Origin of the sequence: Streptomyces sp. NRRL WC-3742, assembly GCF_000720635.1 — a bacterium.
Taxonomy (GTDB): Bacteria; Actinomycetota; Actinomycetes; order Streptomycetales; family Streptomycetaceae; genus Kitasatospora.
Genome location: NZ_JOCF01000088.1, coordinates 1 through 48880 on the forward strand (window position 1 = coordinate 1; position 48880 = coordinate 48880).

Annotated in this window: 55 protein-coding genes and 1 pseudogene; 34 read left to right on the forward strand and 22 right to left on the reverse strand. The window is 72.3% G+C overall.

Going from position 1 to position 48880, the window contains the following annotated elements; genetic code table 11:
- Positions 1–233 precede the first annotated feature (233 nt).
- The gene (locus IH61_RS0134950) at positions 234–641 is read right to left on the reverse strand and encodes an SHOCT domain-containing protein (protein WP_031077447.1); all 408 of its coding nucleotides are present in this window, start codon (positions 639–641) and stop codon (positions 234–236) included.
- A 289-nt stretch (positions 642–930) separates the two neighbouring features.
- Here IH61_RS0134950 and IH61_RS0134955 point away from each other — a divergent pair, with 289 nt between their 5' ends.
- The 6 genes and pseudogenes from IH61_RS0134955 to IH61_RS50075 all read left to right on the forward strand — a co-directional run.
- Entirely contained in the window at positions 931–1575 is a 645-nt protein-coding gene (locus IH61_RS0134955) for a hypothetical protein (protein WP_051838569.1), read from the forward strand.
- Positions 1576–1730: 155 nt separating this feature from the next.
- Positions 1731–3230, forward strand: a complete 1500-nt coding sequence (locus tag IH61_RS0134960; RefSeq protein WP_031077451.1) for an arylsulfatase — start codon at positions 1731–1733, stop codon at positions 3228–3230.
- 118 nt (positions 3231–3348) lie between these two features.
- Complete coding sequence (locus tag IH61_RS0134965) at positions 3349–4254, forward strand: formylglycine-generating enzyme family protein (RefSeq protein WP_031077454.1); 906 nt, start codon at positions 3349–3351, stop codon at positions 4252–4254.
- Between the two features lie 570 nt (positions 4255–4824).
- A complete protein-coding gene (locus IH61_RS0134970) occupies positions 4825–5604 on the forward strand; it encodes a zinc-binding dehydrogenase (protein WP_031077456.1) in 780 nt (259 codons plus the stop codon).
- 29 nt (positions 5605–5633) lie between these two features.
- Positions 5634–6287, forward strand: a complete 654-nt coding sequence (locus IH61_RS0134975) for a pyridoxamine 5'-phosphate oxidase family protein (RefSeq protein WP_037973768.1) — start codon at positions 5634–5636, stop codon at positions 6285–6287.
- 139 nt (positions 6288–6426) lie between these two features.
- Positions 6427–6702 (forward strand): annotated as a pseudogene (locus tag IH61_RS50075) (rhodanese-like domain-containing protein); the annotation flags it as partial.
- Here the strand turns inward: IH61_RS50075 and IH61_RS41960 are convergent.
- The 3 genes from IH61_RS41960 to IH61_RS0134990 form a co-directional block, all read right to left on the reverse strand.
- Positions 6630–8174 (reverse strand): FAD-dependent monooxygenase, encoded by a 1545-nt coding sequence (locus tag IH61_RS41960; RefSeq protein ID WP_078911624.1) that lies wholly within the window; start codon positions 8172–8174, stop codon positions 6630–6632. The pseudogene IH61_RS50075 and the gene IH61_RS41960 sit on opposite strands and share 73 nt — an antisense overlap.
- 40 nt (positions 8175–8214) lie before the next feature.
- On the reverse strand, positions 8215–8508 hold the full coding sequence (locus tag IH61_RS0134985; RefSeq protein WP_063763328.1) for a putative quinol monooxygenase: 294 nt from the start codon (positions 8506–8508) through the stop codon (positions 8215–8217).
- A 67-nt stretch (positions 8509–8575) separates the two neighbouring features.
- On the reverse strand, positions 8576–8869 hold the full coding sequence (locus IH61_RS0134990; protein ID WP_031077464.1) for a DUF1330 domain-containing protein: 294 nt from the start codon (positions 8867–8869) through the stop codon (positions 8576–8578).
- 188 nt (positions 8870–9057) lie between these two features.
- Between IH61_RS0134990 and IH61_RS0134995 the strand changes: the two genes are divergently transcribed.
- Positions 9058–9960 carry a LysR family transcriptional regulator gene (locus tag IH61_RS0134995; RefSeq protein ID WP_031077467.1) on the forward strand — a complete coding sequence of 301 codons (903 nt, stop codon included), beginning with the start codon at positions 9058–9060 and terminating at the stop codon, positions 9958–9960.
- A gap of 11 nt (positions 9961–9971) precedes the next feature.
- Here IH61_RS0134995 and IH61_RS47440 read toward each other — a convergent pair whose 3' ends face one another.
- Positions 9972–10133: a hypothetical protein gene (locus tag IH61_RS47440; protein WP_158845626.1), complete on the reverse strand. Its 162-nt coding sequence runs from the start codon at positions 10131–10133 to the stop codon at positions 9972–9974.
- Between the two features lie 358 nt (positions 10134–10491).
- Here IH61_RS47440 and IH61_RS0135010 point away from each other — a divergent pair, with 358 nt between their 5' ends.
- The 8 genes from IH61_RS0135010 to IH61_RS0135050 all read left to right on the forward strand — a co-directional run bounded on the left by IH61_RS0135010 (position 10492) and on the right by IH61_RS0135050 (position 21064).
- On the forward strand, positions 10492–11322 hold the full coding sequence (locus tag IH61_RS0135010; protein WP_051838572.1) for a YhjD/YihY/BrkB family envelope integrity protein: 831 nt from the start codon (positions 10492–10494) through the stop codon (positions 11320–11322).
- 182 nt (positions 11323–11504) lie between these two features.
- Entirely contained in the window at positions 11505–11678 is a 174-nt protein-coding gene (locus IH61_RS44035; protein ID WP_031077472.1) for a CsbD family protein, read from the forward strand.
- 118 nt (positions 11679–11796) lie between these two features.
- Entirely contained in the window at positions 11797–11967 is a 171-nt protein-coding gene (locus tag IH61_RS47445) for a hypothetical protein (RefSeq protein ID WP_158845628.1), read from the forward strand.
- A gap of 85 nt (positions 11968–12052) precedes the next feature.
- Positions 12053–12994 carry a lipase family protein gene (locus IH61_RS45240; RefSeq protein ID WP_234327467.1) on the forward strand — a complete coding sequence of 314 codons (942 nt, stop codon included), beginning with the start codon at positions 12053–12055 and terminating at the stop codon, positions 12992–12994.
- A gap of 79 nt (positions 12995–13073) precedes the next feature.
- On the forward strand, positions 13074–13529 hold the full coding sequence (locus tag IH61_RS50080) for an IPT/TIG domain-containing protein (RefSeq protein ID WP_324607639.1): 456 nt from the start codon (positions 13074–13076) through the stop codon (positions 13527–13529).
- 655 nt (positions 13530–14184) lie between these two features.
- Entirely contained in the window at positions 14185–18249 is a 4065-nt protein-coding gene (locus IH61_RS0135040) for a Pls/PosA family non-ribosomal peptide synthetase (RefSeq protein WP_420714048.1), read from the forward strand.
- Positions 18250–18414: 165 nt separating this feature from the next.
- Complete coding sequence (locus tag IH61_RS0135045; RefSeq protein ID WP_031077480.1) at positions 18415–19794, forward strand: diaminobutyrate--2-oxoglutarate transaminase family protein; 1380 nt, start codon at positions 18415–18417, stop codon at positions 19792–19794.
- 4 nt (positions 19795–19798) lie between these two features.
- Positions 19799–21064 carry an aspartate kinase gene (locus IH61_RS0135050; protein ID WP_031077482.1) on the forward strand — a complete coding sequence of 422 codons (1266 nt, stop codon included), beginning with the start codon at positions 19799–19801 and terminating at the stop codon, positions 21062–21064.
- Positions 21065–21137: 73 nt separating this feature from the next.
- Here IH61_RS0135050 and IH61_RS0135055 read toward each other — a convergent pair whose 3' ends face one another.
- On the reverse strand, positions 21138–21857 hold the full coding sequence (locus tag IH61_RS0135055) for a hypothetical protein (RefSeq protein WP_031077484.1): 720 nt from the start codon (positions 21855–21857) through the stop codon (positions 21138–21140).
- A 64-nt stretch (positions 21858–21921) separates the two neighbouring features.
- Positions 21922–22203 (reverse strand): hypothetical protein, encoded by a 282-nt coding sequence (locus IH61_RS0135060; protein ID WP_051838574.1) that lies wholly within the window; start codon positions 22201–22203, stop codon positions 21922–21924.
- A 99-nt stretch (positions 22204–22302) separates the two neighbouring features.
- Between IH61_RS0135060 and IH61_RS0135065 the strand changes: the two genes are divergently transcribed.
- A complete protein-coding gene (locus IH61_RS0135065; protein ID WP_107057322.1) occupies positions 22303–22839 on the forward strand; it encodes an NUDIX hydrolase family protein in 537 nt (178 codons plus the stop codon).
- A 156-nt stretch (positions 22840–22995) separates the two neighbouring features.
- The gene (locus tag IH61_RS0135070; protein ID WP_234327468.1) at positions 22996–24645 is read left to right on the forward strand and encodes an alpha/beta hydrolase; all 1650 of its coding nucleotides are present in this window, start codon (positions 22996–22998) and stop codon (positions 24643–24645) included.
- Position 24646: 1 nt separating this feature from the next.
- On the opposite strand, the gene IH61_RS0135075 is transcribed toward IH61_RS0135070, so the two are convergent.
- Positions 24647–26152, reverse strand: a complete 1506-nt coding sequence (locus IH61_RS0135075) for an MFS transporter (RefSeq protein ID WP_051838575.1) — start codon at positions 26150–26152, stop codon at positions 24647–24649.
- 110 nt (positions 26153–26262) lie between these two features.
- Entirely contained in the window at positions 26263–26685 is a 423-nt protein-coding gene (locus IH61_RS0135080; RefSeq protein ID WP_031077495.1) for a hypothetical protein, read from the reverse strand.
- 281 nt (positions 26686–26966) lie between these two features.
- On the opposite strand from IH61_RS0135080, the gene IH61_RS0135085 reads away from it, so the two are divergent.
- Positions 26967–27806 carry an NAD(P)H-binding protein gene (locus IH61_RS0135085; protein ID WP_051838576.1) on the forward strand — a complete coding sequence of 280 codons (840 nt, stop codon included), beginning with the start codon at positions 26967–26969 and terminating at the stop codon, positions 27804–27806.
- 47 nt (positions 27807–27853) lie between these two features.
- Here the strand turns inward: IH61_RS0135085 and IH61_RS49220 are convergent, their stop codons facing one another.
- Positions 27854–28042, reverse strand: a complete 189-nt coding sequence (locus tag IH61_RS49220) for a hypothetical protein (protein ID WP_051838577.1) — start codon at positions 28040–28042, stop codon at positions 27854–27856.
- Between the two features lie 18 nt (positions 28043–28060).
- Between IH61_RS49220 and IH61_RS49225 the strand changes: the two genes are divergently transcribed.
- The 4 genes from IH61_RS49225 (at position 28061) to IH61_RS0135105 (ending at position 31286) form a co-directional block, all read left to right on the forward strand.
- On the forward strand, positions 28061–28312 hold the full coding sequence (locus IH61_RS49225) for a DUF1772 domain-containing protein (RefSeq protein WP_051838578.1): 252 nt from the start codon (positions 28061–28063) through the stop codon (positions 28310–28312).
- Between the two features lie 496 nt (positions 28313–28808).
- Positions 28809–29126, forward strand: coding sequence for a hypothetical protein (locus IH61_RS0135095; protein ID WP_031077500.1), 318 nt, complete (start codon positions 28809–28811; stop codon positions 29124–29126).
- Positions 29127–29167: 41 nt separating this feature from the next.
- The gene (locus IH61_RS0135100; RefSeq protein WP_234327470.1) at positions 29168–29539 is read left to right on the forward strand and encodes a hypothetical protein; all 372 of its coding nucleotides are present in this window, start codon (positions 29168–29170) and stop codon (positions 29537–29539) included.
- A 148-nt stretch (positions 29540–29687) separates the two neighbouring features.
- Positions 29688–31286, forward strand: coding sequence for a carboxylesterase/lipase family protein (locus IH61_RS0135105; RefSeq protein ID WP_199823431.1), 1599 nt, complete (start codon positions 29688–29690; stop codon positions 31284–31286).
- Positions 31287–31330: 44 nt separating this feature from the next.
- On the opposite strand, the gene IH61_RS0135110 is transcribed toward IH61_RS0135105, so the two are convergent.
- The 4 genes from IH61_RS0135110 to IH61_RS0135125 all read right to left on the reverse strand — a co-directional run bounded on the left by IH61_RS0135110 (position 31331) and on the right by IH61_RS0135125 (position 34162).
- On the reverse strand, positions 31331–31984 hold the full coding sequence (locus tag IH61_RS0135110) for a hypothetical protein (protein WP_031077505.1): 654 nt from the start codon (positions 31982–31984) through the stop codon (positions 31331–31333).
- Positions 31985–32043: 59 nt separating this feature from the next.
- Positions 32044–32289, reverse strand: a complete 246-nt coding sequence (locus tag IH61_RS0135115; protein ID WP_031077507.1) for a hypothetical protein — start codon at positions 32287–32289, stop codon at positions 32044–32046.
- 141 nt (positions 32290–32430) lie between these two features.
- Positions 32431–32931 (reverse strand): thiol peroxidase, encoded by a 501-nt coding sequence (gene tpx, locus IH61_RS0135120; protein WP_031077510.1) that lies wholly within the window; start codon positions 32929–32931, stop codon positions 32431–32433.
- 10 nt (positions 32932–32941) lie between these two features.
- Positions 32942–34162 (reverse strand): hypothetical protein, encoded by a 1221-nt coding sequence (locus IH61_RS0135125; protein WP_031077513.1) that lies wholly within the window; start codon positions 34160–34162, stop codon positions 32942–32944.
- Between the two features lie 88 nt (positions 34163–34250).
- Between IH61_RS0135125 and IH61_RS0135130 the strand changes: the two genes are divergently transcribed.
- Positions 34251–35225 carry an ArsR/SmtB family transcription factor gene (locus IH61_RS0135130; protein WP_031077514.1) on the forward strand — a complete coding sequence of 325 codons (975 nt, stop codon included), beginning with the start codon at positions 34251–34253 and terminating at the stop codon, positions 35223–35225.
- A gap of 8 nt (positions 35226–35233) precedes the next feature.
- On the opposite strand, the gene IH61_RS0135135 is transcribed toward IH61_RS0135130, so the two are convergent.
- Positions 35234–35599 (reverse strand): winged helix-turn-helix transcriptional regulator, encoded by a 366-nt coding sequence (locus IH61_RS0135135; protein ID WP_031077517.1) that lies wholly within the window; start codon positions 35597–35599, stop codon positions 35234–35236.
- Between the two features lie 76 nt (positions 35600–35675).
- Here IH61_RS0135135 and IH61_RS0135140 point away from each other — a divergent pair, with 76 nt between their 5' ends.
- Positions 35676–36320 carry an NADPH-dependent F420 reductase gene (locus IH61_RS0135140; RefSeq protein WP_031077518.1) on the forward strand — a complete coding sequence of 215 codons (645 nt, stop codon included), beginning with the start codon at positions 35676–35678 and terminating at the stop codon, positions 36318–36320.
- 12 nt (positions 36321–36332) lie between these two features.
- Here the strand turns inward: IH61_RS0135140 and IH61_RS49230 are convergent, their stop codons facing one another.
- Positions 36333–36725 carry an ArsR/SmtB family transcription factor gene (locus IH61_RS49230; protein ID WP_031077520.1) on the reverse strand — a complete coding sequence of 131 codons (393 nt, stop codon included), beginning with the start codon at positions 36723–36725 and terminating at the stop codon, positions 36333–36335.
- Between the two features lie 286 nt (positions 36726–37011).
- Between IH61_RS49230 and IH61_RS0135150 the strand changes: the two genes are divergently transcribed.
- Positions 37012–37434 carry a GNAT family N-acetyltransferase gene (locus IH61_RS0135150; protein WP_031077522.1) on the forward strand — a complete coding sequence of 141 codons (423 nt, stop codon included), beginning with the start codon at positions 37012–37014 and terminating at the stop codon, positions 37432–37434.
- A gap of 55 nt (positions 37435–37489) precedes the next feature.
- On the opposite strand, the gene IH61_RS0135155 is transcribed toward IH61_RS0135150, so the two are convergent.
- Positions 37490–39001 (reverse strand): FAD-binding protein, encoded by a 1512-nt coding sequence (locus IH61_RS0135155; RefSeq protein WP_031077525.1) that lies wholly within the window; start codon positions 38999–39001, stop codon positions 37490–37492.
- Positions 39002–39065: 64 nt separating this feature from the next.
- Complete coding sequence (locus IH61_RS0135160; protein ID WP_199823432.1) at positions 39066–39467, reverse strand: hypothetical protein; 402 nt, start codon at positions 39465–39467, stop codon at positions 39066–39068.
- Between the two features lie 255 nt (positions 39468–39722).
- On the opposite strand from IH61_RS0135160, the gene IH61_RS0135165 reads away from it, so the two are divergent.
- From IH61_RS0135165 to IH61_RS0135185, 5 genes are all read left to right on the forward strand, one after another.
- Positions 39723–40022: a YciI family protein gene (locus IH61_RS0135165; RefSeq protein WP_031077529.1), complete on the forward strand. Its 300-nt coding sequence runs from the start codon at positions 39723–39725 to the stop codon at positions 40020–40022.
- Complete coding sequence (locus IH61_RS0135170; protein WP_031077530.1) at positions 40019–40753, forward strand: HAD family hydrolase; 735 nt, start codon at positions 40019–40021, stop codon at positions 40751–40753. Before IH61_RS0135165 ends, IH61_RS0135170 begins: the two co-directional genes overlap by 4 nt.
- A 209-nt stretch (positions 40754–40962) precedes the next feature.
- Positions 40963–41235 (forward strand): hypothetical protein, encoded by a 273-nt coding sequence (locus IH61_RS0135175; RefSeq protein WP_158845630.1) that lies wholly within the window; start codon positions 40963–40965, stop codon positions 41233–41235.
- A gap of 26 nt (positions 41236–41261) precedes the next feature.
- A complete protein-coding gene (locus tag IH61_RS0135180) occupies positions 41262–41639 on the forward strand; it encodes a hypothetical protein (RefSeq protein ID WP_031077532.1) in 378 nt (125 codons plus the stop codon).
- Between the two features lie 363 nt (positions 41640–42002).
- Positions 42003–42596, forward strand: a complete 594-nt coding sequence (locus IH61_RS0135185; RefSeq protein ID WP_031077533.1) for a DinB family protein — start codon at positions 42003–42005, stop codon at positions 42594–42596.
- A gap of 41 nt (positions 42597–42637) precedes the next feature.
- Here IH61_RS0135185 and IH61_RS0135190 read toward each other — a convergent pair whose 3' ends face one another.
- Entirely contained in the window at positions 42638–43174 is a 537-nt protein-coding gene (locus tag IH61_RS0135190) for a DUF6328 family protein (protein ID WP_199823433.1), read from the reverse strand.
- A 73-nt stretch (positions 43175–43247) separates the two neighbouring features.
- Here IH61_RS0135190 and IH61_RS43500 point away from each other — a divergent pair, with 73 nt between their 5' ends.
- Positions 43248–44510, forward strand: coding sequence for a hypothetical protein (locus tag IH61_RS43500; protein ID WP_051838581.1), 1263 nt, complete (start codon positions 43248–43250; stop codon positions 44508–44510).
- On the opposite strand, the gene IH61_RS0135200 is transcribed toward IH61_RS43500, so the two are convergent.
- Both IH61_RS0135200 and IH61_RS0135205 read right to left on the reverse strand, forming a co-directional pair.
- On the reverse strand, positions 44499–44723 hold the full coding sequence (locus IH61_RS0135200; protein ID WP_031077537.1) for a hypothetical protein: 225 nt from the start codon (positions 44721–44723) through the stop codon (positions 44499–44501). The two genes, IH61_RS43500 and IH61_RS0135200, sit on opposite strands and share 12 nt — an antisense overlap.
- A gap of 47 nt (positions 44724–44770) precedes the next feature.
- On the reverse strand, positions 44771–45415 hold the full coding sequence (locus IH61_RS0135205; protein WP_031077539.1) for a TetR/AcrR family transcriptional regulator: 645 nt from the start codon (positions 45413–45415) through the stop codon (positions 44771–44773).
- 77 nt (positions 45416–45492) lie between these two features.
- On the opposite strand from IH61_RS0135205, the gene IH61_RS0135210 reads away from it, so the two are divergent.
- Positions 45493–45885, forward strand: coding sequence for a Dabb family protein (locus IH61_RS0135210; RefSeq protein WP_031077540.1), 393 nt, complete (start codon positions 45493–45495; stop codon positions 45883–45885).
- A 376-nt stretch (positions 45886–46261) separates the two neighbouring features.
- On the opposite strand, the gene IH61_RS0135215 is transcribed toward IH61_RS0135210, so the two are convergent.
- Positions 46262–46822: a TetR/AcrR family transcriptional regulator gene (locus IH61_RS0135215; RefSeq protein WP_031077542.1), complete on the reverse strand. Its 561-nt coding sequence runs from the start codon at positions 46820–46822 to the stop codon at positions 46262–46264.
- A 114-nt stretch (positions 46823–46936) separates the two neighbouring features.
- Between IH61_RS0135215 and IH61_RS0135220 the strand changes: the two genes are divergently transcribed.
- Together IH61_RS0135220 and IH61_RS0135225 are read left to right on the forward strand one after the other, a co-directional pair.
- Positions 46937–47623 carry an SDR family oxidoreductase gene (locus tag IH61_RS0135220; RefSeq protein WP_031077544.1) on the forward strand — a complete coding sequence of 229 codons (687 nt, stop codon included), beginning with the start codon at positions 46937–46939 and terminating at the stop codon, positions 47621–47623.
- A gap of 124 nt (positions 47624–47747) precedes the next feature.
- Positions 47748–48752 (forward strand): NADP-dependent oxidoreductase, encoded by a 1005-nt coding sequence (locus IH61_RS0135225; protein ID WP_031077546.1) that lies wholly within the window; start codon positions 47748–47750, stop codon positions 48750–48752.
- Positions 48753–48880: the final 128 nt, after the last annotated feature.

The window sequence follows — 48880 nt, forward strand, 5'->3', positions numbered from 1 at the left end:
CCGCTACGACGGCCACCACGGCCTCATCACTCCCGCGCAAAAGCCGGCGCGGGTACGGTCCGGCGGGCTGTGGGGGCCCGGCCGGGCCAGGGCAGGGGCCACAGCCGGGAGCGGGTGGGGCCGCTCCCGGCCATCCCTGATGCGGACCCGGACGAATCCATGAGAATGGCCGCGCTCGTCGTGGCGACGGTCGTCGCCGGACCGCGCCGACTGGGAGCGCTGCTGCGGTCAGATCAGGCCAGGAGCTTGGTCTTGGCCTGCTGGAACTCCTCGTCGCTGAGGGCACCCTTGGCGTGAAGATCGGCGAGACGGGCCAGTTCCTCCGTGCCCGAGCCGCCCACACTGCCCGCCGAGCCACTGCTGGCTGCGTCGCGGACGTAGGCGCGGAACGCCTCCTCCTGTCTGCGGGCCTGCTCCACGTCGCGTTGCCCCATCGAGTGGCCGCGGACGATGACGTAGACCAGCACGCCGAGGAAGGGCAGGAGGATCACGAACAGGATCCAGAGCGCCTTGGACCAGCCGCCCATGTCGTGGCTACGGAAGACGTCCCCGAGCACGCGGAACAGCAGGAAGAGCCACATGATCCACAGGAAGAAGATCATCATGGTCCAGAAGAGATCAAGCATCGGATAGTTGCTCACGGTCACTCCCGTTGCGCTCGCGGAGCCCGACCGTCAGAGCCGGGTTAATCCGATATGTCCAGTTTCTGCGAGGGCCGGTTGCACGGCGACCCGACCCCTTGTGAGACGGGGGATCAGGGGGCTGACTCCTGGATCCGCACGGCACGCCGTGCGCACGGTTGCTCCCCGGGGGTGACCGTCGACCCGCTGGGCGGTTCTCGGGAGCCGGACGGCAACACAATGAGCCATGAGCTCCCGCCTCGATGAACCCGGCGAACCGTCCCCAGCGGGTGGATCGACGGAGCCGCCCGTGCCGCGCGGCGAGCACTGGTGGCCGGTGGCGTCGGCTGTCCTGGTCGCCGCGCTGCTCCATGTCGCGCTCCCGCGCAGCTATCGCGAGAGCCCGTCGTGGGTGCTGCCGGTGCTCATGGTGGTGCTGTTGGCGGTCCTGATCGGCGCGGACCCCGGCCGGATCGATCGGCAGGCGCGGTGGCTGCGGGTGGTGACCGACCTGGTGATCGCGTTCATCACGCTGGCGAACCTCACCGCGGCCGCGATCCTGGTGGCGGACATCCTGACCGGCAGCAAGCTGTACGCCGACAACGCGACGGGCCTGCTGGCGACGGGCGGGGTCGTCTGGGCGACCAACGTGATCGCGTTCGCGCTGTGGTACTGGGACCTGGACCGGGGCGGCGCCGCCGCGCGGGCGCACCGGCCCTTCGCGGACCCCGCGTTCGTGTTCCCCGAGATGCAGCCCCAGCAGGGCACCTCCCCCGCGTGGGTGCCGGTCTTCGTGGACTACCTGGCGCTGGCCTTCTGGACCTCCAGTTCGTTCGGTCCGGCCGACACGTCGCCGGTCAAGCCGTGGGCCAAGCTGCTGATGATCACTCAGAGTGCCGTCTCGCTCGTGGTGGCGGCCCTGGTGATTGCTCGGGCGATCAACATCCTCAAATAGACCACTCCATCCGGACGGGACGGGCGTACGCCGTCCGGCCCACGGGCGGCGCGAGGGTTCACCGTTTGCAGCACTGCGCACGGCGGGTGGTCCGGCAGGCTCGTAGCGTGGGAGCGGAGCAGGATCCGTGGGGGCCGACGAGAGGGACGCGGACGATGGCGGGCAAGCCGAACATTGTGGTGCTGTGGGGCGACGACATCGGGATCACGAACCTGAGCTGCTACGGCGACGGCCTGCTGGGCTACCGCACGCCGAACATCGACCGGATCGCCGCCGAGGGCATGAGGTTCACCGACTACTACGCGGAGCAGTCCTGCACGGCGGGGCGCTCGGCGTTCATCACCGGCCAGAGCCCGTTCCGCACCGGCCTGTCGAAGGTGGGACTGCCGGGGGCGGAGCTGGGCATGCAGCCGCAGGACCCGACCATCGCCAGGGTCCTGAAGGAACAGGGCTACGCCACCGGCCAGTTCGGCAAGAACCACCTGGGCGACCGGGACGAGCACCTGCCGACCGTGCACGGCTTCGACGAGTTCTTCGGCAACCTGTACCACCTCAACGCCGAGGAGGAGCCGGAGGAGCGCGACTACCCCTCCGAGGAGGAGTACCCGGACTTCCGCAAGAACTACGGGCCGCGTGGGGTGCTGCACACCTGGGCCGACGGCCACGGTGGGCAGCGGATCGAGAACACCGGGCCGCTGACCCGGGAGCGGATGAAGACCTGCGACGAGGAGTTCGCCGCCGCAGCCGGGGACTTCATCCGCCGTCAGGCCAGCGATGACGTGCCGTTCTTCCTCTGGTTCAACACCACGCACATGCACTTCCGCACGCACGTCAAGGACGAGTCCCTGGGCCAGTCCGGGCGCTGGCAGTCCGAGTACCACGACGCGATGATCGACCACGACAAGCTGATCGGTGTGCTGCTGGATCTGCTGGACGAGCTGGGCATCGCTGAGAACACCATCGTGGTCTACGGCACCGACAACGGCCCGCACGCCAACACCTGGCCGGACGCCGCCACCACCCCCTTCCGCAGCGAGAAGAACTCCAACTGGGAGGGCGCTTTCCGCACTCCCGCCCTGGTCCGCTGGCCCGGCCACATCCCGGCCGGAGTGGTGTCCAACGAGATCGTCGCCGGACTGGACTGGCTTCCGACCTTCGCCGCCGCCGCCGGTGAGCCGAAGATCGTCGACAAGCTCAAGGCCGGCACCGTGCTGGACGGCCACACCTACAAGGTCCACCTCGACGGCTACAACCTGCTGCCCTACCTGACCGGCCAGAGCGAGCAGAGCCCGCGCCAGGAGTTCTTCTACTTCTCCGACGACGGGGACCTGATGGCGCTGCGATACGACAACTGGAAGCTGATCTTCATGGAGCAGCGCTCCCCTGGGACGCTCGCGCTGTGGGCCGAGCCGTTCATCGTGCTGCGCATTCCCAAGCTGTTCAACCTGCGCACCGACCCGTTCGAGAAGGCCGACGTCACCGCGAACACCTACTACGACTGGTTCCTCGCCCACGCGTTCCTGCTCGTGCCGGCCCAGCGGATCGTCGCGGACTTCCTGGCCACATTCAAGGAGTTCCCGCCCCGGCAGAAGGCCGCGAGCTTCACCATTGACCAGGTCCTGGCCAATCTGGTCGCTGGAATGCCGAGTGCGTGAGCCCAGCCCGGGTACGAAGGACTGCGGTGTTGTCGCACCTGGCCCTGCCCCCGCCTCGCTGCCCCTGCTGCCCGGACCAGCGGCGGGCGGTGACCGGCCCGTCAGCGCCCCGGAGGGCATGGTCGCCCTTCCTGCCGGACGCTTCGCCATGGGCTCGGACCGGCACTACCCCGAAGAGGCGCCCGCGCGCTCGGTCACTGTCGACGCCTTCGCAATCGACCGCCACCAGGTGACCAACGCGCAGTTCGCCGCGTTTGTCGCGGCCACCGGCTACGTCACGCTCGCGGAGCGCCCGCTGGACCCGGCGCACTACGCGGGCCTGCCCTCAGAACTGCTGAAGCCGGGCTCGATGGTGTTCCGCCCCACCCCCGGCCCGGTCGACCTGCGGGACCTGAGCCAGTGGTGGGCCTGGACCCCCGGGGCCAGCTGGCGCCGCCCGGAAGGTCCCGGCTCTGGCCTTCGGGGACGCAAGCAGCACCCCGTCGTGCACGTTGCCCACCAGGACGCCGAAGCCTACGCCCGCTGGCGCGGGCACCGCCTGCCCTCCGAGGCCGAGTGGGAGTACGCCGCTCGCGGCGGTCTGGACGGAGCCGCCTACACGTGGGGCGACGAACAGCTTCCCGGCGGGCGCCGCCTGGCGCACTGGTGGTCCGGGCGCTTCCCCTGGCGCAGCACCCACCCCGGTGGCGCGATGGGCCCGGCGCCGGTCGGCAGTTACCCGGCGAACGGCTACGGCCTGCACGACATGGCCGGCAACGTCTGGGAATGGACCTCGGACTGGTTCGCCCCCGCTGACGGCCGTGACGCCGTCCCCTCCTGCTGCGCGCCCGACAGCGCACGGCGCGACGCGGAAGCCGCCAGCGTCGACCCGCGCGCCCCCGGCCCGGCCGTCCCGCGAAAGGTCGTCAAGGGCGGGTCGTGGTTGTGCGCGGACGAGTACTGCCACCGTTACCGCCCCGCCGCCCGCCGCCCGCAACCGATCGACACCGGCATGAGCCACATCGGATTCCGCTGCGCAGCCTGACCACCGTCCAAGCGGACCGAGGGGTGGCTTCGGGTGCGGCTGGAGCGGGCGCTTCGCCGGACAGCCGGGCGGGGCGGAGAGGTCGTGCTGATCGACGGCGCCCTGATCCCCACCCAGCGCCGCACCGGGAAGGCGAACCGCCCGCGCCGACGAACGACCCCTCCACCGGCAGCACCAGGCCGCGGTGCTGCTCCTCACCGAGCCCGACCGCCAGCACCGCTTCCAGCAGGCTGTGCACCCGGTCGCGTGTTCCCCGGGCCGCGTCCAGTCGGGCCTGGAGCTCGTCCAGCAGCTCGTCCAGCCGCAGCTTGGGCACGTGGGAGCTCGGCTCCGATGCGCTGCTCTCGGATGCGCTGCCCAGGAGATCCTCCACGGCTGGCCCGACGCCCCTGACCAGCGTAGGCGCGGAGCTGGTGCCACGCCGGGCGCGAAGGGGGCCCATCGGCCCAGGGAGAGGACCCACGGGGCCCCTGGCGAGCGGCGAGGCCGCGCCGGACCCTGGAAGAGCAAGCGGAATATCCGGCTCCGCCCTCCCTGGAGGCTCCACCCTCCCAGAGGAGTGATCACGGCATGAAGGCGCTGACCTACCACGGACCCTGCCGCCGCACCTGGGGCGAGGTCCCTGACCCGGTCGTCCGCGACCCGGAGGACGCCGTCGTCCGGGTGGGCGAGTCCGTCCGCACGCCCTTCGCGGACACCTCCCTCTACAAGCTGCCCGAGGATGTCCGCAACGAGGACGCCCTGCTGCTCGCCGACATCCTGCCCACCGCGTACGAGGTCGGCGTGCGAAAAGGGCGGGTGGGCCCGGGCGACACCGTCGCGATCGTCGGCGCCGGGCCGATCGGGCTCGCGGCGATCCTCACCGCCCGGCTCTACACCCCGTCCCGCGTCATCGCCGTCGACCTCGCACAGAGCCGCCTCGACGCCGCCAAGCGCCTGGGCGCCGATGCCGTCCTCACCGCCGCCGAAGCCACCCCCGAGGCCGTACGGGCCCTGAGCCGTGACGGCCTGGGCGTGGACGTCGCGATCGAGGCGGTCGGCGTACCCGAGACCTTCGAGCTGTGCACCCGCCTGGTGCGGCCGGGCGGCCGGGTCGCCAACGTGGGCGTACACGGAAAGCCGGCGGTGCTCCACCTGGAGGACCTGTGGAACCGCGACGTCACCGTCACCACGGGCCTGGTGGACACCCACAGCACTCCGATGCTGCTCGACCTGCTGGTTGCCGGCCGCCTGGACGTCGCCGCTCTGGTCACCCACCGCTTCGGTCTCGACGAGATGCAGGAGGCGTACGACGTGTTCGCCGCCGCAGCCGACACCGGGGCCCTCAAGGTCGCGCTCTTCCGGACGTGACCTCTCTTCAACACGCAGGAGCCGCTGCCATGGCCGACTACCCCGACCCCGCCGGTGTCGCCCGCCGAATCCTCGAGCGCCGCCACCAACTCGGCCTCAACGAGGACGTGTTGTGCCGCCGCGCCGCAATGACGCCCTCCTACCTGCGGCTGCTGCTGCAAGCCGGGCCGGAGTTCGACCCGGAAGCGTTCGTCCGGATCGCCACCGCGCTCGGGACGACCTGGCCGGAGCTGGCGTCGGACCACCGGCCCGACGCCCCGCCGGGGCAGACCGGGCCCGGCTCCCGTCCGCTGCTGCTCCACCTCACGGAGCCGCAGTGCTGGGAGCTGATCGGCACCCACGGCGTCGGCCGGATCGGCCTCCCCGGCGGGCCGTCGCCGGTCGTGCTCCCGGTCAACTACGCGGTGGACGCGAGGACGATCGTCTACCGCACGTCGCCCAGAGGCGCCGCCGCCCCACCCGAGGGTTCGCCGGTCTCGTTCCAGGTGGACCACATCGACGACCGCCGGAGCCGGGGCTGGAGCGTCCTCCTCCACGGCGAGGCCCAACGCATCGAGAACCCGGACGAGGAACAGCGCCTCGCAGCGCTGCCCGGCGCCACCCCCTGGGCAGGCGGCTCCCGACCGCTGTGGGTTCGTATCCGCCCCGACCAGGTCACCGGCCGCCGGATCGGCACCGGCTGACCGTGCGCCGACGCGGAGATGGAGGAGGCCGACGAGGTGGTCGCCCCCCGAATCCTCGCAGACGCAGTGCCAGGCGCTCCCAGACGCCGGCGGTAAGCCGCATACTCGGGGCCGCTGGAGGCGAGCTGACCGGCCCCCCACCGTCCTGGACGTGCGCACCTGCGGCGAACGCGAAGCAGGCTCGGTCGAAGGCTCCCTCCACATCCCCCTCGCCGAACTCCCCGCCCGCCTCGGCGAGATCCCCACCGACCGCCCCCTGGTCGTCCGCTGCGCCGGCGGCCGCGCAAGGGCTCGGTGGTGTGCCGCCCCGGGCGATCGGAGCGCCCGGGGCGGTAGTGGGTGCTATGCCTGCAGCAGCGCTTGGTACTTGTGCAGGGGTGTGTTCTCGTCCAGCGGGGCGATCGCGGCGACGTAGCCGTCCGGGCGGACCATGATCCGGCCGCCGTTCGGCAGGCCGTAGCGGGCGGCCGCCAGACCGTCCGGGTCCTGGAACACGGCGTCGTAGCCGGTCGGGGCCGTGGCGGCGGCGCCGACCAGCAGCTGACGGGCCGTGGTGCCGGGCAGCGGCGCGGGGGCGGTCCCGTTGGCCGCGACGGTGAGCAGCACGTGGTCGTGGACGGCGGCGAGGGCGGCGCGCAGCTCCGGGCCGGCGGCGGGAAGGTGGTCGCCGGCGTGGAGCTTGCCGTCCCCGCGGCCCTGGACCACGATCGGGCTCTTCCGGTAGGCGACGGCGGTCTCCTCGGTGCGGTCGGCCATCGCCTGCCGGACCGGGGCGAGGCTGGTGAGCAGGTGCATGCCCTTGTTGCGCAGCTTCTGCGCGATCGGGTTGGCGAGGGTGCCGACCCGGGTGAGGGTGCCGGCGAACTGGATCACCTGGGCGCCGACCGGGTGGCGCTCCGCGTGGTAGCTGTCGAGCAGGGTCGCGGGGGCCTGGCCGGAGTGGACCAGGGCGAGCTTCCAGGCGAGGTTGTGGGCGTCCTGGATGCCGGTGTTCATGCCCTGGCCGCCCGCCGGGCTGTGCACGTGGGCGGCGTCGCCGACCAGCAGCACCCGGCCGACCCGGTACTCGGGCACCTGGGCGTGGTGCACCTCGAAGACGGTGAGCCAGCGCGCGTCCCGGATCCGGATCGGACGCTCGGCGCGCTCGTCGACGACCTGCTGGAGCCACTCCTGGGTCGCGGTGCGCCCGTCGTCCGTGGCGATGTTCGCGATCAGGCGCAGCCGGTCGCCCTCCATCGGGAAGACCAGCAGCGGGCCCTGGTGCGGCGAGAAGAAGGTGTACATGCTGTGCGGGTCGAGCTCGTGGTCGGCGTTCACGTCGCCCATGAGGAACTTCTCGCCCTTGAACCTGCCCGCCAGGGCGCTGCCGACCAGTTTGCGGGCCTGGCTGTGTCCGCCGTCGGCGCCGACCAGCCAGCCGGTGCCGACGGTCTCCCGACGACCGTCGGCGTGCTCCAGCACCGCCTGGACACCGTGCTCGTCCTGGGTGAGGCCCGTCAGCGTCACCTCGCGCTCGACGCTGACGCCGTGCTCGTCGAGGGCCTTGGTGAGGATGCGCTCGGTCTCGGTCTGCGCGATGGTCACCGAGAACGGAAAGGGGCTGTCCACCAGGTCCAGCGCGATCCTGGCGACGACCTCGCCGTCGGAGTGCATCTCCATCGCGGTGGTCCGCACGCCGTTCCGTATCAGCTCGTCGACCAGGCCCAGCCGTTCGAACATCTCCAGGCTGCGGGCGTGCACCATGATGGCGCGCGACTCGGTGGTCGGCTCGGCCAGCCGGTCCACGATTCGCACCGGCACCCCGCGCCGGGCCAGCTCCAGGGCACAGGTCAGCCCCACGGGGCCGGCACCTACGACAATGATCGGGTCGCTCACAGCAGTCCTCACGTTCGTGCGCCCTTCTGGGGATCGGGTCTGGGGCCGGTGGTCATCGGACGAAGCCGGTGACCGTGTCGGCGATCTCCACCTGGGCCTCGGTCAGCAGCAGTTCAGGGAATCGGGCCAGCAGGCCGGTGACGTACGGGGCGGCGAAGTGCGCCTCGCAGGCGGCCCGGTCGGCGTACCACTCGGTCACCAGGAACCGTCCGTCGTCCTGGCGGCCCACCGCGTAGGCGAGCGCGCCCGGCTCCTGGCGGGTATGTTCCGCCGTGTCGCGCAGCAGGGCCTCCAACTCCTCTGCCCGCTCAGGTACGGCCTGCAGGATCGCGGTCACTGTGGTCATCTCACTGCCTCTCGAACCTCGTGTTCGGTATGAAGTGGTTCTGGTCGTCGTAGCCCGTGCCCGCCGGTCAGTCAGTGCCTTCGACGATGCGGAAGTCGCGCGCGAAGCCGTCGGGGAGGGCCGCCAGCGCCTTCTTGTACGCCTCGCTCTCGTAGGCCGCGACCGCCTGCTCAAAGCTGTCGAACTCGATCAGAACGACGCGTTCCGTGATTCCGGCCTCGTGGGCGACGACTCGACCTCCACGGGACAGGACGCGCCCGCCCGCGGCCCCGACAGCCGGACCCGCCAGCTCGATGTAGGCAGTCAGCGTCTCAGGGTCGGAAATGGCGGGGTAGACACTGGCCCAGTAGCCCTTGGCCATGGAAACCTCCTGTGTTCGGCCGGACAGGTCCGGCTTCGAATTGACACTCAGATCGATCGATCCCGGCGACGGGTGCTGCCGTCAGTCGGATCGTCATATGCGCAGGCTAGGGCTTGATGTGCCGTCAAGGGAAAGAGCGGTACGGCATAGACTCAGAACGGATCGTTATCAATCGGCAAGGGGGGCGCGTGGCGCCGGACACGGTGAGCCTGCGGTACTTCCTGGTGCTGGCACAGGAGTTGAACTTCACCCGCGCGGCTGCACGGATCGGTATCGCACAGCCCGCACTCAGCACCCGGATGCGCCGGTTGGAGGCGGAACTCGGTACGGCCCTGCTGGTCCGCAACACGCGCAGCGTCGTATTGACCACGGCCGGTGCGGCTTTGGCGGAGTCCGCGCCGCCCGCGCTGGCGGCGCTGGACCGGGCATGGGACACCGCCCGGAGTGCGGCAGCCGGTGAACTGGGCACGCTGCGCATCGGATACAGCCTCAGCACCGGGGCCGAGACGGCACCGGCCCTGGTGGACAGGCTGATGCGCGGCACCAGCGGACTCGAGGTCCGCGCGGTCCCGATGGCGACACCGGAGATCTCCCCCGCGGTCGCCGACGGCCGCATCGATGCCGGGATCACCCGCGGTGAACAGCCGGGCCGTGGCGTGCGCCGGTACCTGCTGCGGCGTGGGCGCATCGGCGTCCAGCTGGCGCAGCACCATCCGCTGGCCGAACACCCGGAGATCGAGATCGCCGACGCGGCCGCGTATCCGCTGCGACTCCCGGACCGTGCGTCCAACCCCGTGATCCACGATCAGCTGTCCGCACTGTTCCGAGACATCCGACCACACCCCCGATTCCACACGCCCGCAGTCTCCTTCGACATGTCCCAGCGCGACCTGCGCGACGGGGTCACCCTCGCCCCGGCCGGAGAAACCGCGGTCGCGGCACAAGCGGCCGGTCTCACCTGGCGACCGCTCCGGGGCGCGCCCAGCCTGACGATCCACCTGGTCCTCCCACGCGAGCAGTCGCCACTGCACCGCCGCATCCGTGCCGTCGCCAAGACCCTGGCGCACGAACTGCACTGGCTGCCGGACTGACGCGCAAGAGGTCAAGCGAGACGGACGTCCGCGGTGGCGACCTGCACATCCTCATGGGCGATGCCCCCGAGGTCGAACAGGGCCGCGTCCTCGGCCACGAAGCGGTCGCCACCGTCACCGACACCGACCCGGGCCAGGAGCGGTACCCGCAACAAGACGATCATCACGGTCACCTCCTGGGGCGGCGCCTGCCTCGGTCAGCCTCCACCAATCGCGGGAGGCGGTGCTCGGACGGGGCGGTCCCACTGGTTGGGAGCAGTCGAGCCGGGTAGGCGCGGCCCCGGGCCCTCTCAACGACCGAGGAGGAGCGTCGTCACAACCCCGCGGAACATGAACAGGAAGCGGCTCGCCCACGCGCTGGGTCACTGAGCAGGAAAGGGCACGAGATGGCCTCCATACCCGTCCCGCCGGACCGCGACATCATCCCCGTCCCGCCGACACCGCCGGAGCCGGGCGGCCCCCGGCCGCAGGAGCCGCCGGTCTGACGACCGTCAGGTGACATGCGCCGCCACGGGAGGAGGTTGTGCCGTGATGCCCGCGAAGCACGGTGATCACCGCACCGGCAGCAGCCGGTGGCGAAGGGTCCGGGCGCTGCCACGGGAGGTGTGGCAGGGTGGCCGGGAAGTGGAGCTGCTCCAGCACGCGATGGCCTTCGCCGCCCTGTTCTTCGTCACCCTGGTGCCGCTGCTCGTGGTGCTCGCCGCCGCGATCCCGAGTCGGGGCAGCGGCATCGCGGACTGGATCAACGACGGCCTCGCCCTGTCCGGCCGCTCGGCCAAGGCCGTCAGCCAGCTCTTCGCCTCACGAAGCGAAGTGCTCAGCACGACCACCGCGCTGAGCCTGGCCGCGCTCGCCGTCTTCGGCATCTCACTGATGTCCGCCGTCCAACGGATGTACGAGAAGATCTGGCACCTGCCTTCCGGCCCGTGGCACAGCGTATGGCGTCAGGTGCTGGGGCTGGCCGGGCTGATCGCCCTCATCCTGGTCACCACCTGGCACGGCCTGCTCCCGGACCACGCCGCGGCCATCTCGGCGTTGCGGGCCGCAGGCGGCGTCCTCGGCGGTCTGCTCTACTTCTGGTGGCTGCAGCGCCTGCTGCTCGGCTCCCGGATCGCCTGGTCGGCGCTGCTGCCCGGCGCGGTCGCCACGGTGGCGGCCCTCGCGGGGCTTCGGGTCTTCTCCAGGTTCGTCTTCGCGCCGCTCGTCGTCTCCAACGCCGTCTCCTACGGCGCGGTCGGGACCGTCCTGGTCGTGCAGTCCTGGCTGATCGGCGTCGGGTACACAGTCTACGCCGGTGCGCTGGTCGGGCAGGTCTGCCGGCGCGGGCGCGCTCATGATGCCCGCCCGGTCGACCCGCGCTGAGACGCGGCCGGACGGAGGGGTACGCCACTTGCGGATCACCGGGGAGCCGCTGCTCACCCACGGCACGCTCAGCGGCATCACCGGCCGACCGCGCCGGTCGGCGAAATCTCCAGGCCGATGTGTGAGGGCCCGCGAACCGGGCAGGCGCCCGGCAAGGCTCCGGCGACGAGAGAGAGGCGCAGATGAGTACGAAGCAGAAGATGGAGAACGCCGCGGACAAACTGAAGGGGAAGGCGAAGGAGGCTGCCGGAAAGGCCGCGGGTGACCGGCCCATGGTGGCGGAAGGCAAGGCTCAGCAGGCCAAGGCCGACGTCAAGCAGGCGGCGGAGAAGGTCAAGGACGCCGCCCGGCACTGAACCGGTGGACCCGGCTCGGACGTCCAGCGCCTGTCGGATCGGGCGTGCAGCGGACCGAGCCGCGCCGACGTGCGGAGCGGTCCCATCCGATCCCGCGCTTACGAGAGGACAACCCTCCATGAGCACTGCTGAGAACGGGAACGACGCCCCGGAACAGGCCGACGAGGAGACGCGGGAGCGGTCCGCGGAGCAGCGGAACATCACCGCACCCACCCCCAAGGACGTGCGGGCCAAGGCCGAGGACGATGACAAGTCGCAGCCGCCCGCCGCTGACACCCAGGCCCTCTGACTGCCGACAACAACAAGGGCGGTGCCGACAACAAGGCGTCGGCACCGCCCTTGTTGTTGTCGGCAGTCAGCCACCGGAAGTGACCATGACGCCGCAGTCGAGCCAGCCGACACCCGCCCAGGTCTGCATGACGCTGTCCGCGCTCGCGGCCACGGCGGCGGCCCCCCGGCCTTCGGGGGAGACCCGGGAACAGCGGACGTGGCGCGTGGCCGCCGGCATCCGCAGGCAGCTCCCGTTCCTCTGGTTGGCGACCCGGGCCGTCTGGAGGCTGGAGTGGCTCGCGCTGAGCCCGGACGACGCCAACATGGCGTACATCGCCAAGAGCATCGACGGCTCCAACCGGTTCGCCGTGGTCCCGCGCGGACCCATCGGCAACATCACGGACATCCTGGAGGACCTTGACGTCGGCACGGTGGTCCCGTTCAGCGCGAGCGGTTCGCCGACTCCGGTGGCCGTCTCCAAAGGAGCCATGACGGCGTTCACCCAGGTCGCCACCATGGTGTCGATCCCGCCGCAAGCCGAGGACGAACCGGGAGCACCGGCGCCGGAGGACGCGTTCGCCTCCCAGGGCACCACGATCGTCCAGGCGCTGGCCGCCCTGGTCCAGGCGGCGCCCACCACACCGCGGCCGACGGTGTATGTGACCGGTCACAGCCTCGGCGGCTGCCTCGCCACGATGCTCGCCCCCTACCTCTACACGCAGGCGCAGAGCTGGAGCGACGTCCCGGACTTCCTGCTCCAGACCTTCGCGGCCCCCACCGCCGGGCTGGGGAGCTTCGCCACCTACCTCACCGGGCTGCCGTTCGACACCAGGCACCACTTCAACGCCTGGGACGCCGTGCCGCTGGCCTGGACCGACCTGGGGAAGGTGAAGCAGGGCAAGTGGTACCCGTCGCCCGGCCCGGCGGGCAACGCCACGCCCGCCCGGTGTCGTCGACTTCGGTCCCATCCCGTGCACCGACTACACCATCGACCCGGGCGGCGACACGATCACAGCCACGGTGCCGGAGGGCATCGGCATCGTTGACGTCCGAGTCACCACCATCTTCGGCACCTCGCCTGCCGTGCCGCTCGGCCAGTTCGCCTATGACGGGCCGGCCCCCCTGGTGGTCACCGGCGTCAACCCCACGAGCGGGCCGGCGAGGACGACCACGGTCACCATCACCGGCTCGGGCTTCCCCCGGAACGCCGGAGTGAACTTCAAGGACCAGCGGTCCTGGCTCGCGACCACGTATCCGCCGGCGATCCCGAGTGTGAGGGCCGTGAACATCGCGATGAGCCAGCTGAGCAGGGTGAGGCCATCCCGAGTGGGCCGAACTGCGTCACGCTGCGGTTCAGCGAGCGGGGGATTTAGAGCCGCGATGCCCAGGCGAGCGCCGTCAGCGCGGCGCTGGTCAGTACGGCGCCGGGAAGCAGGGGGAGCCAGGGGACCCGGCCCCCGAGCAACATCCGTCCGCACGGGGGGCGGGCGAGGCGGGAAACGGCGGCTCGCCCTCGGTGGACGGCCCAGCGGTCGCCTCCGCCCTGGAACCGGTCGACGGCCGTCCCGACGTCGAGGGTGACCGTGCCGTCGGGTGGGCCGGGGTGGCGGTGGCGCCGGGCACCTCGAGCTCGGCGACGTCACACCTCGCCCCGGTCGCCACCTCAGTAACGGTGGCGGCCTCCGGTCCCTTTGCTCACGCCCTCCCGAGCCGCGCCCCATCGGGCATTTACCGGCGGTTCACGAAAGCGACAATGTGGCGGCGTCCGGCCCGGAGCAATCGGCGGAGCCGGTGTCCGGGGGCGAATGAGAGTTAAATGAGAATCCCCTTAATGCGCCCATCGCCCTTGCGGTACTTGCGAGTGGCGACATATGGTCCGACGAGTTGGAGGACCGCTTCGGGAATGATCGGGACGGCTGCCGCGTGCGGGCGGCTCAGCCTGTCGCCGTTCGCTGGAGCGAGGATATCGACGGCTGCGACAGGGCCGTTGCTGCACGGGGGAACGTGCGGTGCGACGTTCTGGGGACGTCGATCATCAAGCGTCGGGACGGTTCGGCCTGGGGCATGGCTGAACTGGGGTTTTCCTGCGCCTTGAGGTGCGTGTGTGACTTGTCATGCACAGAGCAAAGAGTTCGCAAATACTCCTCAAATATTTGCTCGAAGAAATCGTCCGCAAAATCCGACGGCTGCTGTTGCCGCTGTCATTCTCCGCTGGATGCGAGGGATTGTGACGGAAGTGGAATCGGAATTAAAAGTCAGTATACCAATCAACGGCCCTGATGATCCGGAAGTCCTGGATCGGTGGAAGCTTCCCCGGGTCCGGGGGCTGGCCCAGTACTTCGAGCGGACCTGCGACCGGGTTCCAGGAAACACCGCCGTTACGTGTGGTCCCGTCTCGCTCGGTTATGCCGAACTGGACCAGCGGGCCAATCGGCTCGCCCGTCTGCTGCGACAGCGCGGTGCGGGCCCGGGGCAGAGCGTGGGGATCCTTCTGGAGCGCTCACCGGACAGCTACGTCGCCCTGCTCGCGGTCCTGAAGTCCGGGGCGGCCTACGTGCCGCTGGACCCCTCGTACCCGGCCGACCGGGTCGAGTTCATCGCCGGGGACGCCGGGCTGTGCGCCCTGGTGACCACCTCGGCCATGCGGCACCGGACCCACGGACTGCCCTGCCCGGTCCTCGAGTTGGACGAGTCGGCGGCCCAGGTGGCCGCGCAGTCCGGGGAGCGTCCGGATGTCGCGATCGAGTCCGAGTCGGTCTGCTACGTCATCTACACCTCGGGCACCACCGGGCGGCCCAAGGGCGTGGCCGTCTCGCACGCCAGCATCGTCAACTTCCTGCGGTCCGTGGCGCCGATCTACCAGGTGCGGGAGGAGGACCGGGTCTACCAGGGGCTGTCGCTCGCCTTCGACTTCTCGGTCGAGGAGATCTGGCCGGCCTGGGTGGTGGGCGCCACCCTGGTGGCGGGGCCGACCAACGAACGGCGCGTCGGCGAGGGGCTGGGCGCCTTCCTGGTCGAGCAGGCGATCACCGTGCTGTGCTGCGTGCCGACCCTGCTGACCACCATCGAGGCGGAGGTCTCCACCCTGCGCAGCCTCCTGGTCAGCGGCGAGGCGTGCCCGCCCGACCTGGTCAAACGGTGGTCCCGGCCGGGGCGCCGCTTCCTGAACGTCTACGGTCCGACCGAGTCCACGGTCAGCGCGACCTGGGGCGAGCTCTCGCCCCGCCGGCCGGTCACGATCGGCAGACCCCTGCCCAGCTACCGGGTCTACATCCTCGACGAGCAGCTGCGCCCGGTGCCGGAGGGCGAGAGCGGGGAGATCTGCATCGGGGGTCCGGGCGTCGCGATCGGCTACCTCAACCGGCCCGACCTGACGGCGGAGAAGTTCGTCGTGAACCCGGTGGCCCGCGACCGGGAGGAGTGCCCGCGGATCTACCGCACCGGCGACCTGGGGCGGCTGACCCCGACCGGCGAGATCGAGTTCCTGGGCCGGATCGACACCCAGGTCAAGATCCGCGGGTACCGGATCGAGCTGGCGGAGATCGAGGAGGTGCTCCGCGAGGACCCGGCGGTGGAGAACGCCGTGGTCGTCCCGCGTCAGCACGACGGGGTGGTCCAGGACCTGGTCGGCTACGTCACGCTGACGGACCACGGGCCGAGGGACGAGGACGCACTGCGCGAACGCCTGCACACCACGCTGCGCGGACGGCTGCCCGCGTACATGATCCCCTCGTTCGTCGAGGTGCTGGACCGGTTTCCCCTGCTGGCCGCGGACAAGGTCGACAGGCGCGCGCTGCCCGCCCCCACCTCGCCCCCGCTGGCCAAGCGCGCACAGCCGCACGCGGCGCCCGCCACCGCGACGGAGCGCCGGCTGACCACCGTGTGGCAGGAGGTCCTCGGAATCGGTGAACTCTCCGCCGAGGACGACTTCTTCCTCGACCTGGGCGGCCACTCGATGGCGGCGGCCAGGCTGATGTCCAGGCTCCGCCTCCTGCCGGAGCTGTCCCACCTGGCCATGGGGGACCTCTACGCGCACCCCACGGTGCGGGCTCTGGCCGCGTTCATCGACACCTCCGCCGCCGAGGCCGCCGCAGCCGACGCGGCCGCCGAAGCTGCGGGGTCGGAGCCGGACCGGGTCCGGGGGCCCGCTGCGCGCCGGCACTCCACCCTCCGGGTCGCCGCCTGCGGAGTGGCCCAACTCGCGGTTCTGTACAGCTGGTTGATGGTCTTCGGAATGCCGGTCCTGGTTCTGCTGTACCGGCTGCTGGTCGCCGGGAACCAGCCGACGCCCGGCGTGGGCACCGGCGGCCCGCTCGGACACCTCGCGCACCTCGGGTACGGCGAGTTCGTCCCGCTGGAGATCGCCTGGACGCTGCTGGACGTGCTGCTGATCCCGGCGCTCGCCTGCCGGCTGCTGCTGGCCCGGGTGCGCCCTGGCTGGTACCCGCTCTGGGGCGTGACCTACCTGAGGTTCTGGCTCTACGGCAAGGTGATGGCGAGCTCACCCGTCGGGCTCCTGGCCGGATCGCCCCTGCTGCCGCCCTTCCTGCGGCTGCTCGGGGCGAGGATCGGCCGCGGCTGCCACGTGTCGTCACCCTTCGGCCTGCCCCGGTTCGTCGAACTCGGCGACCACGTGAGCGTGGGCTACGGGGCGCGGGTGCAGTCCTTCGCGGTCGAGAACGGCTGGCTCCGGCTCGGGCCGGTCCGGCTCGGGAGCGGCAGCTGCGTGGGGACCAACAGCGTCCTCCTGCCGGGTGCCGTACTCGGTGACGACGCGACGGTGGGCGAGCAGTCCCTCATCGCCGCCGACCAGGCCGTGCCCGCCGGCGAGCACTGGGCCGGCTCCCCGGCCCGCGCGCAGGAAGCCACCCCGCCCCTGCTCCAGGCCATGGCGGAGCAGCCCGACGACCGGCCCTGGCCGCTGCGGGTGCTGGCCGGCTACGCCGTCGGCGCCCTCGCGCTCATCCTGGTACCGCTGGTGATCGCCGCCACCGGCTCGGCCCTGATCGGCTGGGTCTGGTGGGAGTGGGGGCCGCGCTGGGCGCTGCTGTCGACCCTGGCGGCCGGGCCGCTGTTCGTCCTGACCACCTGCACCCTGGTGGTCCTGGTCAAGCGGGCGGTGATGCCCCGGGCCCGGGCCGGTATCTACGCGCAGCGCAGCGGCTTCGGGGTGCGCAAGTGGATCGCCGACGGCCTCCTGACCACCAGCCTGACCCTGACGCACTCGCTCTACTCCACGCTCTACCTGGTGCCGTTCCTGCGCCTGCTCGGCGCCCGGACCGGGCGCTGGTCCGAGGTCGCCACGGTCAGCTTCGTCGATCCGGACATGCTTATCATCGGCGAGCGCAGCTTCGTCGCGGACGTCAGCGTGGTGGCCCCGGCCGTCTTCCACCGGGGCCGGATCGCCCTGGCCCCGGCCGAGGTCGGCAAGCGCAGCTTCGTCGGCAACGGCGCGCTGCTGCCCGGCGCCTGCCGGATGGGCGACAACAGCCTCCTCGGCGTGCACTCCATCGCGCCCAGCAGGCCCATCGATCCGGAGACGACCTGGCTCGGCTCACCGGCGATCTTCCTGCCCCGGCGCGAGGAGAGCCAGAACTTCGCACCCAAGTACACCTACGACCCCAGCCCGGGCCTGATCGCCGCCCGGCTGGCCATCGAGTACCTGCGCGTCACCCTCCCCTCGACCATCGGCGCGCTCTCCGCGCTCGCCGCCCTGTACGCGAGCGTCGAGCTGGGCCGCACCACCTCGCCCCTGGTCCTCCTCCTGCTGGGGCCGGTCCTGCTGCTGGGCACCGGGGCCGTCGCCACCCTGGTGGTCGTGCTCCTCAAGTGGCTGGTCATCGGCCGCTACCGACCCCGGGTGGAACCGCTGTGGGGCATCTGGGTGCGCCGCACCGAGCTGATCACCGGACTGTTCGAGAACCTCGTGGTACCGGCGCTGCTGAACTCCCTCACCGGCACCCCCGCCGCGCCGTGGGTCATGCGACTGTTCGGGGCCCGGATCGGGCGCCGGGTCTGGCTCAACACGACGTACCTCACCGAGTTCGACCTGGTCGAGGTCGGCGACGACGCGGCCGTCGGGGAGTTCACCTCCCTGCAGACCCACCTGTTCGAGGACCGGGTCATGAAGATGTCCGAGGTCGTCGTCGGACCGGCGGGCTCGGTCGGCGCCCGGTGCGTGGTCCTCTACGACGCGCAGGTCGGCGCCGGGACCACCCTGGACGCGATGTCCCTGGTCATGAAGGGCGAGCACCTGCCGCCCCGGACGCAGTGGCGCGGCATACCCGCCCGCCGCTGTTGACCCCGTCCGCACGCGCTCGACCCCCACGCCCGCACACGCTCCGGAGCCGCGCCCCTGCCGGCCCCGGTCCCGGCCGCGGCGTCATCCCGCCGTGGCCGTGCACTCGGCGAGCCACGACCCCGCCGAAAGCGATCTCTCCATGCCACCCCCCCCACGGAGGCTTTCATGACCTCGTTCCAGCGACTCGACCCACTGGCCGTCCCGCAGGTGACCGGCGATCTGCCGGGCCCGCTCTCCGCCGGGTTCCTCGCCCGCCAGCAGGGCTACGAGTCCAACGCCCGCAGCTACCCCCGGCGTCTGCCGATCGCCATCGAGCAGGCGTCCGGCAGCCTCGTCCGGGACATGGACGGCAACGTCTTCATCGACTTCCTGGCGGGCGCCGGTGTGCTCTCGCTCGGCCACAACCACCCCGAGCTGGTCGCCGCTGTCACCGCCCAACTCGACGTGCTCACCCACGGGTTGGACTTCCCGACCCCCGTGCGGGAGAAGTTCGTCGAGGCCCAGCTCTCCATGCTGCCGGCGTCGATGCGCTCCCGCATGAAGATCCACTTCTGCGGGCCCACCGGCGCCAACGCCGTCGACGCGGCCCTCAAGCTGTGCAAGACCGCCACCGGGCGCGGCGACGTCATCGCCTTCCAGGGCGGCTTCCACGGCAGCACCCACGCCGCGATGGCGCTCACCGGGCTGGTCTCCCAGAAGCGCCCGGTGCCCAACGGCGTTCCCGGCGTCCACTTCTTCCCCTACTCCTACTGCGCCCGCTGCCCCGTCGGCCTGACCCCCGACAGCTGCGCCACCAACTGCGTCGGCTACCTGGAGCGGGCCCTCACCGACGGCAACGGCGGGGTACCGCTGCCCGCCGCCGTGGTGATGGAGATGGTCCAGGGCGAGGGCGGCATCATCCCCGCGACCGTGGACTTCGCCCGCCGGGTGCGCGCGCTGACCCGGGAACTCGGCATCCCGCTGGTGGTCGACGAGGTCCAGACCGGCTGCGGGCGCACGGGCACCTGGTTCGCCTTCGAGGAGTACGGCATCGAACCCGACGTCGTCATCGCCTCCAAGGCGCTGAGCGGCATCGGCGCCCCGGTCGCGCTCATCATCTACGACGCCGAACTCGACACCTGGGCCCCCGGCGCCCACACCGGGACCTTCCGCGGCAACCAACTGGCCTTCGCCGCCGGGGTGGAGGCCGTGCGCGTCATCCGGCGCGACGACGTCCTGGGCAACGTCGCCCGGCGCGGCGAGCAGATCGCGGACCGCCTCAAGCCATTGCTGGACGAACCGTGGGTCGCCGAGGTGCGCGGGCGCGGCCTGATCTGGGGCATCGAGTTCGCCGACCCCGCTGACCACCGTCCCGCGGGCGGCCTCGCCGCGGCCGTCCAGCGTGAGGCGCTGCGCGGCGGGCTGATCGTCGAGGTCGGCGGCCGTGACGACGACGTGGTGCGGCTGATGCCCCCGCTCAACGTCACCGCGGCAACCGTCGACACGGCCTGCTCGATCCTGCTGGACGCGATCCGCACCGCGAAAGCCACTCACGGGGAGGTCTGAGCAGATGAGCCTGATCGTGCAGAAGTACGGTGGATCGTCCGTGTACAGCACGGAGCGGATCAAGCAGGTCGCCGAGCACATCGTGGCCACCCGCCGAGCCGGCCACGACGTGGTCGTGGTGGTCTCCGCGATGGGCGACACCACCGACGAACTCCTCGACCTGGCGGGCGAGGTGACGGACAACGCGGCGCCGCGCGAGCTGGACGTGCTGCTGACCGCGGGCGAGCGGATCTCCAACGCGCTGATGGCCATCGCCGTCGAGTCCCTCGGCGTCGAGGCGCGCTCGTTCTCGGGCGCGCAGGCCGGCATCCACACCACCGCGACGCCCGGGCGGGCACGCATCATCGACGTGCAGCCCGACCGGGTCCGCCGGAGCCTCGACCGGGGCGCGGTCGCCCTGGTCGCGGGCTTCCAGGGCATCAGCCGCGAGACCGGGGACGCCACCACCCTCGGGCGCGGGGGCTCCGACACCACCGCCGTCGCCCTGGCCGCCGCGCTCAAGGCCGACCTCTGCGAGATCTACACGGACGTCGACGGCGTCTACTCCGCCGACCCGCGCATCGTCCCCGACGCCCGGCTGCTGACCCACGTCAACTACGAGATCATGCGCGAACTCGCCGTCAACGGGGCCAAGGTGCTGGCCCCGCGCAGCGTGGAGTACGCCAGTCGGCACCGGGTCCCGGTCCGCGTCCGCTCCTCGTACGGCGACGACCCCGGCACCATGGTGACCGGCGCCTCGGCCGTCCCGTCCGCCGAGTACTCCAACGTCGTCGGCGTCGCGCACGACGCCACCGGGGCGAGGATCACGCTCGGCAACGTACCCGACACCCCCGAACTCACCAACCGCGTCCTGCAGGTGGTGACCGACATCGAAGCCGAACTCCACTTCACCGTCCAGGACACCACCCGGACCTCCCCGGGCATGACGGACATCTCGCTGCTCCTGCCCGCGCAGGACGGCCCCGCCGTCCTGCGCTCCCTGCACCCGCACTGCAGGGAACTCGGCATCGAGGACCCGCACTACACGGAACGCGTCGGCAAACTCTCGCTCGTCGGCACCGGACTGCTCGCGCAGCCCGGCGTCCTGGCGACCTGCTGCGAGACCCTGGCCGCCGCCGGGATCCAGCTGGAGACCATCTCCATCTCGGACCTCCACGTCACCGCCTTCTGCCCCGCCGACCAACTGCCGGAAGCCGTCCGCGCCTGGCACTCCGCCTTCGACCTCGGCGCCTCCCAACTCGCCGCCGTCCACGCGGGAACAGGCCGCTGACACCGCCCGCCCCCGCCCCCGTGGCCCGGCCGGAACCTCCCGGCCGGGCCACGGATGTGTTTCGACCGGGAGGTCACACGGCGATCGGCAGCTCCTCGATCCAGCACTCCACGGACCTCGCGGTGATCGCGGTCAGGGCCTCCTCGGCGTCGGCCCTGGTCAGGAAGACGCTTACGCCGGAGACCTCGCGGCTCTCGTCGCGGACGACCCGGGTCATGATGACGAAGACATGGCGGTGTCGCTCGCGCCGAACCCGGGTGACGTCCCCGGCCTGGCCGGCCGTCAGCGCTTCGACGAGTTCCTCGGCCGAGGCGATCTCGAGGCCGGACTCGACACCGTCCAGGGGCTGGACGGGCCAGCGGATCGGCTTGTACGGCTGGAAGGTGTGGTAGAAGCTGGGCTGCAGGTGGTCCAGTACGCCCTCCGTCCAGCCGAAGGCCATGGCGACGATGTAGTCGAGCTCGCCCTGGCTCTCCAGCACGAACACGCGCTCGTCCTTGCCGAACCGCACGCTGGGGTGGCCCGCCCTGATCTCCGCGCTCTCGGCCTCCGTTGCGCATCGGACCGCCAGGCCGCGGTGGTTGTCGCGGAGCTTCATCACGGCCACCGGCTTGAACAGCATCTCGATCGTCGTCCGGGCCTCACCGGGACCGTCGTACTCGTCGAGGGTGCGCAGCAGGAGCTGGCCGTGACTCGCCGAGTGGGCCCGCAGATGGAACCGGCGCTCACTGCGGAAGAGCTCCCGGCCGGGCACGAGGTCGAGGTCGCTGTTGAACCAGCTGCTGTCCGTCATGCGCCCACGATCACCGCTCCGCCCGCACCGGTCAACGCGATTGTCCGGTGCGGGCGGAGGCTGCTCACAGGCCGCGGATGGCTTCGGCCAGGTCGGTGCCGTAGGAGGACCAGCAGACGAGGGAGCCGTCGGGCTGGAGTTCGCCCATGAACCACTCGCCGGCGGCGTGGGCGAGGCAGATTCCGGTGAAGGAGAGGATGACGTCGGGGTGGAGCACCTCGGGGGCGGACCGGCCGTACCAGGTGACGGTCACGTGCCGGTCGGGGGCGAGGAGTTCGGCTTCGTCGTCGCCGGAGGCGAGGCGGACGCGCTCGATCGTCCAGCCGTCGGGGAGTGCGGTGTTCACGGTCGGATGATCGCAGCGGACGGCGGGGCGGGGCCACGGGGTTCGGGTGTGCGGCGGGTGGATGGGGCGGAAGGGCCGTGGGGATCGTACGATCGGCGAATGTCTGACTTGACGGAAACCACGCCCGGTTGGCTGGCCCCCGAGGAGCTGGAGACCACGCGGGCCAAGATGCCGATCCTGTACGTCGAGGCCGTGCCGGTCCGCGTCGACGACACGGGGGAGGTGACGGAGATCGGACTGCTGCTGCGGATCGGTCCGGACGGGACGGTCAGCCGCACGCTGGTGTCGGGGCGGGTGCTGCACCACGAGCGGATCAGGGACGCCCTGTTGAGGCATCTGGAGAAGGACCTCGGGCCGGTCGCGTTGCCGCGCATCCCGGCGTCGCTGCAGCCGTTCACCGTCGCCGAGTACTTCCCGACGCTGGGTGTCACCGAGTTCCACGACCCGCGCCAGCACGCGGTCTCGCTCGCCTACGTCGTCCCGGTGTCGGGGGACTGCCGGCCCCGGCAGGACGCGCTGGACCTGGTGTGGTTCAGCCCGCAGGAGGCGTCCTCGGAGCTGGTGCTGCAGGACATGCCGGGCGGCCAGGGGGCGCTGCTCAAGCGGGCGCTGGCCCATGTCGGCTGCCTGAGCTGAGGGACGGTCCACCAGGAGCCCCGGCCCGGACGGTCGGGGCTCCCGCATGTTCGGGCGCCTCCGGGTAGCTGACGGATGGCCAGCTAAAGGTCAAGTCTTGGCAAAGTCCGGTCGCTTCTCTAGATGTGCCATTGCACATGTCACATCATGCTCCCCATGAGAAAAGCCATCGCCCTCCTCGCGGCAGCGGCGGCCGTCGCCACCCTCGGCGTGACCTCCGCCTCCGCCGCCGACCCCGACATCGCCGCCCAGGAGGACTTCAACCCGGCCCGCCTGGCCTGGACCTCCTGTAACGACGCCACCACCCCCGCCCTCCAGTGCGCGATGCTGGAGGTGCCGGTCGACTACAAGGACCCCCGCGGCCGCAAGATCAGCATCAAGGTCAACCGCCTGCCCGCCACCGCGCCCAAGGACAAGCAGCAGGGCCCGATCCTGCTCAACCCCGGCGGCCCCGGCGACTCCGGGCTCTGGATGCCCGCGTACATCTCCGGCAAGATCCCCGCCGACGTCGCCTCCACCTACGACTGGATCGGCTTCGACCCGCGCGGCACCAACGCCAGCGACCCCCATGTCGTCTGCGACGCCCACTACTTCGACGCGGAGCGCCCCGACTACCAGGTCAGCCAGGGCACCGCGAAGGCGTGGCTGAAGAAGGCCGCCGGCTACGCCGCCGACTGCGCGGCGGACTGGTCCTGGCTGCTGCCGCACATGACCACCGTCGACAGCGCCCGCGACATGGAGAGCATCCGGCGCGCCCTCGGCGCCCCGAAGATCAACTTCTACGGCGGTTCCTGGGGCACCTCGCTGGGCTCCACCTACGGCCAGCTCTTCCCCTCGCACGTGCGCCGGATGGTCCTGGACAGCATCGTCGGACCGACCATCAGCTGGTACGACCACAACATCCTGCAGGACAAGGAACACCAGCGCCGCTTCGACGCCTTCGCCGAGTGGGCCGCCAAGGCCGACTCCGTCTACCACCTCGGCACCGACGCCGCCACCGTGAAGAAGGCGTACGCCCAGGTCGAGGACGCGCTGCGCAAGGAGCCGGTCGCGGCCGCGCCCGCCCCCGGCAAGATCGGCCCCGCCGAGTTCGAGGACACCTTCTACGGCGGCGGCTACAACTTCCTGCGCTGGCCCCGGATGGCGACCGTGCTCTCCGGCTTCCTGACCCAGCACGACACCCGGCCGCTGGCCATCGCGTACAACAAGTACGCCGCCCCGTCGGCCACCGACGACGGCACCTTCCCCGCGTACAACGCCGCCCAGTGCACCGAGAACGCCTGGCCGCGCGACTGGGAGGTCTGGAAGAAGGACCAGGCGAAGGTCGACGCCGTCGCGCCCTTCTACACGTACAACAATATGTGGTACAATGCCGCCTGCATGTTCTGGCCCTACCAGGGCAACCAGAACGGGCGCCTGAAGATCAACGGCAAGGGCCTGCCCCCGGTGCTGCTCTTCCAGGCCACCGAGGACGCCGCCACCCCGTACGAGGGCGGGCTCGCCATGCACGACGCGCTGCCCGGCTCCAAGCTCGTCGTCCAGAACGGCGGCAGCTTCCACGAGATCCTCTTCCACGGCAACGCCTGTCTGGACGACACCTTCACCGCCTACCTGCGCGACGGCAGCCTGCCGGACGGCAAGGGCCGCATCGCCAAGACCTGCGCGCCCGAGGCGGACCCGGAGCCCGTGTACGTGACCCCGCCGCCGGCCGCCGCCAAGGCGCTAACGGGTGCGGCGGCCGCGGAGGCCGGGGCGGGCCGGCTCGCGCCCGGTGACCCGGAGGCCGTCCACGGCGTCCTGCGCTGACCTACGACCCCTTCTGCGACGGGGCGACCTCACTGAGCGGCGCGGCCAGGGACTCCAGGCTGCGCCGCTCGGCCTTCACCCCGATCGCCGCCTCCACCAGACCGGCCAGCGCCATCAGCGCGGCGCCGACGCAGAAGGCGAGGGTGGTGTCCGAGACCTCGCCGCTGCTCACCAGGCCGTTGAACAGCAGCGGGCCGCTGATGCCGCCGACGGCCGTGCCCACGGCGTAGAAGAAGGCGATGCACATCGCCCTGGTCTCCAGTGGGAAGATCTCGCTGACCGTCAGATAGGCCGCGCTCGCCCCGGCCGAGGCGAGGAACAGCACCGCCGTCCAGCAGGCCGTCATGGTGGTGGCGGAGAGCGCGCCGCGCTGGAAGAGGGCGGCGGTGGCGAACAGCAGCAGGCCCGAGCCGAGGTAGGTGCCGGCGATCATCGGTTTGCGGCCGACGGAGTCGAAGAGGTGGCCGAGCAGCAGCGGGCCGAGGAAGTTGCCGAGGGCGATCACCGCGAAGTAGTAGCCGGTGTCGCCCTCGGGCACGTCGAAGTAGGTGGTGAGGATGGTGGCGTACCCGAAGGTGACGGCGTTGTAGAGGAACGCCTGGCCGATGAAGAGCGCCAGGCCGAGGGCGGTGCGGCGCGGGTAGCGGACGATCACGGTGCGCACGATCGTCGTGAATCCGATGGGTCCGCGTTCGCGGATCCGGATCGGCGGCCCGTCGACGGGCGGCAGCCGGCGGCCGGTCTCCCGCTCGATCGCCTGCTCCGCCTCGGCCACGACCCGTTCGGCCTCGTCCGCCCGGCCGTGGGTGAACAGCCAGCGGGGGCTCTCCGGGACGTGGCGGCGCACCAGGAGGATGACCAGGCCCAGGACGACGCCGATGGCGAAGGCGAGGCGCCAGCCGACGTCGGTGGCGAACAGTGAGGTGTTCAGCAGGGCGATCGAGGCGAAGGCGCCCAGGCCCGCGCCGATCCAGAAGCTGCCGTTGATGACGAGGTCGATCCGGCCGCGCAGCCGGGCGGGGATCAGCTCGTCGATGGCGGAGTTGATCGCCGCGTACTCGCCGCCGATGCCGAAGCCGGTGAAGAAGCGGCAGAGGAAGAAGAACCAGGCCGTCCAGGAGACGGCGGTCACGGCCGTGGCCGCGAGGTAGACGGCGAGCGTCACCATGAAGAGCTTCTTGCGGCCCAGCCGGTCCGTCAGCCAGCCGAAGAACAGGGCGCCGCAGCAGGCCCCCGCCACGTACACGGCCGCCGCGACGGTGGTCACCTGGGCGGTGGTGATGCTGATGCCGCTGCCGTCCTCGGCGAGACGGCCGGCCATGTTCCCGACGATCGTCACCTCCAGGCCGTCCAGGATCCAGACGGTGCCCAGGCCGATGACGATGCGCCAGTGCCAGCGGGACCACGGCAGCCGGTCGAGCCGGGCGGGGACGTCGGTCTCGACCACGCCGGGCGGGAGTGGGCGCGGCCGTTGGGATGACGGGGACGGCTTCACGGGATCGGTCATGCCGGGGCCTTCCTTCGCTCGCCCCCTCGGACGGGCGCCCCATCACGGGGCGGCTTCGGTCCGTCGCCGGACCATCATCGCCTCGGGGTGCGCGGGGCGCCGCCCGGGCGTCAGTCCAGGAAGAAGTCGAAGCCGAGGAGCCAGGCGTACGGGAGCGCGCCGAGGACCACGGCGATCGTCAGCCGGGCGACCGGGGCGTCGCGCCTGGCCGCGATCAGCAGTAGGAGGCCGGCGGGGAGGAACACCACGAAGGGGATCAGGAGGATGAAGACCCAGAATGCCGACAGGAGGAGCTGGGCGCCGAAGATCAGCCAGCCGGAGGTCATCGTGCCGGCGCGGAAGCCGCTCTGGTCGTAGGCGATCAGCGGCAGCGCGGTCAGGGTGACGACCAGCGCCTCGATGATCATGACGAGGCCGTCCGGCGGGTTTGTGCTGGTGTGCAGCTTGATGATGGCCGGCGCACAGCTGAGGACGGCCAGAAGGACGATGAGCCGGGACTTCCTCGTGGGTGGCGCGATGAGCCGTCGTCCCATGGTGTTCCCCCTCGGTACTTTTGAATGCGTTCAAATTGAATGCGTTCAAAACGTAGGCCCTGGGGTGCCCGGGAGACAAGTCCGCCGGCGTAGACGCTCGCGCATGGACCTGAGCGCTGCGGCCATGGTCCGTGGGCCCGGCGGGCGCTTCGATGGAGACCAGGAGGAGGAACCCCGGTCCGGCTCTCCCGACCGGCCTCCCCGGCCTCCCCGGCCTCTGTGGGCCTCTCCGGCCTTTCCGAACTCTCGGATCCCGACCTATCGAAACGAGGACGATCGTTATGACTGTGACTGGTGTTCTGCCGACCGACGCGGGCGCGGTGCTGGTCGTCGGCGGCACGGGCAAGACCGGCCGTCGCGTCGCCACCCGGCTGGTCGAACGCGGCTACGACGTAAGGATCGGCTCGCGCAGCGCCGCCGTGCCCTTCGACTGGCACGACGAGAGCACCTGGCGGCCCGCCCTCGACGGCGTCACCGCCGCGTACCTGACGTACTACCCGGACCTCGCCCTGCCCGGCGCGGTCGAGCACGTGCGGGACTTCTCCCGGCTCGCCGCCGAACGCGGCGTCGAGCGGCTGGTCCTGCTCTCCGGGCGCGGCGAGGAGGCCGCGGAGGCGGGGGAGCGGGCCGTGATGGACTCCGGCGTGCCCGCCTGGACGATCGTGCGGTGCGCCTGGTTCAACCAGAACTTCGACGAGTCCTTCTTCCTGGACCCGGTGCTCGCGGGCGAGGTGGCCCTGCCGGTCGGCGACGCCCTCGAGCCGTTCGTCGACGCCGAGGACATCGCCGACGTCGCCGTCGCCGCCCTGACCGAGCCCGGCCACGCCGGCGAGGTGTACGAGCTGACCGGCCCCCGGCTGCTCTCCTTCGCCGACGCCGTCGGCGAGTTGGCGCTCGCCACCGGCCGGCGGATCCGCTTCACCCCCGTGACGGCGCAGGAGTACCGCGCCGTCCTGGAGGCGGAGGGACTGCCCGGGGACCTCGTCGAGCTGTTCACCCTCGTCCTCGACGGCCGCAACGCCTCCCTCTGCGACGGCGTCGAGCGCGCCCTCGGCCGCAAGCCGAAGGACTTCGCGGACTACGCCCGTGAGGCCGCCGCCACGGGCGTCTTCAACGCCTGAGCCGGTTGTCGGAGAAAGCGGGGAGGCGTCCACGGGATGAGTACCGATCAGAGCACCGCACCGCCGTCGTTCTCGGCTCCCGCGGCCGCCGTCGCCTCCGGGAGTCGGGCCGCTGGTCTGGTGCTGGTGGGGGCGACGATCGCGATGGGGTTGATGGCGGGGTTGTTCTTCGCGTTCGACGTGTCGGTGATGCCGGGGTTGGCGGCGGGGGACGACCGGCGGCGTGGCTGCAGCACAGGGCGGGGCGGCGGCGGGTGGCGCTGTGGGCGGGGGCGGCGACGCTGCTGTACGTGCTCGCGCTGCTGGTGACGATGGGCGTGAACGTCCCGCTGAACAACGACCTGGCGGCGGCCGGTGATCCGGCGCGGATCCACGATCTCGCCGCCGTGCGGGAGAAGTTCGCGGGGACGTGGGTGGCGACGAACATGCTGCGGACGGCGCTGTGCACGGCGGGTCTGGGCGCGCTGGCCCGGGCGCTGGTCCTGCACGGCCGCGCCACCCGCTGAGCAAGAGGCCCCGGGTGAACCCGGGATGAGCGCGGGCCGCCCGCCGGGCTGTGAGCTCTGCCATGTCCGGTGCAGAGCTGCTGAACATCCGGCCGACGGTCACCGGCGGCCGGGTGGCCGCCAGCAGCCCGCCTACGGACAGGTCGACGAAGGCCGGCGGCCCGGAGGCTCCCGCCGGGGAGACCGCCGCTTCGGGCCCCGGGCGGAGCCCGGCAGGTCGGAGGGCCGGGCGGCCCCCGCGCGCTGCCCGGCGGGCCCGACCCGCCGGGTGCGCCGTGGTGTGCTCCGGTGCGCCGGGCCGGTGCGTTCACCCAATTCACTTGGGAAGGAGCGGACTTGGCGCTCAGCCGGAGTGTGGGGGAGCATGGGCGTGCCCGGTCCGTCACGGCGCGCGATGCGCCGAGGCCGGGCGGTCGGTCAGGCGCAGCTGGTCGAGGAGGCGGGTCCGGTGGGTCTCGTAGAACGTCCGATACTGGTCCGGGGTAGGGCCGTCCCGTTGGCCAGGCACCTGGCCGAGCAGGACATCGACGGCCTGGTGGCGTGCTCGTGCATCGGGAACGAGGTCACCATCGACCTCACGGACACCCGGGTGCTGGTCAGCCTGGTCGACGTGGCCGGGGTGGTGAGGCTCAACTTCCACATGGTGCACGACGGCCCGGCCAAGTCCCGCTCCTGGTCCCGCATGCTGCCCGCCGGCACCGGCCACGCCGAGATCGCCACCCGCATCGCCCGCGACGTCCGCACCCTGGAACGCGAACTCGCCCCGCTGCGCCGCCAATCGCCGACCGGCATCGAGCAGGGTTGGCCGCGATAATCCTGCTGCCCCGGAAGGCGGTCGGGGCATACGGTTCGGGTGTGAACGACACTGACAACGAGAGCCCCGAGGGCGGCGGCTACCCCTTCGCGGACGGGCGGAACATGGCCTGGCACCTGGGCGGGTACGGTGCCGACGACTGGGAGCACGACGCAGTCGAGCTGGACCGCGACCAGTACCTGACGATTCGGCACCTGTTCGCGGACGGGCTCGGCGACGACGCCTGGATGGCGGGCGGCGTGTTCCCCGTCCCGGACGAGCTCCGGCAGCCGCTGCAGACCCTCCTAGGTCTGCCCGAACTCCGTCCCGACCTGGACTACTTCCTCGGAGGCTTCCAGAACCTCCCCGGCGGCGGCACCTGGCGGCCCGGGCCCGGCGACCTGCCGGCACCGGGCCCGATCCCCCCGCCGTAGGCTTCCATCTCCCTTGGCCCATCCGGCGTCCGCCGCCTCCACCCACGGGTGGGGGCGGCGCGCCTCCGCCCGGGAGTCGGTGACACCGCGCCCCGTACGCGCGCACCCTGGACGCCGTACGTGACGGACGGCGGACGGGAGCGGCGCGGTGCACAGGCTGACACGGTGGGCCACTGCGGCGGCCCTGGTGCTGACGGCGGTCGCGGCGCTGCCCGCAGGGGCGAGTGCGGCGACGGCGGCGGCGCACAGCTGCCGGGCGGCGACCTCGCTCGGACGGGTGCGGGGCATGCCCCAAGAGGGCCGCTGCGCCTACCTCGGCCTCCCGTACGCCGCCGCGCCGACCGGGGAGCGCCGGTTCCGCCCGCCGCAGCCCGTCGTCCCCTGGCGGGGCACCCTCGAGGCCACCGCCGTCAAGCCGGGCTGCCCGCAGGACCTCGGCGCGGGCGGGACCGGCACCGAGGACTGCCTCTACCTCAACGTCTGGGCGCCGCAGGCGAGTCGGGCTCGGCTCAAGCCCGTCATGGTGTACCTGCACGGAGGCGCGGACGAACTCGGCTCCGCCGCCGACCCCGTCGTCGACGGCGGGCGGCTCGCGGAGCGCGGCGACGTGGTCGTCGTCAGCCTCGACTACCGGCTCGGCATCCTCGGCTGGACCGAACTCGGGGGCCTCGACCCCGCCTACGCGGGCTCCGGCAACAACGGCCTGCGCGACGAGGTCGCGGGCCTGTGCTGGGTGCGCCGGCACATCGCCTCCTTCGGCGGCGACCCCGCCCAGGTCACCGTGTTCGGCCAGTCGGCCGGCGGCGTCTCGATCAGCGCGCTGCTCGCCGGTGACCGTCCCGAGCGCCTCTTCCGCCGCGCCGTCGTGCAGAGCGGCCCCGGCTACCTCGTCCACACCGCCGACTCGGCCCGCGCCACCGCCGCGCACGTCCTCGCCACCGGCGGGATCCACGGTGTCGCCGACCTCGACCGGCTGACCACCCGGCAGGTCCTCGAACTCCAGCAGCGCGCCGAAAGCGGCACCTCCGGCCCGGCGGGGGCCGTCTTCTTCGGCCCGTACATCGACGGCTCCCTCGTCCCCGGCCCCGTCGTCGAGCGCGTCGCGGCCGGGAGCGCCCGCCGCGTCGACGTGATGACCGGCACCACCGCCGACGAGACCGACTTCTGGGCGATGTTCAACCCCCGGCTGCTCGATCTCCCGCTGAGCGCCTACCGCGCGATCCCGCCCGTCCTCGCGCCGCGCAGGCAGCAGATGTACGACCGCTACGCCGCGAACCGCCCGGGCCTGCCCGAGGGGCGGGTCGTCAACGCGATGCTCAGCGACCAGATCGAGCGGGTGCCCACCCTGCGCCTGGCCGAGGCGCAGTCGCGGTGGAGGCCCACCTACGTCTACCGGTTCGACTGGCACGTCCCGTACGTCCCCGGGCTGCCCGCCGCGCAGAACCTCGGCGCCATGCACACCCTCGAACTGCCCTTCGTCTTCGGCACTCTGGTGCTCGACGCCTACCCGCGCGGCCCGCAGACCGTCGCCGGGCAGCGGCCGGCGCTGACCGCGATGTCCGGGCGGATGATGGACGCCTGGACTTCCTTCGCCCGCGCCGCCGATCCCGGCTGGCCGCGGTACACGGCGGACGGCCGGGCCACCCGGATCTGGGACCTCGAACCGTCCGTCCGCCACGCGCCGGGCGAGGACGAGCGCGAGCTGTGGGACGCGTACGACTTCCCCGCCTGGGACGGGCGGCCGTAGGGCCCTGATGCCGGGCAAGCCCCGGGCCGCCCCAGGATGCCGCTTCAGTCCCGCACCAGGACGACGGCGAAAGCGGTGATCGCCAGCCAGACCAGAGCGGGCACGCCCAGGGTGACCACCGCCGGCAACCGGGCGGACAGCAGTCTGATGCCGATGTACCAGACGCCGGGGGAGTACAGGACCGCCACCGCGACCGGAACCACCCACGCGTACGGCGGCCGCGCCACACCGGCGACGAGGAGGGCGGTTCCCCCTGCGGCCAGCAGGCCCACCCAGATCATGGCGAGCAACGGGACGTTCTCGGGCCGGGTGCTCCGCTCCCGGAAGGCGAGCTCGGCCACCCGGCCCTTCCAGATCCTGAGCTCCACCGAGTCGCCCGTGTGCACCGCGCTGTGGAACGACTCGCTGGTCTCGAAGGTCTTCTCGCCCGCTGTCTCGCGGCGCACGGTGACCTCGTACCGGGTCGAACCGTCGTCCTTCACGTCCTTCCCCGTCACCGCAGCGCTCTCCAGCCGTACGCAGTCCGCGTGTTGAGCGGCGGCCGGTGTACCGCACCGGGGCGCGGTCAGGACGGCGCGGTCGTCCTCGTACAGGGCGTCGTAGCGGAGGAAGGAGAGCGCGACGACAGCGAGCCCGGCAAGGGTCAGCGCCCCGTGCAGCAGCCATCGTCCGACTCCCGGACCGTTCGACTTCCCCATGTGCCAGTCCTCCCCGCCCAGTTGGCCCCTGGTGCATTGTGCACCGAGCGGCGGGTCGCTCAGGCGCCGTCATCCTTGCGGTAGCGCTTGGCGAGGGCGGGGTCGGACTCCCACCACAGGCCGTTTCCTTCGGGTTGCGAGGGCTGCGGGGCGAAGGCGATGTGCAGCCCGGTCCCGCGCGCCGTCACCACGGACTCGCCCAGCTTGACCTGGCCGGTGAGGGCGTCGTCGATGACGACCCTGAACGTCCCGCTCCTCAGCGCGAACCTCGTCGGCTCGGCGTGCACCACGATCGTTCCGGTCATGAATTCGTCCCCCTGCAACGCGCTGATCTTGTACGAGCGGCGCCAAGGATAGGGCGGGGCACCGGGAGTGGGAAGTCCGGGCCCGGGAACGCCGGAGGGCGGCGTACGGCCGGTGCCGTACGCCGCCCTCCGGCGGAAGCCTCAGCTGAGGGAGGCGAGGGCGGCCTCGTAGTTCGGCTCGTCGGCGATCTCGGCGACAAGCTCGGTGTGCAGCACGGTGTCGTTTTCGTCGAGGACGACGATCGCGCGCGCCGTCAGGCCGGCCAGCGGGCCGTCGGCGATGTCGACGCCGTAGGTGCCGTGGAACTCGCGGCCGCGCAGCGTGGAGAGGGTCTTGACCTTGTCCAGGCCCTCGGAGCCGCAGAAGCGGGCCTGCGCGAACGGCAGGTCGGCGGAGATGCAGAGGACGACCGTGTTCTCCAGCTCGGACGCCTTCGCGTTGAAGGTGCGCACCGAGGTCGCGCAGGTCGGGGTGTCGACGCTCGGGAAGATGTTCAGGACCTTGCGAAGGCCGGCGAAGTCCTTGAGCGAGGCGTCCGCGAGACCCTCGCCGACCAGCGTGAACGCCGGGGCCTGGCTGCCGGTGACGGGCAGCTCGCCGCCGACCTGGACCGGGTTCCCCTTCAGCGTGACCTGAGCCATGAAAAGCCTCCTACCAGCGGTGCGGATGACAAATTGTGTAAGCGCGGTCGATCCTACTGCCCGCCCGGCGGTCCCGGGGCCACAGGACGGCGGTGGCGGTGAGGGAAGCGGCCGCCGTGAGCGACATCGCCGTGGCCGGGGAGGTGACTTGGGCGGCGGCCCCCGCGGCCGTGGCGGCCAGGCCCTGGAAGGCGAGCATGCCGCTGGTGTGCAGGCCCAGGGCGTGGCCGGTCAGGTCGCCGGGCGTGCGGTCCAGCAGCTGCTGCTGGAGCAGCAGGCCGCTCGCGTACCCGAGCGCCGCGACGGCGGCCAGCGCCGACGCGGCGGGCAGCGGTGGGCGCACGCCGAAGGCCAGGTACGGCCCGGCGAGCAGCGCGCACAGCGGCATGGCCAGGCGGGCGCGCAGCCGGGCGGGCAGTCGGGCGGGCAGGAGGCGGGCCGCCAGCGCGTCGCCGGTGAGCATCCCGGCGGCGGAGGCCGCGAGCAGCAGGCCCGCGTGCGCCGGGTCGTACGGGACGAACAGGGACTCGGCGCCGACGATCAGCCCGCCCGGCACCCACAGCGCCAGGTACACCCGCCGCCGCTCGGGGTCCGACCAGAGGCGGGCCGTCGCCGACCAGCTGGCAGCCGGCGTCGCCGCCCCGGCGCGGCGGGCCGGACGGCGGGCCAGGCCCGTACGGGCGGTCGCGGCCGCGAGGAGGTGGCAGGCGGCGGCCAGCAGCAGGGTGCCGCCCGGGGTCAGCGCGGCGGTCAGGGCGGCGCCGGCCGCGAAGGCGAGGACCTGGACCACGCCCGTCGAGGCGTTGAGGAGCGAGCGGCCCAGCAGGTACCCGTCCCGGCTGAGCAGCTCGGCGAGCAGCCCGTAGCGCACACCGCCCGCCAGGCAGCCCGCGAGGCCCAGCGGCAGCAGCGGCGCGAACACCGCCCACAGCGGCAGGCCCGGCAGCGCCTGGACGGCCGTCGCGGCGGCCGAGACGGCGGCCAGGGCGGTCAGCGCGCGGCGCGGCGGCAGGCGGTCCGCACCGGACAGGACGGTGGCGGCGCCCAGCAGTTGGGCGAGCGCCGGGCCGAACATGGCGAGCGAGGACAACAGCGGCGAGCCGCTGCGCCCGTACACCAGGACGCCGAGGGCGAGCGAGGCGAGCGTCTGCGCGGCGGTGTGGGCGGTGGAGGAGGCGAACAGCGCGGCGAACTCGCGGTGGCGCAGCAGGTGGCGATAGGTGGTGGGCATGGCGGGCAGTGTGTCGGCGGGGGCGGCGGGGGCGTTAGGTTTTCGCGGGGGCGCGAAAGCCCGTACCGGAGAGGGTGGGGAGGGCGATGTGGGCTGGTGGCAGGTGGACGCGGACACCCTGGCGGGCGCGCGGTTCCTCGTCTCCCCGCTCGCGGAGGCCCTCGCGGCGCTCAAGACCCTGCACCGGCCCGCCGCCGCGCACCCGGGGCAGCGGCGCTGGCTGGAGGAGCACCTCGGCGCCTACCGGGCGCGGCTGGCGGCCGATCCGCAGGCGGCGGCGCTGGTGCCGGCGGCGCTCGGGGGCGGGTGGAACGCGACGTTCCTGACGCCCGTGCCGGGTGAAAGCCTCGGGTTCGAAGGGGAGTTGGCAGCCGTGCGGGCCACTTCTCCGGACGTGGCGCGGGCCGACCTCGCGTACTGCCTGCGCGGCCCGCTGCCGCCCGCGCTCGCGCACGGGGACCTCGCCGGGTGCGCGGCGCGGCTGCTGGAGTGGGTGTGGGAGGAGACGGTGGCGCCGGACTGGGCCCGGCGGCGGCGCGTCCTGGAGGCGGACGTCCTCGCCCGCGCGGCCCGCTCGGCGCAGGGCGGCTGGGCGGCGGCGCTGGAGGGCACCCGCCCGGGGCTGCGCTGGCTCGGCGGGGAGCGGCTGCAGATCACCACGGGGGACGCGGGGGAGCGCCAACTCGCCGGTGCGCGGCTGGTGTTCGTGCCGGTGACGTTTCAGCAGACCTGGCTCTGCTGGGACGATCCGCGCCCTTCGCGGGGTCCGTGCGGGTACGGGGTCGTGTACCCGTGCGCGGGCGTGCTGGCCGAAGCCCCGGTGGAGAGCGCGGCCCCGCTGGCCGCCCTCCTCGGCCCCGGCCGGGCCGCCGTCCTGGCCCGGCTGGCGGAGCCCAAGAGCACCACGCAGCTGGTCGCGCTCACGGGCCTGCCCCTCGGCTCGGTCGGCCGCCACCTGCGCGTGCTGCGCGAGGCCCGCCTGGTCGGGCGCCGCCGCGAGGGCCGGGTGGTCCTGTACTTCCCCACCACCGTCGGCCGCGCCCTCCTCGACGCGCAGGGCTGATCACCCGGTCAGCCCGGCGCCCGGCGCTCGCTCTCCTCCCAGGCCCGCGCCACCTCGCCGCCGTGTTCGGCGGCCCAGATACCCAGCGCCTCGACGGGGCCCAGCAGGCTGCGCCCGAGGTCGGTGAGGGCGTACTCGACGTGCGGCGGCACCCCCGGGTAGGCGGTGCGGTCGAGCAGGCCCGCGTGGCGAAGCCGGTTGAGGGTGTCGGTCAGTGCCTTGGGGCTGATGCCGCCGATCATCCGCCGCAACTCCCGGGGCCGGTACGGGCGGTGGCGCAGCGCCCACAGCACCACCGGGTCCCAGGTGTGGCCGAGTAGGTCGAAGGCGAGCCGGGCCGGGCAGTCGGCGAGGAAGTCCTGCTGAACGCTCATGCACCGAATGGTGCACCAGTGGCGTCGTACCTTCGAGCTCCAGGCCCACGGGCGCGGTACGGCAGGGGAGTTGAGCATGAGGATCGGCATCGTCGGCACCGGCGGCATGGCCACCGCACTGGGCGCACAGTGGGCGCGCGCCGGGCACGAGGTGATCGTCGGGGGCCGGGACGCCGCCCGCGCCGCCGCGACGGCCGCGCGCATCGGCGCCCGCCCGGGCACCGTACGGGAGGCGGTGGTCCACGGCGACGGGGCCGTCCTGCTCGCCGTCCCGTACGCGGCGGCGGAGGAGCTCGCGGCCTTCCACGCACGGGAGTTGGCGGGCCGCACGGTGCTGGACCCGACCAACGCCGTCGTCCCCGGCTTCACCCTCGCCACCGGCACCGGCCCGTCCGTCGCCGAACGGATCGCGGCCGCCGCGCCGGGCGCGCACGTGGTGAAGGCGTTCAACCTCTGCCACGAGAGCGTCTGGCACCTGCGCCCACCCGTGTTCGACGGCCGCCCCCTCGCCGTCCCGCTCTGCGGCGACGACGCCCACGCCCTCGCCACCGCCCGCCACCTCGTCCGCGACCTCGGCTGCCACCCCCTCGCCGCCGGCCCCCTCGCCCGTGCCCACCTCCTCGAGGCCACCGCCGCCCTCCTCATCGGCCTCTGGCTCGGCGAACACGCCGACGCCCAGGCCATCGCCCCACCCCTCACCCACGCCGGCGTACCCGCGTGAGCGAGCGGTTCGTCAGGCGCTCCTCGTAGTTGCGTTGCCCGCGGCCTCGTGGTCGGCCGCCTGGTCGCCCGCAGCCTCGTGGTCGGCGGCGGAGATGACGGCGTTGAGGAGGCCCGGGAAGCGCTGTTCGAGTTCCTCGGTGCGCAGGGCGTTCATCTTGGTGGTGCCGATGTAGTACTGGCGCAGCAGGCCGGCCTCACGGAGAACGGTGAAGTGGTGGCTGGTGGTGGAGCGGCCGACGGGGAGGTCGAAGGAGCCGCAGCTGAGGTGGGTGGTGGAGTGGGCGAGGGTGCGCACCACGGTGCGCCGGGCTGGGTCGGCGAGTGCCTCGAGTACCTGCTGGACGTTGACGTCCTCCACGCCGGGGTGCTTGATCACTCGCGCCGTCGCGCGGGCCCGTGCCACACCCACCACCCCTTCCCACCTGTCGACCCCCGTCCGGTTGGCTTTCAAGATCCTTGTCACGCCCACGACTTGCACGCCCGACGCTACTACGCCGGGCCCCTCGGCCACGCCGACCGCAACAGCACCGCAACATCGCGCCCGGTAGGGTCCGGGGTCATGGCGGTCGAGGGCGACGTCGTCGTGGACGGTTCTGCGAGGGGTCACCCACGGGCGCGGCATTGACGGCGGAGGCGGTGCGGCTGCACCGGCCCACGGCCGCCGGAGGGGATCTTGTAATCTGTAAGGTATGAGTGACATTATTGACCCTTACGAGATCCGTGTGGGCGTCCCCGACGTCGCGACCTTCCGCGGCCTGCGGACCGGCTCCGGCATGACCGACCGCCCCGCCGAGGCCGTCGCGGCCGGTCTGGCGAACACCTGGTACGGCGTGACCGTCCACCACCCCGAGGCGGGAGTGGTCGGCATGGGCCGCGTGGTCGGCGACGGCGGGACGGTCTACCAGATCGCCGACGTGTGCGTCCTGCCCGAGCACCAGGGCCGGGGCCTCGGCGGCCGCATCATGGCCGCCCTGGTCGGGGCCCTGGAGGAGCGGGCGGTGCCCGGCGCGTACGTCTCCCTGATCGCCGACGGGCCGGCGGACCGCCTGTACGCCCGGCACGGGTTCGTGCCCACCGCGCCGCACTCGATCGGCATGCACCGCCTGGTCTGAGCCCGCGTTGCCACGCCGGGGCCGCCCGCGAAGACGGCCCCGGCGTGCGGCGCACTCAGGACGCGTGGATGCCCTGCCCCGGGGCGAGGATGCCCGCCGGGTCGAAGCGCCGCTTCGCCCGCTGGACCCGCCCCCACAGCGCGCCGTAGTGCCGCTGCCAGTCCGCCTCCGTCAGGTCCGGCACCGCGCCGATCGGGTAGCGCTTGCCGCCCAGCCGTACGGCCAGGTCGTGCAGGCGGCGGTTGCGCCGCAGCATCGCCGGGAGGTCCGCGCCCGGGCCGGGGAAGGCGAGCAGGTCGAAGTGCCAGCCGACCGGCTCCTCCGGCAGGACGGCCAGTGGCGTGGAGATCCGCTCCCGCGCGTACGGGTAGAACAGCAGGATGCCCGCGCCCAGATCGGCGGGTCCGATCTCGGCCTGCGCCAGGGTCATGAACTCCTTCGCCGCGGAGGCGGGCACGAACAGGCTCAGCCACGGCTTGGGCAGGTCCCAGAACCCGGCCGCGCGCAGGTAGTCGGCGAAGCCGTCCACCCGGAACGCGTACTCGCGCCAGCTCTGCTCGGTCACGGTCGTCTCCGCCGCCACCGGGCTGAGCCCGGCGAGCAGCGCGGCCCGGTCCACCGGCTGGCCCTCGTCGGAGTGGGCCACCAGTTCGGCCTTGTAGCGCCAGTGCCCGCTGCCGTCCTTCGCGAGTGATGCCTCGCCGACCTGGAGGTCGAAGCGGCCGTCCGCCAGCACCCGCTCCTGGTCGGCGAGGAAGGTGCCGAGGTCGTCGTAGTACAGGCCGAACACGTGGGCGCGGGCCCGCGCGGGGACGAGTGCCAGCGTGGCGCCCACGATGACGCCCGCCTGCCCGACGCCCGCGAGGACGGCCTCGAACAGGTCCCGGTGCCGCTCGCGCGAAGCCTCGACCAGCTCGCCCGTGCCGGTGACCACCCGTACGGACTCGACGGTGTCGGTCTGCAGCCCGCGGTGCCGGACCCCGTTGCCGATGCCGCCGACGCTGAGCGTGCCGCCGATCGACAGGTGCAGGTAGTCGGTCAGGCACGGCGGCGCCCAGCCGATCGCCAGCGCGGCGTCGGTCAGCTGCGCCCAGGTCGCGCCCGCCTCGACGACGATGCGCCCCGGCCGTACGGAGACGATCCGCGACAGGCCGCGGGCGTCGATCGCGATGCCGCCGCGGGGGTTGGCCTGGCCGTAGCTGGAGTGCGACTCCAGCCCGGCCGCGCCGACCTTGGCGGCGTCCCCGCTCTGGCCGTTGACGGCGACGGGGATGCGGTGGCGGTGGGCGAAGGCGACGACCCGCTGGACGTCGCGCACCGAGCCGGGGCGCAGCACGGCGCGCGGGGTCTGCCGGACGAAGTGGCCGAAGTCGGAGGCGAAACGCTCGAGTTCGCCGCCCTGGAGGGTGACGGAGCCGTCCAGGGCGGGCAGCTGCTCGACCTGCGGGCCGGGGGCGTCGGCCCAGGCGCGGGTGGCGGTGTTCCAGCCGACGGCGAGGACGGCGGCGGCTCCGGCGCCGGCTCGGGCGAGGAGGGCGCGGCGGGACAGTCCGGGGGTGCTGCTCATATCAGGCGTTTCTCCGATCATGCGTCAAATGAGCAATGTTGTACCGCAGGTGTGCTCCGTTCACCTATCGCCCCGCGCCTTCCTCTTGCTGCGGCTGAACCTCCGGTGTCGCCGCAGTGGTCTCCCGGGCGTCCAGGAGCGCCAGGTCGCGCAGGGCGCGGTCCAGCATCTTCGCCCGGTACGGCTGGTCCTCGTCCAGGACCCGCGCCGCCGCCAGGGCCTCCTCGAGCAGGCCGCGCCGCCGCCCGGGCAGCGCGGCCAGGGCGGGCCGGCGGCTCGCCTCGATCAGGACGTACGCCAGGCGCGAGCCGTACACCCGCGGTGCCAGCGGGAACAGCATCCGGTACACCCGCAGGCCCTCCTCACCGCGCAGCACCCGCCCGTCGTGGCTCAGCAGCCGCATCCGCGCCTTCAGCACCAGGTCGTTGTGCACTCGCATCCCGTGCGCCCCCTTCATGTCGTTCATTCGTCCCCCACCCCTGCGCGCCCGGCGTCCGGGCAGCACGGCGTGCGCGCACGCCGCCCGGGGCGGGCGGCGGCGCGAAGGCCGGAGGAGTGGATGCGGACGAGTCTGCGGGCCGGCGCCGTACCGGGACAAGGGAAAGAAGGGGTGCGCTAGGTCCTACCGCAACCCCCTCCTGACCTGGCAGGATCGGACCTGGCACGCTGCCGGGAGCCCCGGCCGGACACGGGTTCGACCGCCAGGACTAGGCTGGTCCCCATGTTCATCCTGGAGCTGTCCTACACCGCCACACTGGACCGGATCGACGTCGAACTGGCCGATCACATCGCCTGGGTGCGCTCGCACATCGAGTCCGGCACCTTCCTCGTCGCCGGGCGCAAGGTGCCCCGCGAGGGCGGGTTCATCCTCGCCGTCGGCGACGACCGGGCCGAGATCGAGGCGCTCGCGGCCACCGACCCGTTCCTCCTCGCCGGGCTGGCCGAGTACCGCGTGTCGGAGTTCGTCGCGACCACCACCGCGCCCGCCCTGGATGGCTTTCGCCAGCAACTGCCCGCGTGAGCCAGCAGATTGAGGGCATCAGAGGCGTCCTGTTCGACATCGACGACACCCTCTACGACTACACGGGCTGCGACCGCACGGGCCTCCTCGCCCACCTCGGAGAGCGCGGTCTCCTCGGCCGCTTCCCCGACGCCGAGGCGGCCGTCGGCCTGTGGCGCGAGATCATGGAGGTGCAGTACGCCCGCTTCCTGACCGGGGAACTCACCTTCTCCGGCCAACAGCGCGCCCGTGCCCGTGAGTTCCTCGACCACCTCGGCGAGGACGGCTCCACCCTGACGGACGAACAGGCGGCCGCCTGGTTCGCCGGCTACGTCACCCACCGCGACGCCGCCCGCTCCGCCTTCCCCGACGCCGACCCCACCCTCGCCGCCCTTGCCCCGCACCACCGCCTCGGCATCGTCTCCAACTCCTCCCTGCACCACCAGCGCGAGAAACTCGACATCACGGGCCTGCTCCACCACTTCCCCGCAGACGAAGTCCTCATCTGCTCCGACGAGTTCGGCCAACCCAAGCCCGCCGCCGCCATCTTCCACGCCGGCTGCGCCGCCCTCGGCCTCGCACCGGGCGAGGTCGCCTACGTCGGTGACCGCCACGACGTCGACGGCCTCGGCGCCCGCGACGCGGGCCTGACCGCCTTCTGGCTCGACCGCACCGGCATCGGTGGCACCCCGGCCCCGGGCGTGCACCTCCTGCGCGGCCTGGACGAACTCCCGTCCCTGCTGGGGCACTAGCCCGCCGCCTCCGCGCGGCGGCGGGTCTCCTTCGCGTGCACGTTTCCCCACCTCGCGGGGGCCACCGCGTCCACCGGGCTCGTCGGCGGTGCAGGGCCCACCGGCGCAGGAGCAGGACGTCGCCCACGGTGATGCCCTCGCGGGCGAGGACGAACCGTGGCCCGCCGCTGACCCGGCCCACCCCGTCGCTGACCTCCGAGCAGCTCACCGTGAGCGCCACCAGCAAGGCGTGGGACCCGGTCTTCGCCACCGGCGGCCACCCCGCCGCACCCACCCCGGCCGGCGTGGCCACGTTCGCGCCCCGGGATGCCGTCACCACCACCGTCGCCATGCTGCCGCCCGGCACCTCGAACGACTGGAACGGCAAGGACGACATCCAGACCCTGACCGTCGCCCCGTCGCCGGTGAATCCCGGCCGCGGAATATGGCCGAATGCGCGAAACCCCTTGAGACGTACGGTCGTTGAGGACGTGGCAGCTTGATTCCCCTGACGGATGGAGACCCTCTCATGTCCGAAGCAGACAGCCCCGCGCGCGAAGGCAGCCCCGACTCGGCGGTCGACCGGGTCGCCGACTTCTACGGCGCCTACATCGACGCCGTCTCCGACGGAACCGACGACCTGGGCGGCGAACTGCGCGCCCACTACCTCACCGAGGACCTGCGCCAGCGCCTCGCCGCCTGGGAGGAGGCCAACCACGCGGACGGCGTTCTGCGCGCCCAGAACGTGCCCGCCCGCTGGGAGGTGCGCTACCACGACTCGGGCGCCGGGCACCTGTTCACCACCGTCACACTCACCTGGGGCGCCGGTGCGGACGCCGGCCGCACCACGCTGGCCGTGCAGAGCGACCTCGCCACCAAGCTGATCTCGGACATCGAGGTCGCCTGAGGCCCCGAGGTGACGAACCCGGGTAAGCGGTTCGGCCGGTCGGCGGACTCTGAAGGGGGTGAGGGGAGCCGCGCGACTCCCCGGCCCGGCCCCCGGCCCCCGGCGCCCGACAGCCGGCCCCGGCCCGGTCCCGCACCGTCGCCCGTGCCCGCCCGGGCAGCCGACGCCCCCACCGGCGTCGCCCACCGGCCGGGCACGGGCGACGGGCAGCGGGAGCACCGTCCTGGTGGTCCTGCCCGGCAACAGCGGCTCCGGCAGGTCCAGCATCTCGCGGCGCAGACGGCCCAGTCGCCGGCTGATGCATCCTGGGCGGCCGGCGAACTCACGCGACTGCGGTCGGCAGGTGGTGCGAGACTCGGTCCCATGAAGCCCAATGATCCCAAGGACGACCTGCACCGGTACCTCAAGGCAGCTCGCAAGGCCGTTGTCTGGAAACTGGACGGATTGTCCGAGTACGACATCCGTCGCCCCCTGACGCCGACCGGCACCAACCTCCTCGGCCTCGTCAAGCACCTCGCGAGCGTCGAGCTCGGGTACTTCGGCCCGACGTTCGGCCGTCCGCACGACGAGTCCCTCCCCTGGCACGAGGAGGGCGCCGAGCCCAACGCGGACATGTGGGCGCCCGCCGACGAGTCGCGTGAGGAGGTGCTCGGCCTCTACCGCCGTGCCTGGGCGCACGCGGACGCGACGATCGAGGCGCTGCCGCTCGACGCGATGGGCCGCGTCGCGTGGTGGGGCGACAGCGGGGACGTGACGCTTCAGCGGGTCATGCTGCACATGACGGCCGAGACGAACCGGCACGCAGGCCACGCCGACATCGTCCGTGAGCTGATCGACGGCAAGGCCGGCATGCGGGAGGACAACAGCAACATGGACGGCGGCGACGAGGCGTGGTACCAGGACTACTGGAACCGGCTGGAGGTGTCCGCCAAGGAGGCTCAGGCCAAGCAGCGCTGAGGCCGTTCGGGGAGCCGCTGCGGTGAACGTACTCTCCGCCGTCACTCGTGGTCGTGGCGCAGTGGACGGCGCACGGCCCAGGGAAGGACGAACCACAGCGAGGCGAAGATCAGCGCCACCACGCCCGTGATCGCCACCGCCAGCGGCGCCCCCAGCACCACGTCCAGCACCAGCAGCACCGCGCCGGTCAGCGCGGAGGCGAGCAGCAGCAGGCCCACCTGCGCCACCCGGGCGGAGACGGTCACGATCCGCGCCTTGCCCGGGTGCCGGTACAGGCCCCGGTGCAGCGCCACCGGGGTGGCCAGGACGGCGGAGGCGACGACGGTCAGCAGCAGGGTGGTGACGTAGATGTCCTGCTGGGTGTCGGTCAGTTCGGCGAACCGCGGGGTGAAGGCGACGCCGAGGAGGAACGCGAAGACGATCTGCACCCCGGTCTGCAGCACCCGCAGCTCCTGCAGCAGCTCCACCAGCCGCCGGTCCGCCCGCACCGCCGGGTTCTCCCAACCGGGCGGCGGGGCCGAGGGCGGGGGGACGTCGAGGGGCTCGTCGCTTTCCGGGGGCGTATCGCTGCTGGTCATACGTCACATTGTGCGCCCCGGCCCGTCACCCGTCCCGGACGTTTTGTCAGTGGTGGCTGCTAGCGTCCCGACCGTGCCCCTGGACCACGCCTTCACCGCCCGCCTCACCGACCCGGACTTCTGGCCGCGCTACCTGTTCGAACACGACGACACCTACGAGGAGGACCACTGGGACGAAGACGACCGGGAGGACGAGTTCACGGCCCGGTTCGCCCTCGACGACGGCCATGCGCTGGTCCTCGACGTCGACCTGACCTACGGCACCTACACCCTCGACCTCGACGCCCCCGGCCTCGACGAGCCCGCCGCCCTCGGCTGGCTCGACCAGGCCCACCCCATCCCGCACGTCCTGCGCTGGGGCGAACTCGACCGCCTGGCCCGGGCGTTCGCCCTCGTCGACCCCGAACTGCGCCACTCCGGCCCGGTCCTCGCGCTGCTCGCCACCTTCACCGTCCTCGACGAGAACGACGACCCCGACCCCATGAGCCCCCTCGTCGACGCCGCCTTCCGCCACGTCCGCCCCGGCGCGGCGACTGGCCTTCGCCCCGAGACCCGGCAGTGGTGGGAATGGCGCAACCTGGCGGGCAGCGGCCTGACGTGGACGGCCACCGGACCGGACGGCCACCTCGTCGCCACCCAGGCCCAGGAGCGCTCCTCCCGCCCGCCGCTCTACACCCTCCGGCGCGAGGACGGCAGCTTCCCCTTCGCCGCCTACGCGGACCTCCTCGACCGCGCCGACCGCATCCTCGCCGACGCCGCCACCGATCCCGCCCTCGCCGACCCCGCGGTCGCCGCCGCCCTCACCCGCTGCACGGTCCCCGACGGCGCCACCCACCTGCCCGCCCTCGCCGCCGCCCTCCGCACGGCCGGCTACGGTCAGGCCGTACTCCTCCGGGCCGTGTCCGACCCCCACGACCGGGCCGAAGCCTGCTGGGCCGTCGAAACCCTCGCCGCCCTCCCACCCGGCTCACTCCTCACCCGCTGGTACGGCCCGAGCCCCCTCGCCACCGCCCGCCACTGGGACCTCCAACTCGACCTCCCCGTCCACGGCCGCCCCTACGGCTACGCCCGCACGGTGACGGAGGACCTCAACCGCCGCCTCGCCGAGGCCGGTCTCGGCAACGCCGAGATCTGCGGCGCCACGATGCGCCGCAGCGCGACCGGCGAGATCCTCTCGGACCTGATCCTGCTGGACATCCTCATCCGCGACGACCTCCCCACCGGCCACGCCCTCATCGCCGCCACCCTGGCAGCGCACACCGCCGGCCCGGAGACGGTCGTCACCAACCGCACGACCGAGACCGCCTGGAGGCCCTTCGACTCCTCAGCCGACTGACGAGCCCGCGTGGGCGGCGATCAAGGTGTCCACCCGCAGGGCGAGTTCGAGGCGTACATCGACACGCAGGCCGCTTGCGACGAGCGGGTAGACGAACCCGCCGCCGTCTTCCGTCGCGGCCTCCGTCTCGGCCTCGAGCGCCGCATCGCCCTGGCACGGGCGCCGGCCGCCGGGATCCGTCGCACACCGGGAGGCTTCGAGGTCGGCGCACATCGTCAGCGGTCTCCGACCGATGGGGGGAGGGGCGGGCGCCCGCCCGATCAAGCGCCGTAGGCCCGGAGGAAGACGTCGACGGCCTGCCTCGCGTCCTCGTCGCCGTCGCCGCTCCCCGCGCCGTACGAGCGGAACTGCGCCGGGCCCGTGAGGAGGGCGAGGAGGTGCTCGGCGGCCCGGTCCGGGTCGCAGGGGCGTAGGTGGCCGGCGAGGGCCAGGCGGGCGAGGTGGTCGGAGAGGGCGCGCTGGAGGCGGACGGCGGTGCGCTCCCGCACGTCGGCGCTGAGCCCGGGGAACGATTCGGCGTGAGCGCAGGCGAGCTCCCGCAGGGCGGTCGCCTCCGGCCCGAGCCACAGCTCGGCGAGGGCCTGCCCGATGGCCGTCAGTGCCTCGCCCACCTGGCCGCCCGCCACCCCACGGAGCCGCTCGACGGCCGCGAGGCCCTGCTCGGCGACCCGCCCGGCGGCGGCCTGGACGGCCTCCCGGTAGAGGGCCTCCTTGTCGTCGAGGTGGTTGTAGACGGTCGGCTTGGCGACGCCGGCCTCCCGGGCGACCTCCTGGACACAGGTCTGCGCATAGCCCCGCCGAGCGAAGACGGTGAAGGCGGCGGTCAGGATCGCCTCCCGCCGCTGCTCACGACTGCGCGCGCCATGACCGGTACCACTGACGGCAGTTGACGAATCTGAACCCATGGGTTCAGTCTAGATCCGAACCGACCAGACCAGATTCCTGAACCAGCTGGTTCAGTTGACGCATGCTTGGGGGAGCCGTGATCGTTCACACGCTGCGCTTCGCGTTCAAGGACGGCGTGAGTGACGAGGAGAAGGAGAACGTGCTGACGATCATGCGCCGCACGGCGGCCGTCGACTCGGTCGTGTTCTCGGCCGTCGGCCAGAACCTCGGCGCACCCGACGGTTACACCCACGCCTACTGCGTGGGCATCGAGGACATGGCGGCACTGCGCCGGTACATGCACGACCCCGTGCACCTGGCCGGCGATCCGCAGATCCTCCCGTACCTGGCGAAGATCGCCATCGGCCCGGACATGTCCGACGACCCGGCACCCGACCTGCCGGCGCGGATCCTCGCCCTGCACGAGGAGAAGGTCGCGATGTACCCGGAGTGGGCGGCCGACCTCACGCCGCTGCTCGGCCCCGCGTAGGACGAACCGGCCCTCGCCGCACTTCCTGACCTGGGCGTTCGGGGCCGACCCGGCACACCAGGGGGTCCCGAACGGGCGGGTGGCGGCGAAGGAGTAGGAGGTCTCCGGCAGCACGTTGAGTTCGGTCAGGCTTCGGTCGGCCTCGTAGCGGAGGGCGTAGCGGTGCTGGTCGGACGGCACCTTGGCTCCGGTGTGCCCGACGGAAACGCCGGCGTTGTTGACGGCGACGGCCGTTGTGTACTCGAAGGCGGAGCCGATCGTCGTGGTACACGCGGAAGCAACAGGCAGCGCGGAGAGCCGTTCACGGGAAGTGGATGACGACCGGGTGCGAGAAGCGCACCCTTCCTGCGGCCTTCGCCCTGCACGGTGCTTCCGGTCAGTCGGTGGCCGTCAGTGCCTCGCGTGCGGTGGTGAGGATCTCCTCGGAGAGCGGGGAGCCCTTGGTGGCCCGGGACAGGACGAGGGCGCCGAGCATGGTGCACAGCCGGGTGATGCCGTCCTGGTCCTTGGTGTCGAGCCAGTCGGCGAAGTCGCCCACTCCCTGGGTGTAGACGCGGTGGGCCTCGCTCTCCCCGCCGTCGCGGGCCATGTCGGTGGCGAGTGCGGCGGCGGGGCACCCGTCTGCCGCGCTGTCGCGGTGCTCGGTGGAGAGGTAGGCGTCGATCAGCGCCCGCTGGGCGGCGTCGCGCCGCCCGGCGTACTGATCGAGCCCGTCCTTGTGGTGCTGGGCGAGTTCGCCGAACGCGTGGGCGGTGGCTTCGTCGATGAGTGCCTCCTTGGAGGCGAACTGCTTGTAGAAGCCGCCGTGGGTCAGACCGGCCGCTTTCATGAGGTCGGCGACGCTGACGTGGGTCCCCTGTTCCCGGAACAGGCGGGAGGCGGTTTCCACGACCCGCCGGCGGTTCTCCTCCGCCTGCGCCTGCGATACGCGGCCCATCGGCCACCTCCCGATTGGATGTCGACTGGCATCTATCTTAGACCAGTGCTTAGATTGTAGTCGTAATCTAATTGGTGCGGCCGCCCGGAGGCGTCCGTGACGCTGGGAGTGAGCATGGAACTGCAGGACGCGGTAGCAGTGGTCACCGGTGCCAACCGGGGGCTCGGGCGGCATCTGGCCGCCCAGCTCGTGGAACGCGGGGCCAAGGTGTACGCGGCGGCCCGTCGCCCCGAAACGGTGGACCTTCCGGGTGCCATCCCGCTGCGGCTCGACGTGACGGACGCGGAGTCGATCCGGGCGGCGGCTCGCACCGCCTCCGACGCGACGCTGCTGGTCAACAACGCGGGCATCTCCACCGGAACGCCCCTGATGACGGGCAGCCCGGACATGGTGCGCCTGGAGATGGAGGTGAACTTCTTCGGCCCGCTCGCCGTGACGCGGGCATTCGCCCCGGTCATCGAGTCCAACGGCGGCGGCGCCGTGCTCAACGTGCTGTCGGTCCTGTCCTGGCTGCACCCGGCCGACCTCGGCGCCTACGCCGCGGCGAAGGCCGCGGCATGGGCGCTGACCGGCGCGGTCCGGGAGGAGCTGGCGCCCCGCCGCATCGCCGTCTCGGCGCTGCACGTCGGATACATGGACACGGACATGGCCGCGAGCGTTCCCGCCGACCGGAAGGCCGACCCCGCCGAGGTCGCCGCCCAGGCGCTGGCCGGCATCGAGCGGGGACTGCCCGAGATCCTCGCCGACGAGACCACCCGGCACGTGAAGCGGAGCCTGGCCGCATCACCGCCCGCAGCGTGAGGCGCGCCCGCCGCATCGGCGGGGCGTGATGAACCAGCAGTGAAGACCAGAAGGTATCTCGTACCGGGGCAGCCCGAAGCGAGCCGAGATCCCGTCCCTGTGCGGACGGGACAGGGAGACAGCGATGAAGGCTTACTTGATCGAGAAGTACGGTGACCGGTCCGCGGTGCGCGCCGCCGAGTTGCCCGATCCGGAGCCGGGCGCCGAGGACGTGCTGGTCAAGATCCATGCGGCGAGTGTCAACCCGCTGGACTTCAAGATCCGCGACGGTGCCTTCAGGCGGATCCTCCCGTACCGCCTCCCTCTCGTGCTGGGCAACGACCTCGCCGGAGTGGTGGTCCAGGTCGGCTCGGCCGTCACCCGGTTCGCGGTGGGTGACGAGGTCTACGCCCGGCCCGACAAGGACCGCATCGGCACCTTCGCCGAACTCATCGCCGTCCACCAGAACGACCTGGCCCGCAAGCCGGCCGGCCTCACCATGGCGGAAGCCGCCTCCCTTCCCCTGGTGGCCCTCACCTCATGGCAGGCGCTGGTGGAGAGGGCACAGGTCCAGCCGGGCCAGAAGGTCCTGATCCACGCGGGCTCCGGCGGAGTGGGCACCGTCGCCGTCCAGCTGGCCAGGCACCTGGGCGCACACGTGGCCACCACCGCGAGCGCGGCCAACGCCGCCCTGGTCAGGGAACTCGGTGCGGACGTCGTCATCGACTACCGCGCCCAGGACTTCGAGGAGCTCCTGGACGGCTACGACGTCGTCCTGGACACCCTCGGCGGCAAGACCCTGGAGAAGTCGCTGCGGGTCCTCAAACCGGGCGGGAAGGTCATCAGCATCGCCGGGCCCCCCGACGCGGACTTCGCCCGCGAGCTCGGCGCGAACCCGGTCCTGCGGCAGGCGATGAGCGCGCTGAGCTTCAGGACCCGACGCCAGGCCAAGCGCCAGGACGTGACCTACTCCTTCCTGTTCATGAAGGCCGGCGGCGACCAACTGCGCGAACTCACCCGGCTCATCGACGCGGGAGAGGTCCGCCCCGTCGTGGACCGCGTCTTCCCGTTCGCGCAGACCCGCGAAGCCATGGAGTACGCCGAGAAGGGCCGCGCCAAGGCCGGCAAGGTCGTCATCGCGATGGCGTGAGGGCCGGCACTCGCCACACCACCGACAGGCCCCGGGCAGCGAGAGGATCCCGCCTTCCACCACCCCTGCCTTCCACACCCCCAGGAACCGATCATGAGCGCACCGCGCAGTTCCCCCACCCCCACGCC

Bases quoted from the DNA above. Each gene is read 5' to 3' on its own strand.
- IH61_RS0135085 (WP_051838576.1), top strand. From the start codon at position 26,967: ATGACTGTGACTGGTGTTCTGCCGACCGACGCGGGCGCGGTGCTGGTC.
- tpx (WP_031077510.1), bottom strand. From the start codon at position 32,931: ATGGCTCAGGTCACGCTGAAGGGGAACCCGGTCCAGGTCGGCGGCGAG.
- IH61_RS0135160 (WP_199823432.1), bottom strand. From the start codon at position 39,467: ATGAACGACATGAAGGGGGCGCACGGGATGCGAGTGCACAACGACCTG.
- IH61_RS0135180 (WP_031077532.1), top strand. From the start codon at position 41,262: ATGTCCGAAGCAGACAGCCCCGCGCGCGAAGGCAGCCCCGACTCGGCG.
- IH61_RS0134960 (WP_031077451.1), top strand. From the start codon at position 1,731: ATGGCGGGCAAGCCGAACATTGTGGTGCTGTGGGGCGACGACATCGGG.
- IH61_RS0135110 (WP_031077505.1), bottom strand. From the start codon at position 31,984: ATGGGGAAGTCGAACGGTCCGGGAGTCGGACGATGGCTGCTGCACGGG.
- IH61_RS0135150 (WP_031077522.1), top strand. From the start codon at position 37,012: ATGAGTGACATTATTGACCCTTACGAGATCCGTGTGGGCGTCCCCGAC.
- IH61_RS0135010 (WP_051838572.1), top strand. From the start codon at position 10,492: ATGCCCGCGAAGCACGGTGATCACCGCACCGGCAGCAGCCGGTGGCGA.
- IH61_RS0135050 (WP_031077482.1), top strand. From the start codon at position 19,799: ATGAGCCTGATCGTGCAGAAGTACGGTGGATCGTCCGTGTACAGCACG.
- IH61_RS0135190 (WP_199823433.1), bottom strand. From the start codon at position 43,174: ATGACCAGCAGCGATACGCCCCCGGAAAGCGACGAGCCCCTCGACGTC.
- IH61_RS0135135 (WP_031077517.1), bottom strand. From the start codon at position 35,599: ATGAGCGTTCAGCAGGACTTCCTCGCCGACTGCCCGGCCCGGCTCGCC.
- IH61_RS0135215 (WP_031077542.1), bottom strand. From the start codon at position 46,822: ATGGGCCGCGTATCGCAGGCGCAGGCGGAGGAGAACCGCCGGCGGGTC.
- IH61_RS0134970 (WP_031077456.1), top strand. From the start codon at position 4,825: ATGAAGGCGCTGACCTACCACGGACCCTGCCGCCGCACCTGGGGCGAG.
- IH61_RS0135200 (WP_031077537.1), bottom strand. From the start codon at position 44,723: ATGTGCGCCGACCTCGAAGCCTCCCGGTGTGCGACGGATCCCGGCGGC.
- IH61_RS0135220 (WP_031077544.1), top strand. From the start codon at position 46,937: ATGGAACTGCAGGACGCGGTAGCAGTGGTCACCGGTGCCAACCGGGGG.
- IH61_RS0135140 (WP_031077518.1), top strand. From the start codon at position 35,676: ATGAGGATCGGCATCGTCGGCACCGGCGGCATGGCCACCGCACTGGGC.
- IH61_RS0134975 (WP_037973768.1), top strand. From the start codon at position 5,634: ATGGCCGACTACCCCGACCCCGCCGGTGTCGCCCGCCGAATCCTCGAG.
- IH61_RS44035 (WP_031077472.1), top strand. From the start codon at position 11,505: ATGAGTACGAAGCAGAAGATGGAGAACGCCGCGGACAAACTGAAGGGG.
- IH61_RS0135080 (WP_031077495.1), bottom strand. From the start codon at position 26,685: ATGGGACGACGGCTCATCGCGCCACCCACGAGGAAGTCCCGGCTCATC.
- IH61_RS0134985 (WP_063763328.1), bottom strand. From the start codon at position 8,508: ATGACCACAGTGACCGCGATCCTGCAGGCCGTACCTGAGCGGGCAGAG.
- IH61_RS0135065 (WP_107057322.1), top strand. From the start codon at position 22,303: ATGTCTGACTTGACGGAAACCACGCCCGGTTGGCTGGCCCCCGAGGAG.
- IH61_RS0135185 (WP_031077533.1), top strand. From the start codon at position 42,003: ATGAAGCCCAATGATCCCAAGGACGACCTGCACCGGTACCTCAAGGCA.
- IH61_RS0134965 (WP_031077454.1), top strand. From the start codon at position 3,349: ATGGTCGCCCTTCCTGCCGGACGCTTCGCCATGGGCTCGGACCGGCAC.
- IH61_RS45240 (WP_234327467.1), top strand. From the start codon at position 12,053: ATGACGCCGCAGTCGAGCCAGCCGACACCCGCCCAGGTCTGCATGACG.
- IH61_RS0135115 (WP_031077507.1), bottom strand. From the start codon at position 32,289: ATGACCGGAACGATCGTGGTGCACGCCGAGCCGACGAGGTTCGCGCTG.
- IH61_RS0135225 (WP_031077546.1), top strand. From the start codon at position 47,748: ATGAAGGCTTACTTGATCGAGAAGTACGGTGACCGGTCCGCGGTGCGC.
- IH61_RS47445 (WP_158845628.1), top strand. From the start codon at position 11,797: ATGAGCACTGCTGAGAACGGGAACGACGCCCCGGAACAGGCCGACGAG.
- IH61_RS0134990 (WP_031077464.1), bottom strand. From the start codon at position 8,869: ATGGCCAAGGGCTACTGGGCCAGTGTCTACCCCGCCATTTCCGACCCT.
- IH61_RS0135125 (WP_031077513.1), bottom strand. From the start codon at position 34,162: ATGCCCACCACCTATCGCCACCTGCTGCGCCACCGCGAGTTCGCCGCG.
- IH61_RS0135055 (WP_031077484.1), bottom strand. From the start codon at position 21,857: ATGACGGACAGCAGCTGGTTCAACAGCGACCTCGACCTCGTGCCCGGC.
- IH61_RS0135045 (WP_031077480.1), top strand. From the start codon at position 18,415: ATGACCTCGTTCCAGCGACTCGACCCACTGGCCGTCCCGCAGGTGACC.
- IH61_RS0135155 (WP_031077525.1), bottom strand. From the start codon at position 39,001: ATGAGCAGCACCCCCGGACTGTCCCGCCGCGCCCTCCTCGCCCGAGCC.
- IH61_RS0135165 (WP_031077529.1), top strand. From the start codon at position 39,723: ATGTTCATCCTGGAGCTGTCCTACACCGCCACACTGGACCGGATCGAC.
- IH61_RS0135205 (WP_031077539.1), bottom strand. From the start codon at position 45,415: ATGGGTTCAGATTCGTCAACTGCCGTCAGTGGTACCGGTCATGGCGCG.
- IH61_RS0135075 (WP_051838575.1), bottom strand. From the start codon at position 26,152: ATGACCGATCCCGTGAAGCCGTCCCCGTCATCCCAACGGCCGCGCCCA.
- IH61_RS0135070 (WP_234327468.1), top strand. From the start codon at position 22,996: ATGAGAAAAGCCATCGCCCTCCTCGCGGCAGCGGCGGCCGTCGCCACC.